A 55,249-nucleotide genomic window follows, 5' to 3' on the forward strand; every position below is an offset into this window, starting at 1 on the left:
AAATCGTGGAGTTCTGCATCTAAACAATCCCACACCGGAGCAAGTGAAGAAGTTGGTGGCGCAACTGAAATCTCATCAAGCACGTCCCAAATCGTTAATTGGCGATATGCTGTCATCATTATGATTCCGGATGTAACGGACAGGGACGAACTGGACAGTGGCTGGGGCTAATCTCAAACATATCCTTATATTGATACAGCGAAACACCATATTCCTTGGCGAATGCTTGTAATACCTTATCTGTATAGGTGCGAATCTTGCCAGCAGTCAGCCCAAAACAGTGAATAGGTTCGAGCCGACAAATCGGTTTTTGCCCCAACCACAATTCAGCACCCAAGGCATGTAATGGTTTATCTCCCGGCTCTTTGTATAAATACAGCACTGCAAAATACGTTGCAGGTGGTTCAACTGTTATTGAATCAATGCTCCTATTATCTTCAGTTCGGCTACGGTAAAATGAGCGCCGATTATGGCAAATGCGCGGATTCCAGCATCCATCTCCTTGGGTTCCATGCAATACCTTAGCCTTAGCAGTTGATAATTTGGCACATAACTGACACTTAGGGTTTAGTGGCTTTGGCATTTCCTACTCCACTTCTTCCTCACCTATGGCACGATAGTAAGCAGAGATTGCCGCTTCTTGCTCACTGCGAAGTGTATACCGTCGAAAAGCCTTCTCGCTAGTATGTCCCGTCAGTTTCCGGGCATGAGTTGGGTCTACACCCAGTAACAACAAATCAGTAGCATAAGTATGACGGAATTGATGAGGATGCAAGTCTTCAATGCTTGCTAATTCCCCAATTTTCTCGACAGCAAAGTAAATACCGTGATAAGAAAGGCGTTCTCCAAGATATGATGGATGATGCGAAATCATCAGTGGACTGAGGCTAGTTAAAACTTCCCCCTGTGCCTCTCGCCATCGCAAATACTCTGCAACCACCTCTCTACTTTCTTTTCTTAAAGGTACCAAGCGAGGTTGGGCGGTCTTTGTGTCAGGTAAGAACAGCAACTTACCATCAAATGATCCGACATTTAAATTCACCACTTCCCCAGCACGGAGTCCATGACTGAGAATATGAACCAGTGCGGTATCCCGAACCTTTGTTTCGCCTAAATATTCCAAAGTTGACCACACTGATTCCATCTGTTCTGCTGTTAAACTTTGAGCAGGTGGCAGAGGTACTTTTTCCAACTTTACCCCCTGTGTGGGATTTGTAGTCATCATCTCTGGGTAGGTGAGACTCAACCATTTGAAGAAACTCTTGATAGCAGCAAGTCCTGCATTAATACTGCTTTTGGAAAGTGGTTTACCTGCATCAGTGCTGACTTCTTCCATCAGGTATTGTTTGTACAAACCTATATGACGCGATCGCAGTTCATGATAGTGCAACTGCGTCCATCCCAAAAACCTTTTGAGTTCACGTTCATAAAGCTTGCGGCTGTTAGGTGCAAGATTGTTGCTGCGTAAAAATTCCAATACTTTCACCCACCTGATATCAGTTGGTGGTCTTCTGGTTTCTTTGGGCTTGTGGATTGTCAGATCATCATGCTCAAGAGGAATGAGCTTAATCGGGGGTAAGTTTTCAAATTCAGGGATGTTCACAAAATTATTATGGCGAGCGCGGTGCGGAATGACACCCTCAGATTATACAAAACCTCCCCCTGAACACAAAATAAGAATTCATTATCTTTTGTACGATATTAACTACGATTAATACCTTTTCCCCAAATGTAGAGGGATAAAAAAGTTGAACAATAAATAAAAAAGTCCAACAATAAATAAAAAAGTTCTACAATTTCTGGATGTGCATGGTCTGGGCAGATCCAGAAAGGCAAGCTTTATGGCAAGATGTACGCGGGAGTGGAGCCAGGCCAAGTTTGAACGCTACATAAAAGAAGGTCGCGGGCAAGGAAGTGGCGAGAACTACAAGCCTTGGATCAGCGTCAGTGACTTCCCCTCAATGGGCAGATCCGCAAGAAGTCCTGGTTGGAAGACCAATCGAGTGCATCATTTGTTATCAGACCACGAGCGGCGGCTATTTTACTTGTTCGAGTGGTCTGATATGGTCGTAGATATCAGGGAGCAATTCCCCCTGCTCGACTTAGACTTATGTACGAGTATCGCTAGAGACATGGGGATGAAATACCCCACTGACCCAGTTAGCGGTACACCCTACGTTTTAACTACTGACTTCATGCTCACAGTCAATCAATCGGGTAAGTCAGTTCAAATTGCTCGAACAGTCAAGCCTTCTTCAGATTTAGAAAAAAAATCAGTAGCTGAGAAATTTGAGTTAGAAAGACGCTACTATGCTGACCAAAATATTGACTGGGGAATTGTAACAGAAAAAGAAATTCCCAGGCTTTTAGTATTGAATATCGAGTGGATTCATTCTTCCTACTCATTAGAAGCAACTAGCGAAATGGAAGTTGAGCAACTACGAGGACTCTCAACTATTTTAAAGTCTCGACTTCAAAAAAGTAGTGCCACTATCAACAAAGTGACAACAGCTTTAGACAGAGAAATGAATATAGAAGCGGGGACATCACTAATGCTTTTTAAGCATCTGCTAGTTGAGACTTTTGTTCAAACACAGCCTACGGAAAATGAACATCCGCTACTTCGTTCAACTCTTGAGACAGCAAGGCAAATCGAAACACAGGATGTGGAAGTTGATACAAATGGTGAGGTGAAACTGCGCTCTGGTGTTGCCAAAGAACGGCGTATTTCAGTTGAAGACGAAGAGATGAGACATGGACGTAAAAGCCGTAGCCAGAAAATTGATGGCTATAAACGTCATGTTTTACGAGATTTAGACAACGGAATGATTCGCGCTGTTGGTATTACCAAAGCCAATGTCCCAGAAGCATCAGTAACCGATGCGATTACTCAGGACTTAACATCTCAAGATGTCGAACTCACGGAATTGCATATTGACCGAGCTTACTTAAGTAGCACGTTCGTTAAAAATCGTAGTGAGCAACTCAAGATTTACTGCAAGGCTTGGGTCGTCCACAACGGATGAACCAGAATGTTTATTTTTAAAAGGAGAAACTGGAACTGGTAAGACTACTATTTTTAGAAGTTATGCCCAAGAATATCCGAGAAAGGAAACACCCATTGGAACTGTTGTTCCAGTACTTTATGTCACAATTCCTTCCCCAGCGACAGTTAAAACTGTTGTGACGAAGCTACTTTGGGAATTAGGAGATCCCGCTTATGATAAAGGCACAATAGGAAGCCAGACTATCAGACTGATTTGGGGTTAGAGCAATCCCTTAACTGGAGGAGAAAATAGGGGTATGTATAATCCCTTATTTATTTTGGTAGCCTTTAGAACTGGGTGGATGTTGCTTTGAAAAACTTCTCGGCAATAAATTGCGATCGCTTGCAGCTATATTAAACCTACATGACTATCAAATTTTTACTCAACAATTGAGTGCAAAACAAATCAGCTACAATCCTTATACAACAATCAATTCAGCCCTTGCTTGTTATTTTGGCGGCAAATTTCAATAAGTCTGCGAATTTGGTAGGTAAATTTCACTTAGTCTGCGAATTTGGTAGGTAAATTTCACTTAGTCTGCGAATCCAGTTTCAATAAGTCCGAAACAAATCTGCCGAAACCCCAATTATTGCGTTCATTCGATTTCACTTAGTCTGCGAACCCACAACAAGGCATCTTACACATAAATGTTAATCCCTGCTAATCTGCACAGTAGCAAGGCTTTTCTCCAATGAGGACAAGTATGCAGACAGATTAACTTGGTGAAAGGTGGCTGTTTGTGCAAGCCCTGTGCGAAAATCGAAACCACATCGACAACGAGTGACTGCGGGTCTAGACCACTGAATATTTTTGTGACAACTAGAGCATTGTTTCATCAGTACACATCGATGTATATAACAAGCTGTGACTAGATCCCAATCCCAAATTTTGCGGCAATAAGCAGATGCAGTTAAGTAGGTGGGCAGGAAAAAAGTCCGCTATGTTAAGATTTAGTTTAAATTTAGGTAATCAAGAGATTAAATTGGCTAGATACCAGTACTTTTAAGCCTATTTTTTAGCTATATCTCTAAAATTCTTAGAACATAAATATTTTATTATTGTTCAATAAAAAGCAACAACTAACGCTGCAATACTTGGCTTCTACTCTAAAATCAACAGATAAGCTATTCCACTAAAATTTGCATCATATTGTTGATTGTTGACTGTTATCGGTTAACAAATTTTACAATTGATAATGCAAGAAATATGTGTTTTAGCTGATTAGTTAATGATGCTTCCAAGGAAAAATAACATGGAAAAGCACAAAAGCAGCTACCAGGGTCATTTAGAAATCAACAGTCTAATTGATGATGCGGTAAATAATGCGATCGCCCGACGCAATCAAGGTTTAGATTCTGAAGATGCTTTGTTAGATGTATCTGCTGAAGAAACGAAAAATGTTGCAGGTGGTCTAGTAACTAAAACAATTGGTTTGGTGATTAAACCGCCTATTATTGTCGGCATCATCATCGCTCCAATTGAAACTATTTAGCCGTAAGATTCTCTTTGCTGAGGCGCAATTAATGGAAAATATTGCTGCTGAAAAAACTATACTTTGCCCCAGTGCAAGACCTGAATCGGAGAATAGTGTGATTTTCGGTATTATCAGTGGCACAGTAGTAGAACCTCGTGTAGCTTATCTAAAACAGCCCCAAACACTCACAGATGAACTGATAGCCAAAGCTAGCCCAGTTACACCTGCTGAAATTTTTCGCACAGCCGCACCTTGTGTTAACAAAGGTTGTCACCATTTTGATGGACAAGATTGTCGTTTAGCTACACGCATTGTCGAAAAATTACCCGCGATCGCCCAAGAATTACCCCCTTGTTCTATCCGCCGAGATTGTCGCTGGTGGAACCAGGAAGGTAAAGCAGCTTGTATGCGTTGTGCCCAAGTAATTACAGATAACTATAATCCTTCGGAACTAGCAATTGAAGTAGCAATGCCAACTGTTAGTGAAGCAAAGCTATAGGAATTTGGTTTGATTTTAGCAACAATCACCCCATCCTATCAGGAGCAGATTATGTCCTTAGAAAATGTTAGAGCTTTTTACGAAAGACTAGCATCTGATGAAGCTTTCCGTACCCAAATTCAAGGCATTGAAAGCAAAGATGTAGGAAGAAAAATTTTGCAAAATGCTGGGTTTAACTTCACCAAAGAAGAATTTGAAGAGTACACTGCTCAATTATTAGACTCTGAGAATGAACTTCAAGATATAGATGCAGCAGAACTAGCATCTGTAGTTGGTGGATTAGTTGGATTTTATCCCAGACTTTACTTGATTTATGGAGCGCCAAGTCCTCTTTGGGATCACACAAACCTCTTCTAATCAAGAGTTAAGACATTACCACTTTGATTCACACAATCACTGATAAAGCTTGGTGACAGTCAACCGTCAACCGTCAACTATCAACAATCTAGGAGTTATTTTATGTCTTTAGAACATGTAAAAGAATTTTACCAAAAGCTAGCAAATGATGAGGCTTTCCGTAATCAAATGCAAGCTGTTGAAACCAAGGATGAATGTAGCCAAGTTGTCAAAAGTGCTGGCTTAAATTTCACTCAAGAAGAATTTGAAGAATATACAACTCAATTACTAGAATCCAATGCTGACAGTGAACTCCAAGATTTAGGAGAAAAAGAACTAGAAGCAGTTTTTGGTGGCTTTTTAGGTAAGCCTATAATCCGCCCTCTATATGGAGTTGTTGTCTGGCCTCCTATTAAATGGCCCCCTATTTATCCTCAGCCCTTGTATGGAGCTGTCATCAATGATGAAATTTAACAAGGCTAAATAAAAAGCTGATATTTACTGAAAAGAAAAAATATAGCAATCCTAAATAATTTTTGAAATTTTGCCAGCTTTGACAGTCAACAGTTAACAGTCAACAATCACAACAAAAATAGGATTGCTATATTTATTTCCCCTTTAGAGAAATTGATTGAGGGAGTTAACGCTAATGAGCTATCGCAGAATTAGTTATGCGGTTTGGGAAATCACTTTAAAATGCAATCTTGCTTGTCAGCACTGTGGTTCTCGCGCCGGTCATACAAGAACCAAAGAATTATCCACCGCCGAAGCCCTTGATTTAGTTAAACAAATGGCGGAAGTTGGAATTACAGAAGTAACAATAATTGGTGGTGAGGCTTTTCTGCGTCCCGATTGGCTAGAGATAGCCCAAGCAATTACCAAAGCGGGAATGCTTTGTGGTATGACTACTGGGGGCTATGGTATCACTCTAGACACAGCCCACAAAATGAAGGAAGCGGGAATTAATGTAGTTTCTGTGTCTGTTGATGGCTTAGAAGCAACTCACGATCGCATTCGTGGTAAACAAGGTTCATGGCAATGGGCATTTAAAACCATGAGCCATCTTCAACAAGCAGGAATTTCCTTCGGTTGCAATACCCAAATCAATCGCCTATCTGCACCGGAATTTCCCCGAATTTATGAATATCTAAGGGATGCGGGAATCTTTGCTTGGCAAATTCAATTAACTGTACCAATGGGAAATGCAGCCGACAATAGCGAGATTTTGCTGCAACCTTATGAACTACTGGATGTATACCCGATGATAGCCCGTGTTGCCCAACGAGCTAAACAAGAAGGCGTACAGGTACAGCCAGGAAATAACATCGGCTACTACGGCCCTTATGAACGCTTTTTACGGGGTGGTGATGCTTGGTCATTTTGGCAAGGTTGCAGTGCGGGATTGGCGGCTTTAGGAATTGAAGCTGATGGCGCGATTAAAGGTTGTCCTTCATTGCCAACTACAGCATACACCGGTGGAAATATCCGCGATCGCTCTTTGCGCAGTATCATCGAAGAAACCGAAGAACTGCGGTTTAACTTAGGTGCTGGTACACCCAAAGGTACAGAACATCTTTGGGGTTTCTGCAAAACTTGCGAATTTGCAGAACTATGTCGAGGTGGTTGCAGTTGGACTGCACATGTCTTTTTTGACAAGCGAGGTAACAATCCCTACTGTCATCATCGCGCCCTGACTCAAGAAAAACAAGGCATCCGCGAACGAGTATTTTTGCAACGTCAAGCAGACGGAAATCCTTTTGATAATGGGGAGTTTGCTTTGATTGAAGAACCAATTAATGCAACTTGGCCAGAAAACGATCCCCTCCACTTTACTGCTGACTGCATTCAATGGCCAGAAGGTTGGCAAGCAGAATTAGAACTCGTTCCATCTTTAGTAAAAATTTAATTTATCAGCATAATATGCCCAGCGATTATATACCTCCAGTAGAATCATCTATTAATCAATCTCCAGTTGAGTTAGACTCTCAAGAACCGTTGTTACCTCGTTTAGCTTGGAATAGTCAAATAGCGTATTTGCGAGTGATTTTTAAAGCCAAAAAAGCTTTAGATCGCATTGAAAAAGAAGCAGGTTTTACACCAATATCTAACTAATTTTTCAATGAATGCTATAAATTCAATAAACATCAAAAATTAGTTAATTCCAGATAAAGAACGGGTTAATTTTTGATTTAAAAACTTGAGAGTATGTAGAGCGATCGCATACCCTACAAGCCTTGCAATACAGTATCTTGGCTAAATTTATGTACTTTTAAATCTAAAAATAAAAACGAATTTTTTTGAATTTAAAAGTTTTATTGTTTGCTGCTTTATATAAGGTAAAATATATAAAGTTTTCTTGAAGTTTTCCCAAAACAGTAAAAATACAGATGTTAATAATGGTAAGAATAATCATCAGGAATGATTACCTTATTTAAGCCATGAAAGCTACAACTATAGGCTCGTTAATTTCAAGTGCATTAGGTGGATTTTTGCTCTCATTATCCCCCGTTAGTGCTGTTACATTAGTCGAACCAATCGTGACAACACCTATCACCAATTTTCCTGATGGCATAAAAGTCACAGATGCGCTGAAACCAAGTGAATTAAGATTTTGGAACGCCCCTGATACTACTGGAGAACAAAATTTCGTTAATGATACAGGCTTTACTATCAATCAATTTTCTTTCTTAGTATTTCCTGATTTTGATACTCTGGCTGATGATGTAATCTGGGGAGATGTAGATGGAGATGGTAAAGTTGGTTTCTCTAACATCTTTTCCAACATTACTATTTCTCCTGATTTTCTAGTTGAAAATTTCCGTGCGCCACGCTTGAATATGACCGGAGGATCAATTTTCAATGGTAATTCCTTTGCAGTTCAATTTCTTACAAAACCAGATTTAAGACCAGCGCAACCAGGAGACAATGGGCCTTTGGTAATAGGTGGTGCTTACGACATTGCTAAACAAGTACCTGAACCATCAACTATTCTGAGTACAGCTTTAGTTTTTGGGCTAGGAAGCTGCTTAAAAAAGTATAAATCGGCTAGAAATTAAAGAAGAATTTAGCCTACATTAAGTGGGTAATTAAAATCCGCCACTCTCTGACAAAGTTCCGAATGAAGTTTTTCTTCCTTCGGGACTTTTTACTAATTTAATGACAATAACTTATAAATTATTTATCAAAAATATCTATTCAGCAAATAACCTAATGTGTGTCTAAATTCTAGAACTACTAATAATAGCTGTCAACAGTCAACCGTCAACATCCCTCATAATAGATTCTGCAAATAAAAAATAGAATAATTAATGAATTAATTAATAACTGTACCTATTTTGTTCAATCACATATCACTAAGATATTGACCAGATAAAACAACTAAGAGAATAATACATACGGATGAACAAAATATCATCTTGACAAAGAATTTACACCCAAGAAGGAGAAATTACAAATGGCTAACATCACAATTCAAAACCTAGATGCTCAGAATCTGGCAATTGTTGAATTGGATAACAATCAACTTAATGAAGTTAAGGGCGGTTGTCCTATCTGTATTCCTCTATTATTTGCAGCTGGTATAGCTGCTGGCTATCTTCTTAACAGATAATTCTGAACTGATCTACTACCATTTTTGAATTGTAGGACTTACCATGACAGTAATTACCATTAACGATATCAACCGTAACGATTATCTGGTTGATTTAACAGACAACGAAACAGATGCAACTCGTGGTGGCTTTATACAATTTGTTGCTGCTTTTTGGCTGGGTTATAAAATAGGCAAAGAAATTGCCCGATTGACTTAGTAATATTAAATTAAATACAGACATAATAAAGTTGCCCATATTATTAAGCTTTTTTGCTTTTAGGTCAACTTTCATTGTCTCAATTAATAAAACCCTCTGAAAATTTTCGAGGGTTTTTTCATGAATAATTAAGCTAGGTTTTAATCTAAAAAACTACGAAAAAATGATTATGCACTATTGTAGATAAGTTAGAAGCGGAATATACAAAATTAGGGCTTATACCACTGGTGCGTATAATCTAGCCGGCAAAGGCAGGCTACCCTACGGGAAGCCGCTCCGCGTCTATGTTTGTTTAGTGCCACCCTTGAGGGTGAGGGCGTTAATGTGCAGCCTCACAGAGAATTAGTATCAGCCCTAAAAACACTAAATTAATAACTGTACCTATTTTGTTCCATAATGTATTACCTCAAATATTGACCAGATAAAACAACTAAGAGAATAATACATACGGATGAACAAAATATCATCTTCGACAAAGAATTTAACCCAAGAAGGAGAAATTACAAATGGCTAACATCACAATTCAAAACCTAGATGCTCAGAACCTATCAATTGTTGAATTGGATAACAATCAACTGAACGAAGTTAAGGGCGGTTGTCCTATCTGTATTCCTCTATTATTTGGTATTGGTCTAGCTGCTGGTTATCTTCTTAACTGATAATTCTGAACTGATCTACTACCATTTTTGAATTGTAGGACTTACCATGACAGTAATTACCATTAACGATATCAACCGTAGCAATTATCTGGTTGATTTAACAGACAAGCAAACTGATGCAACTCGTGGTGGCTTTATACAATTTGTTGCTGCTGTTTGGCTGGGTTATGAAATAGGCAGAGAAATTGCAATACTGACTAAAAGAAGATAGTCCTGTCTAGGAATAATTTTTGAAATAAATAACAATCAACTAGAGGAATTTAAGGGTATTAATCTAATCTGCATTCCTCTATTATTTTCCATTTGTCTAGTTGCTCGCTATCTTCTTAACCGATAATTGTGAACTGATCTACTACCATTTTTGAATTGTAGGATTTACCATGACAGTAATTACCATTAGCGATATCAACCGTAGCAATTATCTGGTTGATTTAACAGATAACGAAACTGATGCAACTCGTGGTGGTTTTATCCAAGCAGTTGCAGCGCTTTGGCTTGGTTATGAAATAGGTAAGGAAATTGCAACACTGCTCAAAAGATAGTAGTCTGAAATTTCAATTAAGCAGTTTTGCTTTTAACCCAAAAGTCATCATCTGATAAAAAACCTCTGAGGATTTCAGAGGTTTTCTATAATTAGTCTAATATTAGTTCAATTTCAAATTGGTCAATTTGTTTCTTGAGCCATTCTGCAAACAACTCTGTAATAATCTTGTAACGCAACTTATCATCTAAAATTGGTTGAATAATTTCTTCTACAAAAATTAAGTGGTATCCCTGAGAATTGACAATCGGCTTGAGGATTTGTGGTGGATTAGCAGCAAAAACAGCAGCAGAAATTTCCGGTTTCATGTCTTTCCGTCTGACTATTCCTTGGTATCCACCGGAGCGTTTTAATTCAACATCTTGGATATATTTGTGAGCTACATCATGGAAGCTAATTTCAACTTCTTTAATGGCGTAAAAAAGTTCCAGTGCTAAATCTTCACTATCCAAGATGACTTGGTACATAACTGCGGCAGAATAATCTAATTGATGTTCAAAAAAGTAAGGCTCAACTTGCTCTCTAAATAAATGAGCAGCTAACTTTCCAGAAATGAGACTGCTGTATACTATGTTTTCAAAATCTTCTAAAGATAAACTATGTTTTTCTAACCAATTCCATGTATCATCAGCACTATCAAGGTTATTAACTAAACGTATTTGGTCTGCTGCGTGCTGAAGTTCTTTTGGTTCTATTGTAATCCCAGCTTCTACTGCGCTAGATATAATTACTTTCCGACTAATAATTTGCTCAACTACTTCAGGAATCTTGCATGACAACTTAATTTCACGCAGAATATCTTCCTTGATAATCGTAATATTTTGTGACATTTAAGCGCTCCTCACTGATAAATTTATAACTGCATAATTACAAGAAACTTACAACCTAAAACTACTATAGTTTTAAGCCACCTTGTTGCAATTTCTTAAACGGATCGAGTAGAAAATCACTAATCCGGCGTTGGCGGACAATGACTTCGGCTGTTGCTGTATCCCCTGGATTTAAGGGAATACATTTATTACCAGAAGAAATACAGTTTTGTTTTAAACTAATTTCTAAGTTATAAGCTGCAACTTTACCATTAGGTGTATCCACCTCTGTAGTAGTAGGCGAAATTTTAATTAATTCCCCCGATACAACACCATAATCCTGAAATGGGTAAGCATCAAATTTTAATTTAACTGGCAATCCTTTTTGTAAAAAACCACTTTCGGTAGTTGCCATTTGTGCCCGAATAATTAAAGGTGAATCTAAAGGTGCAATCTCTGCCATCATTGTTCCTGATTGCACTACAGAGCCAGCTTTTTGAATTGGCAACTGAAACAGTTTACCATTCACAGTTGCTTTAATTTCTCGTTGTCCTAATTGAAATTTTAACGATGCAATCTGACTCTTGGTTTGAGAAATTTCTGCTTGGAGAGAGGCAATTTCTGTATCTAAGTTCTTTTGCTGTTCTGTGATTTTTAGCACAGCTAACTGACCGGAACGCATTAAGGTTTGATAACCTCTTTCTTGTTCTTTGAGTCGCAATTCTGCCTGTTCAATATCTGCACTAATTTGGCGGATATTGCGCTCATAGCTACTCTGTTGTTCTGTTAAACGTAACTTAGCTTGTGCAATATCTGATTTACTTTGTTCATATAACTTTTGCTTGTCTTTAGCTAAATCTTGCTTTTCTACGAGGTTAATTTCGGGAATAATTCCTTGTTGCTTTAGCTTGTTATAACGTTCCACCTCTCGCTGAGTACTAGATAAAGTACTCTCCATCAAATTACTCACAATTCGGCTGTGTTCAAGAGTTTGCCTTGCTTGATTAACTTGAGCTAATTTCTCATCTTTTTGTAATGCATAGGCATTTTTTAATGTAAGAATATTTTGTCTTGCTTGGTCAACTTGAGCTTGTTTTTCTAACTGTTGCGATTGATTTTGTTGTTGTTGAGTTGTTAAAGATACAATTAACTGATGTTTAGCAGAATTCAACTGCGAAAGTCGATTTAATTGTCCTTCTAATTTATCTTGAATCTGGCGTAATTCTGCTTTAACTAATTCTGACTCTAATAATAATAAAGTTTGTCCAGTTTTAACTAATTCACCCTCTTTAACTCGAATTTCGGCAACAGTTCCAGCCACAGGAGCATCGAGCTTAATTGTTTGATCTTGAGGCTCAATACGCCCTCTAGCTGTGCCAGTTTCATCAACTTTAGATAATACTGCCCAAGGTAAAATTATTGAGACAAAAATGACCAAAAAATATAACAATCCTCTTGTCCAAACTTGGGGAAGGCTTTCGAGAGATTCTTTTGTTATCTCAGCCCAGTCATCTCTTTTGATTACTGAAGATGGTGTTACTAAAGTTTCTGTATGGGGTTTATCTGTTATTATTGAATTTTTGACCTTGCCATTTAATACATCTGTCATGAATCTTCCTTGATTTTAATTTTAAATTAAGCTCTTAATCACAAAATGAAATTAAATCCAATTTAAATGTAGGCAAAACAGCTAGGGTGAGTATCTCCCACCCTAATTTAATTTAGGTTAATCCTTGAAATTGCTGTTGATTGAGGTAAAAATAATGCCCGCGTCGTGCCATTAATTCTGCATGGGTTCCACTCTCGATCAATACACCCTTGTCTAGTACCAAAATCATATCTGCATTTTGTACAGTAGAGAGTCGATGAGCAATCACTAAGGTAGTTCTTCCCTTAAGAATAGTATTTAAGTTTTGCTGAATAATTTTTTCTGATTCTGTATCTAAGTGGGAAGTAGCCTCATCTAAAATTAGCAAGCGAGGATTACCTAATAAGGCTCTAGCTATAGCTATGCGCTGTCGTTGTCCGCCAGATAATAACCCGCCACCTTCACCAATTTGGGTTTCATATCCCATTGGTAATTTTTTAATAAACTCATCAGCACCCGCTAATTTTGCCGCTTCCATAACTTCGCTTAAAGGTGCGCCGGGATGTCCTAAGCTAATATTTTCGCGAATGGTTCCGCCAAATAAAAAGGTATCTTGGTCAACTACGCCTACTTCTTGGCGTAAGGAACGCAGGGAAATACTAGTAATATCTTGTCCATCAATTAAGACTTTACCATCTGTAGGGGGATATAAGCCTAAAACTAGCTTAGAAATAGTAGTTTTTCCAGAGCCGCTACGCCCTACCAGTGCAACCATCTGTCCAGTTTTGATTTCAAATGTGAGATTTTCTAAAATATTAGAATCACTTTCTGGATGATAACGAAATGTGACATTTTCAAAGCGAATATTGCCTTGAATGTATGGTAAATTCTGTCGTGCTTGGTGTTGTAAATCTTCCTCTGGTTCTGTATCCAGAACATCATTAATCCGTTCTACCGCAATTACTACTTCTTGTAATTGATTCCACAGAACAATTAAGCGTTGAAAGGGCGTGATAATATTGCCTAACAGCATATTGAAAGCAACTAATTGCCCAATAGTTAGCTGGTTTTCAATTACTAAATGTGCCCCAAACCATAACAAAGCGGTTGTAACTATTGCTTCAATGGCATTGCTAAATATTTGCAAGCGATTACTGATAACTTGTCCAGAAAAGTTAGTTTTTATTTCTTTATTTAACAACTCTTCCCAATGCCAACGAACTGTATGCTCTACTGCTGTAGCTTTCACAGTTCTAATACCAGTGAGAGCTTCGATTAAGTAACTGCTTTCATTAGCTACAGCATTAAAGATTTCGCGGGAAATCCTTTGTAAAAACGGCGTGGCAATTAATGCTAATAAAGCAAACGGTGGTACAATTACCAGCACTAGCAACGCCATTTTCCAACTGTACCAAAACATTAATCCTACATAGATAAATACTGTGAGTAAATCTAGGAGGATAGATAATGCTTCACCGGAAAGGAAGCGTTGAATTTTACGGTTTTCTTGAACGCGAGAAATTATATCCCCTACATAACGGGATTCAAAAAAACTCAAGGGTAAACGTAAGGTATGGCGAATAAAGCCAACGATTAGCGCCAAGTCTATACGATTGGCTGTGTGGTCTAGCAAATATTGCCGCAAACCTGTCATTGCTACTCGAAACAGGCTAAAAATCAGCAATCCGATGCCAACAGTAGTTAAGGTAAGTTGCGATCGCTGTACAACTACTCGATCTAAAATTAACTGGGTAAATAGTGGTGTAATCAGCCCAAATATCTGGATAAATACCGAAGCAATAAATACTTCCAGCATTACCAAACCGTGAGGCTTGAGTAACTCAAAGAATTGCCAAAAGGGGGTAGAGGTTTCTTTGGCATCTTTAAGCATAGCTGTGGGTTGCAGCAGCAATGTATAACCAGTCCAGCCAGCCTGGAACTCTGCATGAGTGAGGGTGCGTTGTCCAATACCAGGGTCGGCAACAATAACATATTTCTGGGTAATTTCGTAGACTACAATGTAATGTTTGCCTTCCCAATGGACAATTGCAGGTAATTTTTGCTTGGCTAACTGATTCAGACTCGCCTTGACAGGTCTGGTTGCAAAACCTAAACTTTCTGCTGTCGTCAATAAACCCCGCAACGATGCACCATTACGGTCTACATTGGCGATATCTCTTAACCGATTGACGCTAAAACGTTTACCCCAATAGCGAGACACCATCACCAAACAAGCTGCACCGCAGTCTGATGCACTTTGCTGGGCAAAAAATGGATAGCGACGAGTCACTCTTTGCCATAAATGCCCAGCTTGCTGAGTAGGTTTGGGAAAATAGGCTTTACTAATCTTTTTTGGTGGTGCTTCTGGGGTAGAGATTGCAGAAATAGCTGTTTGATGATTTGGAGTTGATGCGTCAGCGTAGCCCGTCGTAGATATCGCAGTTACAGGTGAGTTATCTATGTCTTCTTGTAGAGAATTCCGAGCTAACGCTGCTTGCCACAAATGCTGCCTAATTTCAGGATAATTAGCCATCAATGGTTGCAACAATTCACCAGGAACAAAGCACAACTGCAAATTTATCGAAGCCCTAGCAGCATAAGGTTTTAACTCAGCCTCCGGGAACAACGTAAATTCCCCAAATGAATTTCCGGACTCCAAAGTGGTGATTAACTCACCTACATTGTCAAGCAACCTCACCTTACCGGCAATCACAATATAGATACCTGGTTCAACGTCAGTTCCTTGCCAAAACTTACCAACTTTGGGGCTGAGAAATTTAACTTGTTGCAAACAGTGTTGAAATTCTACCTCGGAAAGTGAGTACCCCAAAATATTGCTGAATTGTTCCAGAGACACTAACAGATCTGATAGATTTTGCACCATGAATCCCTGAGTCTGTTCCTAATTTTGCTAAATGAATCGGCAAAAATTCATTATTATCTAACGTATTGGTTGATTTAAGGTCGCTAATTAAAATTTGCGCGCCATTAGCTTTTTCTAAGGTTTTTTCTTCAACAGTTATAGCTTTTGCTCTAATCGATAGCCCCATTTGCTTCAGCAGTCGATTGATGTGATGACCGCTGACTTTAATTCCCAATTCTTTCGCTAACTGTTGACTCAACCAGTTACCTGTCCAACGCCGAAAAGAATAGCCGTAATCACGAGGACTGTTACTGACAAGTTCTTTTAAACGTTCTAAAAATTCTTCATTTACTGCTTTAGGACGACCAATTGCACAATCTTGCCATTGATGAGCCATCCCAGTACGTGCTATGTGCATCCAATGCCTAGCGGTTGCTGGACAGCACCCCAATGTCTGACAAATTGTAGTTTGAGATTTTCCTTCATCTGTCAGCAACATAATTTCAATCCGCTGACGGTAAGATTCAGCTAGATTTTCTTGTAAACTCTTTTGCAGAATTTTGCGCTGAAAAGCTGTTAAACATTTACCATCAAAGTTACTCGAATATTTAGTGCCAGTTTCTGTTTGAGAGTACGTCATATCTAACTAGCTATCTTCTAAGTTTCTCGGTGAGTTAATCGAGTTCGATTATCGTCCATTCATAAATCAATTAAGATTTAAAAGAGCCTTATTCTGGCAAAATTGTTTGATAATTACTAGCTAAATCCAGATTATTGCATATTGATGACAATCTTAATTTACATCTTTCAAGCATTACTTTTAAGGAACGTATAAATCCAGCATTGACAGTTCATCATAAAATCCATTTAACTATGCACTCCTGTCATATATAAGATTCTTAATATATGAATAATTAGAACTACGATAAAGTAAAGATATGGTTAAAAACTAGTTGTTGCGTGTTTAAAAATTTGTTTTTATATTTAAACCAATGAATATAAAAAAATAGTTAATAATCATAAATATTCAGTATTTATTAAGATATCTTTAAAAGAAATTATAAAATAATTGTGAAATTTGAAGAGGCTGTTCCCGGATTTCTCACATGTGAGAAATTCGGGAAAAGTGCTTTGCACTTTTAACAGATAATTTTAGGGGCACAAAATCTTGTGCCCCTGGCTTGGTAGTCTATTTAAATTTTGTCAGCCTTGTTGCTACCTCCAAAAAATAATACATTTTTGCTGCAATTGCTGCGGTGATGCGAGGAATGGTCTTAGGTTAAGGGAAGACCTGTAGCGCGATCGTCTTCTGGTGCACCTTGGGTGTCCTGTTGTGCATTGAACTTAATATTTTGAGGATCGCGTGGGGAACCATTTTCGCCTGAGGTAGTTAAACCAAGTTCACCATTTGGTTCAGTTAAAGTTTGGTCAGCACCGCTTGATTTACCCAAAGCAATCAGGAATTGCTGGATAGCGGGAGACGGCGATCGCACAACGGTAGGATTACCAAAGTTTTTAAATGGTACCCAGTAGCTATTGTATTCACCATTCCAATCAAACAAGCGATCGCCGCCTGTGTTAGCAATCAGTACATCTAATCCGCCACCACCAAAAGCAAAGTCGCGGTCAGCAAATGCTGGCGCATCAGGTTGATTGTTTAAACCACCAGCAGTATCAAGATTGTCATCGGCGTTGATGACATCATCACCCAAACCACCGAAGAGACGGTCATTTTGAGTGCCACTAACTAACCAATCATTGCCCCAATCGCCAAAGATGTTGTCTTTACCGTCGTTAATTTTGTTACCTGCCGCATCAACAGCATCAAAGTTGAGGAAGAAATTAGCAATTTTCGCCACTGGATTGTTGGCATCATAAGCAGCCAGTTTCCGGGTTACTGGATCGTAGCCTAGTGTATTGGTATTGGTGACAGGATTGCTGTTGTAGAAAGCAGCTTGTGCTTCTGCACCAGAAATACCATCTTCCCCTGCACCACCGTGGAGGAAATCATCACCCAGTCCACCGTAGATTGTGTCATTGCCACCTAAAGTCTCAGCCGCTAAATCAACTGTTTTATTTAAGCGACCAGTAATGTAAACCCAAGCACCTGTGAATTGTCCAGAAATGCTGATGTTGGTTTGGGCGTTGATGGTATTAACACCATAGAGAGTTTCGGTTAGTCCATTGCGGCTGGTAAAGATTTTGCCATCATCACCGAGGATACCGTCTTCTCCAGCACCGCCGTAAATGCGATCGCTTCCTGTACCACCGTAGATATCATCATCTTGACCTTCACCAAAGATGACATCATTGCCCGTCATACCGTGAATTACATCATCACCCGATTCACCGTGCAGTACATCAGCCGTACCGCGATCGCTAGTTGCACCTCCTTGAGTGTAATCCAGTAATTGTATCGCCCGGGGAATCAGCTTCAGGGAACCATAGAAGTCATAGCTGAAGGTGAGGAATTGACCGTTATTGCCAACTAAACGCACGATATTACCGTTATCACCAAGGATGTAATCTGCATCGCGGGCATGACCGTTGGCTGATTGATCGCCCAAATCATTGCGGGCAATATCAGTACCAGCACCACCAAAGATGGTATCAGCGTCATCAGGTCGCTGGGTTGGCGCAATCAAGCTAAACAGGTTAGAACTACCGCCGACAATATCATCTTGACCCAGGTTACCGAAGATTAAATCTTTACCTCCATTACCTTCGATGTAGTCGTCGCCATCAGTACCAACACCAGCGAAATCTTCTACAGAGGCGGTAGTTGTGTTCAGCGAAACAGCACCGTCACCTTGAATGGTATCGTCGCCCAGTTGACCAAAAATTACATCATGTTGTGCGCCACCTGCAATATTGTCATTACCAAAGGTGTTGGCGGCTGGGGTGTCGGAGTGATCAAACAGTGTAATTGTCCGTTCTTCAACACCTGTGGGGTTGATTTGTGAACTGCCGTTGACTTGGGCTGTACCATTAGCATCATAGATGACTTGACCGTTGAGTTGACGGATACGCGGACTGAGGGCATCACCACGGCGGAGAATTGAGGCGTTGTCACCTGCGATCGCATCGTTACCTGTGCCGCCATCTAGGGTGTCATTACCATCATTTCCGCCAGCTACATTGTGTCCGCCAATGATGTCATCATCACCTGCTTCACCGTAAATAGCGTCATTACCCTGTCCGCCGATGGCGATATCATTACCAGCCCCAGCAGAAATAGTATCGTTACCACTAAGCTGGTTATTATTAGCATCTGTGTTCGCCGTGTCGATGGAAGTAAAGGTGAATGGTTTAGTCAGTGTGGAGAGTGGTAGGAGATTGGCGTTAACATCACCTTCAACCACACCGTTATCACCAAATATCAGGTCATTGTCATCGCCTGCATTAATTTGGTCATTTCCAACACCACCGAAGACAAAGTCATTGCCAGCACCAGCGTTAATGGTATCGTTGCCACCATCTTTGATATTGGTTGTCTTAATGCGGTCTATATCGGCTGGGTTGTTATCGGTTTCAACGTAGCTGATGTAGCCGTTGTCACCGAGGACAATATCATTAGCTGTGCCTGTGGTAATGTTGTCGCTAGCAAAACCGCCGAGAACAATATCTTCACCACTGCCTGTGGTAATTGTGTCATTGCCACCGAGATTGCTATCAGTAGTTTCGATGCGATTGACATTCCCAGCAGGAATTGTTATTTTCCCACTGTCACCGATGACGATGTTATTACCATCACCAGCATCTACGGTGTCATTACCATTACCAACCAGGATGATATCTTGACCACTGCCTGTAGTTATTGTGTCATTACCACCACTGGCGGGATTAGCAGTTTCTACCTGAATGACATTGCCAGTATTCAGGATTCTCGATGTTCCTGTTGTTTGAGTAATAATACCGTAATCACTCAAAATAATGTTGTCGCCGCTACCGCCATCGATAGTGTCATTGCCGACTGTGAGGGCATCGCGGGAGGTGTTAACGCTGGTATTGACGTTTGGCACTGTTAATTCCCTGGTAGCGGTGTCAAGGTTGAAGCCAGCATCACCGTAGATTTGGTCAGCGCCGCCTTGTCCATTAATGTTGTCATTGCCGGAACCACCAGCAATTTGGTCACCTGCTTGACTACCTGTAATGCTGTCATTACCTGCACCACCGTAGATGCTGACATTCTTTTGGGAAGCTGAGGCGTTGATAATATCGTTACCTGGATTGCTGAAACTGCGTGCAAATCCTGGGTTGACTTGGTTTGCTGTGTCGGTGTAACGACTACCATCTTGAGTGGTATCGCCAAAGATTGCCAGTGGTGCATCCTTGCCTCTGGAATCGAGTCCACCGCGATCGCTCACAGTAATTGTGTCATCACCACCGCCACCGTGAATGGCTGTCATTGCACCGTCTGCTGTTTTCTCAACTGTGAATTGGTCATTACCTGTACCCAGCAGTACTTCTACAACCTCAAAGTTGTTGTAAGTAACTCCAGTTGCACCCATTCCCAACCCGGTGAGGGTATTTGCTGTCAAGTTGGCGGAAGTATTGGCAGTGCTGCCATCATTGAATGCAGTCACTACATCCAGGGTTTCATCTTCATTGACGAAGAAATTAGGTGACAGATTGTTGATAGCATATTCACTGTTAGCATCGGGTGTTCCCCAACTTGGGTCAGGTAGTGAGGGGTTTTGCAGCGTTAGTACAGTTTGCTCGTTGTTTTGAGTTACACCAATAATCCGCCAGAATCGGCGCAATCCATTACCTCGGCTGATTTCTAAAGTTTTGCCAATTAAGTCATTAAGGAGGCTGAGTACATCTGCTGTCGCCACAGTCATGGTGTTATTAGCGGCTGAGTAAGCAATTACCTTTCCTGTAGAAGCGAGTAAATTCGTTTCATTGGGAAGCAGTACAGGTTCAGCCAAAGAAGTTGACCCTTCGCCACCGTAGCCATCAATAATTAGTTGACCTTGGATACCATCAACTTTGTGAGAACCTTCTTGCGCTGGTAGTGAGTTAGTTCCCGCCGCGACTGTCGGCGCATCGCCACCCAAGCTGAAGCGATCGCTACCCAGTCCGCCAAATAGCTTGGTGACAACTCCTGTATTGGTAGATTGAACATAGAATTCGTCGTCACCTTCGGCACCGTCGATAATTACCGTCTCAATATTGCTGTAGTTAACCGTCCTTCCAGCCCCTGAGATAGCGTTAGCTGTCACCACAAATTTGTCAGCAAATTCTGTACCGATAACCTTCAGAGTATCATTGCCATCACCACCGTTGATGTTAACTGGGGCATTGACAATGTATTGAATGTTATCTACTCCCTGGCCAGCCGTTACATTATTATCGCTAGAACCTTCTTCCGCAAAGGCGCGAATCACAAACAGGTCATCATTATCGCCGCCATTGAGATTTAGTACTGCTTTGTTGCGGTAGACAGTAAATGTATCATTGCCTGCGTCACCATCCAGGGTAGTAGTAAAGCTGACACCGTTACTTAAGTAGCCGCGAGTTGTTTGAACTGTCTCAAATAAATCTTTGGCAGCGACTCCGGCAGCAGCATCTCGTTGCGACTTGAAGATTTGCCCGACTTGGAAGTTGTCGTTACCGCTACCACCACTGATCGTTGTTTCTGCCCAGTTATCATCCAAGGTGACGGTATCATCGCCATCCTGGGTGTTAACGTTGAGTTTTTCTAGTTTCAGGGTGTAATTGATTCGTTCCACATCAACAACTGGATCTCCGTGGAGTGCGGCGACAAAGGCAACACCATTTACTCTATCTTCCGCCGCCCGCAGGAGGAAATTATCTGCAACGCTTGTTCCGAAGACAGTCAATTTATCCTCAAGCGTATCAGCGCCAGTGTCGAAGACATTAATAATGTAGTCGGTATTACTACCTGTAATGTTGACTGTGTAATTATCGCTGCCTGCTTGACCATCCAGGGTAAGGTTGTTTCGGCTGCTCTGACCACGGCGGGTTTTATCTAGGGATGGCAGGCGATCTACAATGATTGTGTCGTTGCTGTTACCGCCAAGTACCGAGGTATTACCGACTAATTCTTGGAGACGCAGAGTAATTGAATCTGCATTAGCTTCACCTTGAATTAAGACGTTGGCAGCGATAATTTGACCATTCAAGCTAACAGTAGTTCCCACGGTGTCAGCATTGCCGTAATCACCAAGGATAGTAATATTTTGCTGGGCAGAAATCAGGCTATCGGCATTAGCCGTGATGTTATCGCCAACCTGTAGAGTGACAGAACCATTGGCGGCGGTAACTTGGGCAGTACCATCGAGGAGTAAGTCTTCACCTGTGGCGGCGGTGTCCTTAACAGTTAAACGAACATCACCTTGGGCAGCATCTACACTGTTAATATTCAGTCCGCCAACAATTTCCGTAATGTAGATGTTGTTGGTGGCTGTAGCTTTGAGTTTACCAGCCGTTGGTTTTGCGGAATCGATTTCTAAATCGTTGGTAACTTCGCCAATGCTGCCAGCTGTAGCAGCGAGAATGCTGTCAGCTGTAGCAGTGAGGTTGATGTTGACACCCTCAATGTTAACTGCGTCGCCGTTAGCATCCAGAATTGAGCCATTCTTAGCTAAGAGTGTGACATCTGCGGTTTGGGACTTGATCGAGTTAACTCGCAGATCGCCGTTGGTTTCAATTAAGTAAACTCCACCGTTGGCTGTAGCTGTAACAGTTCCCGGTGTAGCATTCGATGAATCAATATCAAAGGCGTTGGCAGCACTACCAATTGCACCACCAGCATTTAAGTTAATATTGACAGCAATAATTTCGCTATTGTCATCATTCAAGACATCAATAATTGATCCGTCGGCATTAATTGTGACTGTGCCCCTTGTGGCTGTAATTGGGTCAATCTTGGTATCCCCATCAACATCTAAGTTGACATCACCAGCAGTAGAGACAATATCGGCAACATTTAGAGAAGCAACACTATGTAAGAAGACATCGTTACCAACGGATGCGCTAAAGTTACCAGCTTTAATTTCTACATCAAGGAAGTTGCTGTTAGTACCAATATCTCCGCCTGCTTGCAGGTAAACATTACCCGTTGCTGGTGCAGTTACATTACCAGTGAAGATATTAACTACCGTGGCATTGGTATCATTAAAGGCATCGAAAATATCACTCTGCGCTCTCAGGTCTACAGAATTACCCGCAGACACCTTACCAACAGTCATATCCCCTTCTGCTACCTGAATAGAAACACTACCACCAGCAGTCACTCTCGATACATACAGGTCAGAAATTGTTTGAGATTGATTATTAATGGCGGCATCTGTAGCTACCTGTTGGATGTTAATATCACCCACAGCTTCGGCACTCAATCTACCAGATGAGGCAACTTGGATGCGTAAGGGGTTGGTTGTTGTGCTATTAATTGCTCCTTCAGATTTGAGAACCAAGTCACCAAAGCTAGTAATTGCCGCAGTGGAATCTGTATTCAGGTCAGTAATTGCTCCAGCTACTTGTAAACTGACATCGCCACCAGATTTAACATGATTGATTTGCAATGTCCCAGTAGCTTCCACAGCAACACCCTTACCAGCATCAATGGTAACTGCATCAGTAGCTTGTAAGTTGACATCATCTCGGAGTTGGACTGTTAAATGAGTGACGTTAAATCTATCTTCTACCAATTGACTAGTAAGCAAGGTCTTATTCTGGTTGCGGAAGTTACTTTCAAAGCGATTTTGGCTGGTATTTTGAACAAAGTTTTCGATTAATTCAAAAGTATTGTCAACTTGCCAATCAGGATTATTAGCATAGTTCACCGCTGATGGTTTCAGATTGACTGTACTAGAGCCGACATAGCGGTAAATAGTATTAGCATCTCGAACCAAGGTGACGTTAGAAATTACCTCAACAACCGTTTCATAGCTGCTATCAAAACGATTTTCATTGGCGTTTTGGCTGAAGGTAATATCTTGCCAATTACTATCGTTGGCGTAATCTATTCCCAAGAGATTAACACCTGTAGTAGTTGCACCTACATAGCGGTAAATAAAATTCCTATCTCTAACAACTGTGGTGTTAGGAATTACTTGTAAAGCTGTGCCGTTATCGTTAGTAGCGTGGCTTGTAGTTACCTTTTGCCACAAACTAGGTGTTTCATAGCTTTGATTAGCTAAATCAAGAGTTGCTGTAGAACCAATATATTTATAGAGTCCGTAGTCTTGATCGGCATACTGTACTAAAACAGTTTTGCCGTTACTAATTTGAACAGATTGGGGAGAAGTGCGTGTACTTTGGGTAATAAAGTCAGGTGTCAGTTTCTTCCATAAATTATTGTTGCTGAAGTTGCCTTGAGATACATCTACACCTGTGACGTTGCTACCAATGTATTCATAAATTTGGTAGGTAACGCCAGCTACATCTTCAGCAGTAGCGATGGAAAGTAATTGTTTCTGGCTATCTGTCAACTGTGCATAACCTTGAGTTAAATCGATGGTTACAGCACTAGAAATTTGTCCCAATTGACCATTATTACCACCAGCTACCAGTGTTACTTTATCAGCAATGATATTTGCTGTTTCTGGTGTGGAGGTGTTTTGTGTAAATCCTAAGAAGTTCGTATCAGGATACAAGAACTGGCGTAAACCTGGGGACATTAAATATTGGTAATTAGGACTGCTGGCTACTGTAGTGGTGGAGAATAGTTCATAAATTCCATCCAGAATTGAACCATTCACTGTTTCTAGCCGCACATCACCATTTTCTGATTCAATGGCTGCGTCTCCATCCCAAGATGTAGCTTCTACCAACTTTAAGTCGCCAGTTGTTTCGGTGATGTAAATGTTATCATCGGCTTTCGCAGCTAAACCGCCGGAATTAGCATTACTATCAACTCGAATTGTTTGCGATGTACTACCAATAGCACCATCTTCAGCAATTAGCTCAACTTTATTCCCCTTAATTAGAGAAGTGTTATCTTTAGCTGTAATTCCGTCAGCGGCGTTAATAGTGACATTACCGTTAGTGGAAGTAATGTTACCAACAACCAAACTATTACTATTGTTATCTTCAGAAACCACTGTTAATTCAATATTTCCATCGGCGGTAATATTAATTGGTGTTTGAGTTCCGCCTTGAATCTGTGCTTTGAAATCACCGCCAACTGTGATATTAGTTACAGCACCGAAAATTGCATTATTGTTGGCACTAGTAATTGAACCGTTGTCGGATTCTAGCTCAACTGTGCCATTATCAGGTGATTCAATATTACCCTGTAAATAAATATCACCTTCAGACTCAATGGATATATTCGGTGTATTTGTTCCTTGAATGAAGTCAATATCAATTGGGTTATCAGCTTTGAGCTTATGGGTATAAAAGTCTTTGAGTCCGGTAGTAGTTGTGGTTTTGGTGTGATAGGTTTTCTTCCTTAACCAACCACCGCCGGTTGTCCAATTTTCAACTACTCTAGTGTAGTTGATAAAATTGCTATCAAATTTATCTTCTGCTCGGTCGGTAATGCTGGTGGTGCTAGTAGTGCCAGTATCTTGCCATTTAGTTGTGTCTGCAAAGTTTTGATACAAGATGACGCTGGCATTATCACCTTTGTAGCGATATATCTTGTTACTAGCAATATCTCTAATCTGTGTGGTGTCTTTAACTAAGTTGACAGTATCGACAAAATTGCTGTCAAATTTATTGTTGGCTTGATTTGTAATACTGGTGGTGCTAGTAGTCTTAGTATCTTCCCATTTAGTGATATCTGCAAAATCTGTGTACAAAGGTATATCTGCATTATCACCTTTGTAGCGATATATCTTGTTAGTGGCAATATCTCTGACTAGTGAGATGTCTTTAATTAAGTCTACGGTGTTATCAGTTTTTTGTTCGTAACTGATAGTGTAAAGGATGTCTGAGTCAAACTTGTTGTTTGCTGGATCTGTAATGCTGGCGGTGCTAGTAGTGTTAGTATCTTGCCATTTAGTAGTATCAGCAAAGTTTTGGGTAGACAGTAATACGTTGCTGGCATTATCGCCTATGTAGCGGTATATCTTGTTATTAGCAATATTCCTCACTTGGGAGGTATCTTTAATTAAGTTGACCAGGTTGTTGCTGGTTAGAGATTCTGACTCAAGTAAGGGTTGATCGTCACGGAAAGTGGTTTCTGTTGTATCTGGTGGGATGCCATCAGCCGATAGGTCATCCCAATCAAAACCAAGGAGGTTAAAGCTATTTTGCTCGTATTTGTTGATGACAACTCTGGTTTTCTCTTGTCCTTCTGTCCAGGTGTATTGTAACCCTGGTGTGGGTTTATACTTAATATCATCGCTAAAGGTATGGGAAATTGTCGAACCTACAGGGGTATAGTTAATGGTGGAAATATTACCGTTAGCGGCAGGAACTAATGTTCCTGTGTAGGTTGTTTCTTGAATGTTATTACCATTGACTTTGTACTCTACTTTTTTCGGGTTAGTTTTATTGTAGGTGTCAACGATCGTAATTGTTCCTTCTCTATTGGTAGAGTTATCTATGCGATTGACAATGAGTTTGTAATTACTTTGGTTATTAATGTCTACATTGGCATAACCATTAGCAACTTTCAGTTTACCGTTACCTGTGCTGAAAATTTGTCCTGCTAAAGTAATTTTGCCACCTTGGGGAACAATATCTTCAACCACGATCGCGTTTTCTGCGGCATCAAAGTAACCATTGACAGGTACATTCTCTGTTCCGAAGCTAATACCTGCTAGCACATTGCCATCATCATCAACAAAGCTTTGGGTGTTTGTACCAGGGTTAAAGTTAGCAGCGATATTCAGTGACACGGTGCTGACACCACTTTGAATTAAGCCGTTAACGTTGAGATAGCGTGCGGTAACGGAAATTGCGCCTTGAGCTAAAATTGATGATTCGTTGCGGTTGATGGCTGCATTCAGGTTTTGTCCGCCAACATTGGTTGTATTGCTGTAATTTTCGGAGTCTAGATTGCCAGCAGTGTTAAATACTGCGCTTCTCGCACCATCATAATCAATGTACTGGCGGGGATCTTGATTGGTGTGGAACCAGTCTTCGCTGTTGAGGTTAAAGTCTCTAGCTGCCTGAATGGTGACGTTTTCGGCTCTAATTTCCCCAGAAACGTTAATACTGCCTTCTTTGTTATTAATGTACAAATCACCAGCTTCATTGACTACATCGCCGATGATGTACATATCTTGATCGATGGATGGTAAAACGATTGTGCCTGTATCGTAAGCACTATCAGCAAAGGAATCTTGAATAATGCTGATAATTTTGCGTTCTACGATATATTTATTTGTCCCCACGACAAAGGTACTGGCATTTATGGTGGTAGCTTCCCAATTATTATCTGTGTCGTAACTAATTTCTGAGAGAGCTAATTGTGTGGTTTCAGTTCCCTTATAGCGGTAGACTGTATCACCATATTTCACCTCTGTAACATTGGGTGTAACACTAACGCTTGCACCACCCGCAAGTACGTTGTTAACGTAAACATTTCCTGGTTGCAGAACGGTGTACTTACCATCGACTACGGTGACTCGTTTGTTATCGCGGATAATTGTGTCATTAACGTTGATGGCAAAGGGAGACTGGTTGAGGATGTCAATTTCTGCGCCTGCTTTGGCTTTGAGTGCGCTACCGACTAAGCTAGTGAAATTGCTAGCTGTCATGCTGTCGGCTTCGATAAAGATACCACCGGGAGCAGCGTAAATATTTGGCAGGTTAACAGAGATAATATCTAATTCTTTCTTGACAGCCTTGACATTTTGCCCATTCACCTGAATTGTCTCGAACAGACCTAATTCTTGGAGTGTGGCTTCTACTTCTGCCAACTGTACTTGATAACGAGCGATCGCTTCCCCATTACCTGCATGATTGTCTATCCAAGCCAGGATTTTCTCTCTTTGCTCTAATAACAGGTTGCCAGCATTGGCATAGGACAAGCTAATTTTATCTAGGTCTTTGGGTTTAATCGCGTAGAATTTATCTTTGAGTTGATCTTTTAAGGTAATCGTGACATCACTGCGATAAATGGCTAGTTCTGCTTGCTGCTCTGCGGTGAGAGTTGCCCCCAAACTCGTCCATCTGGCAGTATTAGAAAAGTCTTCATCTTGGAGAACAATGTCATCGGCTGCCCCAGTCGTTGGGAGTTTATATTGATAGTAATGACCGACGGTGCCACCTTTATTGGCATTGGCGATCGCTTGTACAACCGTACCTGTGGAAATGCTAAAGACAATTTTATCCAAATCTAAACGGCTGTACTCATAAGCTGCATCTGCTGGTAATCCTAGAGCGATTTTCTCAGCTTCAGTTAGTAGTGTTCCTAGTTTAGAATCAGGTAATTGTTCTACTAAAGTACCACTGCTATTTCTCAAGTCTAGGGGTTTAATGTGAACTAATGCCTTGTTATTAATCCCGGCTTCAATGCTAGTAGTCGTATCAATGTTAACTTGACTGATGCTATTATCAGTTGCCTTAATAGTCGGTCTGGAAGCATCAGGAGTAAGTGGGAAACCGTAGGGAGGAATCGCTAAATTCACCACTAATCCATCGGTTCTGGCTCTTTGACCAGAACCTGCACCAACACCTTTTTTCGCAACTAGGTTAACATCTTCCAAGGCGAGAAGCTGAGTTGTGCCTGTAATATCTACCTTGTTAGTTTCGTTAATGGTTGCATTTAAGACCGGAATACTAATACCAAAGCCAAGACTTGCGGTGGTAATTTCGGCATTAGCGAAACTGTCTATGAGGTTGGAAATTGCAAAGCTATCGCGTCCCGCATAAAGACGAATATCACTAGCTTTAATTATTGAATCATCAACTTTGATTTGATTGCTTGCATTAGTAGTGGTTTTGGCATCTCCAGCATTAACGGCTGCGGAAACAGGTGTTCCTCCTGCTAAGATCAACAGATTTGCACTAGGATTCAGGCTGGAATCAGTACGAGAAGTAAGGTAAACATCCCCGGTTTTATTTTCTAAAGTCGCTCCATCTAAATTCACCCCAGCTTTAGTATTGGCATCTATTCTCGATAAACCCACACCCATTACATATAAACCAGCACTTTCCACTATGACTAAATCATAGGCGGTAACTTCATTCAGGGTTTCAATTCGCAGAGTACCTGGATTAGCATTTGTACCATTAACGGTAATATTAGTGCTGTTGCCAATATTGACTAAAGCCTCAAAGGGATTAGTGGATGTACCGATATCTGTGCCACTTTCCAGAACTGTCAGCACTCCTCCACCAGCCGAGCCTGATTTCAGGTTGGCTGAATTGACTAGTCCGATGGGGCCGAGTTGTTGATTTTGAGCATTAACAAATTTATCTTTGTTCAGTCGGTTGATGGCGTTGATGATGACGGTATCAGCAGTGACGCTACTGTTAGTACCAATATCGACATTGGCTTTAGAAGTAATTTCATTATCTACACCTGCACCGTTACCAACTCCTGCACCGAAGCTAAAACTGTCGGCGGCGGAATCAACATCTTGGGTATGTTTGGAGAGAATGGAGAGATTTTGAACTGTAATTTTGGTATTGTCGCCAATTTGACCAATGGTGGCATAATCACTGTTGAGGGTAGATTTTGCTCCTCCGGCTGCTACTAAACCTGCACCGGCGGCGACGCTTTCGGCTAACAAGTCATCGGTGCTGGTGGCGGTAATTTTCAAGTTTTTGGCTGTTACTTGTGTACCGTCTCCCAGGATTGCTTCTAATTCGTTGACATCATTTCCTTTACCCAAGTTGACGTGGGAAACCATCGCTGTCACAGCTAATCCACCTCCTGCACCGCCATTTGCAGAACTTCTGGCGCGGTTGTTAGCTGTTGACTTGATTTCTACATCACCAGTTGATGCCAGTTTTGTACCTTCAACAAAAGCTTTGACTGCTGTTTGAATATTGGCTTCGGATTCGTTTCCGGCTATACCGACAGTTGCAGCAGAAACACCTGCAGTTAAGGTTTTATCAATGTTGGCAATGGAATCTGCGTGGACTGTGGTGTTAACTGAGTTGATGATCGTTGTCAGTGGTGTAGCTGGGTTTGTTGGTTGCCAAGCTGTAGCATTATCATTATCAACCCAAGCTTGAATTGTGCTGTTAATTTTGTTTTCAACTATCGCCACGCCTAAAGCAGCACTGATCAGGGATACAGCAACGGTAATGACAGTAGCATCACTCGAAAGGAAAGCGTCTTCGCTAGCTAGAACATTAACATTTCCCTTGGTGGCATTGACAGTCACAGGGCCAGTAATGTGAGCATCAACATTATTATTAATTGTGTTGTATAAACCAACGCCACCACCACTGAAGGCAAAGCCACTTAAACTAGTGTCTACAGCAATTGAAGCGGTGACTGCGGTAACATTACTAATACGGGCGCGAGCAACATCAGCGGAGATTAATACGTTGCCTGTGGTAGCTTGGATAGTTTTCGTGGTGTCACTCTTAACGTAAGCTTGGACGTTATTTTCAATCTTGTTGACTACGTTAGATGCAGCAACAGATACCGCTCCTCCGGTACCAATGACAGCAGAGATAGCTGCACCAACTGTATGAGCTTTAGTAACTTGGCTATCGGATGTAGCTTTAACTTCTAAATCAACTCCAGCAGTGGCTTGCGTATTTTCGAGGTAAGCATGGACTTTGCTAGCCATTTTACTGGTTGATTCTGCTCCCGCACCAGATCCGGCTAAACCAATGCCTACGGCGATCGCTACTGAAGCAGCAAAGGATACTGTTTCAATGGTGTCTGTGTTAGTGGCATAAACTTTGATATCCCCGGTAGAAGTAGCAGTGGAATCTTTGATGTATGCTAAAACTTCGTTGCCGTAACCTGAGTCATCGGTAATTGAGTCATAGCCAATCAGGTTTCTAGCTAGGGAAACGCCAATAGTACCGGCTGCGGCGAATAATCCACCTGAACCAGCAACGCCAACTGCTCCTGCTAATGCAGAGATTTGAGAGGTACTTTGAGCATCAAGCTTGATATCTTTATCGTTTCCGCCTTTGGTTTCGATAGTACTGCCATCAACGTAAGCCTTGACGCTGTTGTTGACAATATTCGTTGATTCTGCTCCGACTCCACTTAGTGCCAATGATGCTGAGAATATGTCGAGGGATATGGCTAAACTGACAGATACAGCTACAGCATTAGAAGTAATCGTGGATCTTTCAATGGCTTCTACTGTCAGCGAGCCATTTCTGGCTTCGACTTTATTGTTGGCATTTTGGATGTAAGCCTGGACTTCATTGTTAATGTTGTTACGAGCTATACTTAGACCAATGGATGCTGCCACTGAGGAAGTACCGGACAAGGATAAGCCGACGGATGCTGCTCCGACTCTGGCTGTATTAATAGTGGTATCGTCAGCTTTGACGGCGATGCTATTCGCAAAAATACCTGTTGCGCCATCTCCGTCAATAAATGCTTTCACCTTAGCAGCAACTTTGTTTTCAGCGACCGCACCCGCACCTACAAGGCTCACAGCCAGTTCTGAACTCGCAGCGATCGCTAATGCACCCGCTCCCACATCGGCGGTAATGGTATCTGTGGCGGTAGCTGTTAGGCTTAATGCGCCTCTAGCGTTGATACTGGAATCTTGAATATATGCTCTAACTTGAGCAGCATCAGCTTTCTTATTGCCATTGGCTTCATAACCAATGTAGTTTCTCGCTAAAGAACCACCAATCGCGGCGGCTACTCCTGCGCCACTTGCACCTCCAGCTCCACTACCAGCGATCGCTACAACATCAGCATCAATTGCGTTGTCGGAGGTGGTAGTTAATTTCAAGTCACCGACGTTATTAATGGTACTGTCTTTGATGTAGGCGTTGGTATTGCTGAGAATAACGTTGGTTGCTCCTGCTCCCCCACCACTGAAACCAGCACCGACACTCTGCCCAACCGCGATCGCAATCGATACAGCTACGCTCTTGGCGGTAATCGTAGCATCGGAGTCAGCCGTAATTTCTAAGTTATTGCTAGTGGATGAAGCTTTGGCGTTGTCAATGTAAGCAGAAACTTGATTATTAATCGTGTTATTGGCTATTGCTACACCAATGGCGATCGCAACTGAATTACTACCACCAGCCGTAAAAGCTAAAGAGCCACCACCAGCATCTGAAATGATTTTCGAGGTATCTTTAGCTAAGATTGATACTTTTTCTTTAGCTGTAACTACGGCATTATCTCTAATTGCGGCTTCAATGGTGTTGTTAATTTCGTTATCCCCAGAAGCACCAGATCCAGCTAGGGCAACACCTGTACCCCCAGTACTTACAGATGCAGCTATCGAGCCTCCCAAGACAAAGTTATCAATAGTGGAGGTAGTGGTAGCAGATACGGTAACGCCTCCATTAGCAGAATCAACCTTAGTATTTGCGTCTTCGATGAAAGCTTGAATCGTGTTATCAATGTCATTTACTGCCACAGATGCGCCAATTGTGCCAGCGACACCTGTGGTAGAACTGCGGGTAAGGGCGATCGCTACGCCACCGCCATCGGCTTTAATCTTGGATGTATCGGTAGCTGTGACAAAAATATCACCGTTAGCATCCACATCAGCAGCGTTACGAATGCTCGCTAGGATGGTATTTTTGATTTTGTTGTAGGAACTAGCCCCTGCACCTGATAAACTCACTGAGGTTGTGCCATCACTGGCTGCGATCGCTCCCGCAATTGATAAGGCTTCAATATTATTACCGCCAGCAGCTTCTTCTGATTTAGCAGTAATACTTACGTTGCCTGTAGAAGAATTAACAGCCGATTTATCAACATAAGCCTGAATTCCGTTCTCAATATCATTGGTGGAAATGGAAGCACCAACGGTAATTGAACCACTAGTACTAGTTGAGCCTAAACTTACCCCAATCGAAACACCACCAGCATCGGCTTTGATTTTCGATTGATCCTTGGCTTCGAGAGTAATATCGCCTACGCCACTGACATTAGACAAATTCGCAATCGTGGCTTCAACTGTATTTTTAATCTTGTTACCAGATCCAGCCCCAGCCCCGGCAAAAGTTCCGCTTAAGTTGGTGGTACTACTAGCAACGGAAACTGCACCACCCATGCTCAAAGCTTTGATATCTGCGGTAGAGTTAGCTGAGATGGTGATAGCTCCTGCCGCAACAATTCTTGAGTTATCTACATAGCTCTTAATGTTGTTTTCGATATCATTGACAGATGCGGAAGCCCCCACAGAGACAGAAGTAGCACTGTTTGCTAAAGCTTTAGACCAAGCTAAACCAAATCCACCTGCATCAGCTTCAACAGTGGAAGTATCTGTAGCAGTGATTTTAACTAATTTAGGATTGGTCTTAGTATTGACAACGCTGTTATTAGCAACAAAGGCATGAACTTTATTTTTGACTGTGTTTCCTGAACCTGCCCCCGCACCTGCAATACTTAAACCACCACCTGTTGGTACTGTTGATGTAGTACTAGAAACACTGCCACCAATAGTTAAGGCAAATATCTTGGCATTAGATATGGCTTCAACAATTACATCACCCGATGTAGTTGTATTGTTGTTCACAGTAGCGTCATCTACGTAAGCCCGAATAGTATTATCTATTTCATTCGTCGCCACTGCCACACCCACACTCACCGAAGTACTGCCAGTAGGTGGTTGAGTTAATACTGTGGTTCCTATACTATCGGAAATAGCTATGCCAAAAGCCCCACCAATAGCATAGATATTAGAGTTATCATCGGCGGTAACTTTGAGATTGCCTGTAGCGTCAACAGTGGTATTTTGTAAAAATGCCTCTGTAGTATTATCTACAACGTTCTGAGAAACTGCCCCCGCCACATCAATGGCTGTACCACCAGTAGTACTTGAACTCTTAGAACCAGCTAAACCCACTGAACCAGAAATAATTAAGACATCATTTTCCGAAGAAACAGTGATGTTAGCACCCGTTACACTATTGGGATTGAGAATAAAGGCTTTAGTGGTATTTCTGACTTCGTTGCGGCTATAAGAGCCAAATATCCCAATGTTAGGCGATTTTTGACTGTTACCGCCAACGGCGAACCCTCCAGAAAATGCTCCGGAGAAGGTATCGTTGATGGCTTTAATGTTGATGTCTCCACTACTGGTAAAGTTGCCACTATCGTTAATGTAGGCTTGGGCATTATCACGGATGTAGTTGAGAGCAATGTTACCGGAAACTGTGACACCGAATTGACTTGTGGTTGCTCCTGGTGCTGAGTTTTTAGCTACACCTGGTGCGGGTTCGGTAGCAACTGCTCCTGCTAGGGAGAATAACCACAAATCTCCTGTATTTTTAGCTTGTAAATCTATGCTAGTAACATTAATTGCAGATGCACCCAAGTTTTGACTGCTATTATCTTGGTCTTTACCAACGATCGCTTTGGTGTTGCGTTCAATGTCATGGTAAGCAACAGCTATACCTGCGCCGAAGCTATTGGTGCGTTGGATTGAACCAACGATACTGTAGCGATTATTTATACTTTCGGCATTTACGGTAATGGCTCCACCAGTAATAGTTACTCCTGTACCTATTTGAGCAATGGTGTTACTAACTTGGGTTAATCCTGTACCGCTACCAGTAAAGCCATAGGATTCAGCATCACCGCCACCCTGGGCAAATTCCAGCCAGAAAATATCTTCTTTGGCTTTAACTTCTAAGCCATCACCTAACGATCCTGTGTGAATTCTGGCAGCATCACGAATTGTCGCTGTGGTGGTGTTGGTAATATCTTGATAGAGAATAGAAGCACCAACTCCACTCTTGGCAACGTTACCAAAGAAGTTGACTGCTTCTGTAATATCGTTTTTATACTTGACTCGGAAAAGGGGATCTAGTGCTAAGTCGAGGTGAATAATCCCCACTGCATCCAGCACAGTCATTTTGGTGATAGCATCTACTAGCACTGATTGGGTATCTGTCCAGTAAGATTGTGTCTGGTTTATCTTCGCGCCGCTACCAACGATCGCTTCTGAGGTATTTTTATAAATGCCAACATCAGCTGCGATCGCAACACCCCAAGATCCACCTTTGATAAACTGGGTTTTACCGTTACTTCTACCTGCATCATCTTTTCCTAACTCAACGCCACCTTTGTTTTTCGTCGTGACGAAGCTATTGAGGATGCGTTTGGGGAAACCTAAACTGCCATCTAGTAAAACATCTTTGACTAATAGTGCTAGGTTACCTGTAGCGTCTACGGGTTTGTCTTTGAAGTTAAAGTCTTTTTTGTAATCCCAAAGGAAGGGATACTCTAGTTTAGAAGTAATGATAATTTTACCTTTAGCATCAATTCCGGCATCTATGCCATTGGCATAAACATTAGTTCTGACTGTATTAGTGTAGACTCCTACACCGATTCCTATTGCTAAGGCATTGGCTTCGGTAGTTTTGTCTACTCCATCTTTTGTGACTGTATTCTTGTATTCTTCCTTACTAGTTGCGGCTTCTACTAAGACTTGTAACTTTTGCTTGATTGTTGAAGTGATGGCAATATCTTTATCAGATTTCAGGTTGGCGTTAGTCCCGATATTAGTAGTAACGTTGTGATCGAAGATGTTGACAGAAACGCTGAAACCAACTGACCAGCCTTTGTTGCTATCCATTGCTTGATAAGGACTATTTTCTTTAATAGCCTTACCGTTGGCATCATTTTTGTTAGTGGTGACTTCTTTACCTTTAATGATGTCTTTACCTGTTCCTGGATTGGCAAAAGCTGTAGAAGCTGCTGTAGAGAGTAAAGCAGGATTAGCTAATAAATCTCTCCATTTGGGACTTGAACCGGTAGATCCTTTGGAAACTGCGTTATCTTTAGCAGATAGATTAGAAGCGATCGCAATTCCACTAGTCGCACCTGGAGTCCTAAAGCTTTGATTACCCGTCGCACCTGTCGTATCGAGATTAATTGGTGAAGAATCTAGTGCGGCTACATAATCTTCTGCCAATTGAATCGTATTCGCATCTATGACAATGGCGTTATAAGTTTCTCCATTGCTTAATCCCCTAATTTCCGTATCGCTACCAATTACACTTCTTGAAGTTCTCAAGTTATGCAGTCTACCAGTTCCTTTTGATGTTAAATCAACGATGGTGCTGGGACTATTAGGATCGATTAATTGGATGGTATTTTCATCTACTACCTTGACTTGATATTGTTTGCTATCGGTAAGTCCACCAATTACCGTACTAGCTTCACCTAAATAACCAATTTGATAGGTAACAACATCGCCATCTTCCAAGCTGTGCGATTCAATGGTAATGGTATTAGCATTCAAATCTACAGCGACTTTACGCAGTGTACCGCCTCCCGTTGATGTCAAATCAACAACCTCAAATTGATCGCGATCGATTAATTCAAATGTATTAGCATCTATTACCCTGACTTGATATTTTTGATTAGCAGTTAAACCACCAATTACAGGATCAGTTCCGGGTAAGTAAGTGACAATATCATTGGTTGTGAAACCATGATTAGCAATGGTAATTGTGTCTGGTACAGTAACAGCATCATTTAAGGCAACTGTTAATTCTTTTTTGCTGAGTGTGCCGTTTCCTGCTGAGGTGATATTGACAAATTTTCGGGTGGATTGATCTATTAACTGAATGGTATTATCATCTAAAACTTTAACTAGATATTGGCTATCATTTGTCAATCCTCCAATATTGGTATTACCACTGGTGTAGGTAACAATATCTCCAGTTTTAAAACCATGAGCGCTAATGCTAATTTTCGCTAAAGCAACATTGTCAATTGTTATATTTAGCTTTGTTGTTCCTTTAGTTAATGAACCATTACCAACGGCAGTTAAATCTTTGACTGCAGAGGTAGTAGCATCTAGTAATTTAATGGTATTAGCATCAACTACCTGAACCTTATATTGGGTTTTATCTGTTAAACTCCCAATAATCGTACTACCTTTGGTGTAAGTAACAATATCTCCGTTACTCAAACCATGATTAGCAATAGTAATGGTATCTAAGACATTTACTCCACTACTAGCTATATTCTTAGTAGAAACAACTAATCCTTTGTTTAATGTGCCATTTCCAGTAGAGGTTAAATCTATAACGGCAGATGTTGAATTGTTCAGTAATTTAATAGTGTCAGCATCAATTACTTGAACTTTATATTGGGTGTTATTTGTTAATCCCCCAATTGTTTGAGTGCCACTGAGATAAGTAACAACATCATTATTAGCTAAACCATGATTTGTGATAGTCAGCGTGTCTGGTACGCTGATGGCATTAGCTAAACTTAAGTTTGTTTCTGTGCTGGGATCGAAAGAAATGTTAACAGGTAAGAACTGAGTAGTGGTAACATGAGGGTCAACTTCATATAGTAATGATTGACCTACTGTTAAACCATGATTGGCAATGGTGAAAGTATTTTTATCTTTGTTAATTGTGCTAGTTTTTGGATCGAATTGGATCGGACTTTCCATGTAGGTAAAGGACTGAAGCGATCCTGTGGCGCTTTTATCCAAATTTATCGCAATTCCATCTTCTGTATCTTGATAGGTATTCGCTAATTTAATGGTGTTTGCATCGACAACAATGACAAAGTAACCTCTATCTTTCAGTCCACCGATTTCTTTACCACCTGCAACTTCTGAATAATTGACTATTTGACCTGTATAGAATTTATGGTTGGTAACTGTGATTTTATCGTCATCTTGGGCGTAAGTGAAGGAATGAGCAGTTCCAGTCGCACCTGTTGTCAAATCAATTGCAGTGGGAGTGCTAGATGTGGCTTGTTGATAATTTTCTGCTAATTTTATGGTGTCTTTATCTACAACTATGGCGAAATAACCTCTATTATTTGTTAATCCACCAATTGCTGTTTCTGTTCCGCTAGAGTATTTAACTATTTGACCATTAACTAAGCCATGATTTGCAATGGTAATAGTATTATTGGGGTTGGCAACATCAATGTCTGTAGTCGGATTAAAGGATTTTGTGGTTGAGGTTTGCTGATAATAATTAAAGGTATGAGCAGTTCCGGAACCAGTTCCGGTAAAATCTATTTTTTGTCCTAAAGCTGCGGCTTCTGGAGTTGTTGCTAGTTGGAAATTGTAATCATCAACAACAATTACATAATACTGATTTCCCGAAGTTAATTGATTAAGTGCTGTACCACTACCACTACTATAAACAACAGCCTGTCCTGTGCTAAAACCATGTTTTTTCTCTGTTATACCGTCACTTTCAAAAAGTTTAATATAGTCGGTATTAGTATTAATGGAGTTAGCAGCATTGAAAGTTACTGTGTCTCTGCTATCATTTTGTTGATTTTTCTGTGTTTGTACATAGTAGTTAAAGAGATGATTTGCTCCTGAACCACTACCAGCAAAATCAATGGCGTTCCCAAAGGCTGCTGCATCTAAGGTATATGCTAATTGAATGGTATTAGCATCAATAACGATCGCATAATATTCATTACCTGCTACGAGTTCGTCTGGTTCTTCTCCACCACCATCACCACCATAAACCAATTTTTGCCCAGTGGTTAAACCGTGATTGGGAATCGTAATGCGATCGCTATTAAAATTAATTGCTGTAACTGGATCAAATGTGAATCCATTCAGGGGACTGAAGCTGTGTTTAACACCTGTTTTAACGTTGGAGTTATCAATATCGATAGCATCACTACTCTTAGTCAGCTTGATGTGGTTTTGATCTACAACTAATACGTTGTAAGTTTCTCCATTAACTAAACCACCTTTGACATTACCAACATCTACCCCACCAATACTAAAACCGCCACCGTTGTCATAAACAACTTTATCTCCAGTGTTATAACCATGATTGGGAATTTCAATGGTGTCATTAGCACTGTTGACTTTTGACAAATCAATTGTTTTACCAACAGATGTTCCACTAGCTATAATTCTACCGTTAGCCGTCGCTTCAATATCTGTATCATCGAAGTTAACACCAATACCTACACCAGCACTACCATCTATGAAGATTGAGGTTTGTGCTTTACCTTCGCTGTTAACTGTACCATCGGCTTTAATGCTAACGTTCCCACCGGGAGTATTAATTATCGTTCCTTCGTCAACAACTGCTTTGGAAATTGTGCGTGTATTTGCTACGGCGACGGAAAAACCTTTTTCTTTACCACTAGCTTTGGTTTGAGCATCAGTTAAATCTGCTCCTTGAGCAATGTTAGCAGTTTGATTTAAATTACCATATACCTGCGCCAAAACCTTAGCTGTTGTAGATGTATTAGAAGAAATAGTTACATTTCCCCCAGCATCAATGGTAGTATTGCCTTGAATTAAGGTTTGAGCATCACCTTTTGCTTGTCCATAAGCTGCGGCAAATCTTGATAGTAATGTATCTTTACCTGTGCCGGCTAAACTAATAGCTTTAGCACTACTATCAACTGTTGCTGTGCTGGTAATTTCTACTTTTCCAGTAGCATCAATATCCGCATTATTAACTGTAATTCCAGCTTTAGAACCTCTGACTTCTACTGTTGCAGGAATGAGAAGATTACCAATGGCATAAGCCGCAGCATTGGTAGCAGGTTCAATGAACATTTTCTGTACAAATTCTGAACCTGGATACTCTTCACTGAAGGGGTTATAATCTTGGGCATTGCCTGTAACTGTGACGTTAGCACCTTTGATGGTTGCCCCATCTAAATTAATATCTACTTTTTTGTCAGAAAAGCCAAATATTAAAGTTACTCCAGCTAATCTTTGTTCTATATCTTCCCCGGTTATGGTGACATCACCTGCGGTATATGAACCTGTGCTATTGGATAATAATGTACCGTTGACTTTAATTTCAGGACTGGCATTTACTAAACCCGCTATACCACTTAATAAGAAAATACCAGGAAAATCTTTAGCGTTGGCAGAAGATTTTAAGCTAATAGTACCAGAATTACCAGTAGACGCATCTGTTAACCAATTAGGTGTTGTTACAGTTTCATTAATTAAACGAGTAGTAACTACCCCAGTTCCTAAAATCTCGATTTTTGGTGCATTAATGGTTAAATTTTGAAAACCACCACCACCAATAAAACCGCCAATGGTAACTTTATCTGTGGAATTAATAGTTAAGTTATCGCGGATAGTATCTCCGTCTCCAGAAATTTTAAAACCATCATCTATTGTGAAATTACCAACTACATCAATAGTGACATCGCCTGTAAGGGTGACATTACCTGTAACGCTAACATCATCACTATTTTTGACTGGCCCTGCTGCAACTATACTACCAAATTCTTTTGTGCCACTAATATTACCTGATAGTGAAGCAAATACTGCGCCATAACTAGTAAGTATATTGTGAGAAAAAGCTACATTAGCTTCAATTGCACCAGTTTTAGTTTCAAAATTCCAGTCTCCACTTTCTTGTTGACTACCTGTCAAATCATTAGATGCAGCAATATCAGCTTTTGTAATCTCAGCCAAATGCTTGACTAAATTTACACCTTCTTCTGAAGCTGTCAGGTTACACCCATAAAAGAGGATATCCCCATCTTCACTTAAGGAATTACCCCATGCTGCTATATTACTTTCGTAATTAGTTAATGTCTGAGAGTTCAAATCAGTAGAACCTAACTGCAAGTTACTATCACTAGCGTGAGTAACAATATGAATTGCCGATAGATTTTGATGTTGTGCTAAAACTTGACTTATTTGGAATACCCCATTCTGCGACAAGTCTAATTTAACTACTTCTATATTAGAATATGTCGCATCTACCAACGTCTGATAATCAGGAATATCAGGAGAAATGAACAGAATTTCTCGCGGATTTGAACCTGCTAAATAACTCTCATTTTGTAGAGAGTCTAACAAGGTAGAATTTTTCTCTAAATAATTATTTGAGGATGGATTAAAGTTGCTCTCTTGCATAAACTCTACCTTGTGGTTTTGGTTGTGTTTACTTAATTCTTCAAAAGCTAACTGGAAAAGTGCTAAAAGATACCCTGGTTATAATTTAATAATTACTCCTTAGAGTATTTACTTAAATAATTGGGAAAACCCCTAAATTCTCTGACTGAGAAAAGGGGTATTTTTATGATTTATAGCCTGTTAGTGCTATATGATTGCTGTTTATAAATAACTAGCGATCGCTCAAGCTCCTAAACCTGGGGAATGAGAAGTTCCGGCGCGATGAATTCCGATTCTGGTGCATCTCTTAAAATGATTTGAGATGACAGGAATTTGGTATTAATAATATCTAGATAGGTTTTGAGATCTTCCTGCCAATTATCTATTAACTGATGAATAGACTGTAGTCTTGTCTCTTTTGTATTACCTTCAGCACCGTAGCTAAAGTTACCATAAAACATTACTATGGGAACAGTTTCTTCTTCAGTTATATAGAGTTTTCCTTCATTGATATTTAAACTTAATTGACGCCGATCTAAGCTAAAAGCTAGTTGAATAGATGCTTTCACAGGCGCATTCCCAACTTCTTGCCAAGGAGCAGGCGCTAGCAAAGTTTTGATATAATTTTCTACATCGGCTTCTTCACCTAACTGATTGGCTGTAATGTAGCCTCTAATATCGATACCTACAGCTTGGTACTCTACATTCGGTAATGCTTTGACATAATTGTGCGCGATCGCTGGTATTTGTACCTCACTAATATCTTTAGTTCCAACTATCTCTACAAAGCTGAGAAGATCCTGTTGCGCAGCCAAACTGATACCATTGCGGAAGACAAGCTGAGAAACTTGATTATTCACAACTGGCTGACGCGCAAGTTCCCAATCACTAGGGATAATATCACTATATTTAAGGAAATCAAATGTCAGAATACTAGGATTGTGATTCTTAGTTGCAATAGCAATAGCTAAGTTCTGGATCGTTAAATTTCTGTTCATTTCCATTTAGCTGAAATTGACATATATCCCGAATTAAGACATATTTTCTGCTAAGAAAATATGTCTTATATAGAATTACCTTGATGACAGAATATTCATCACGCAATTATGGTGATGCAGTAAAGTCTCGCTATAAGTTTATACAAGATTTTCTAAGGCTTACAGGCGTTAAGCGTTCAAAGTACCATACTAAACAGCTATTTGCTTGTTACTCCTTATACGTGTTACACGTGAGAATTACTGTCGGATATAAAAATAGCATAAATACATCTCAGAAAAAAATACTATTCATAAAAAATTTATAAACCACATCTAGATTTTTTATGGCGGCTTCAAAATAACAAGGATTTATTTCAATAAATTCTTTAAGAAAAAAACATATATTTTTTTTCTTTTTTTGGAGCGAAAATTTTTGATTATTTTATTTTAAAATTTAATTTTCTATTATCTAAAAATAGATTCAGACATGATAACATCTCTAGTCCAGTTATTTTTTATATAAATAAAAATCTATATAACTTAACATAGAAATTTGATATGAAGATTAATCAATATAGATAAGCTATAAAAAAATTTATAAATTAGCATTTATACTTATTAATACTGCTCAAAGTATGGTTTTTTCATGTCAAGTTAACACCTGCACTTAAGCCTCGCTTAAGCAAAAAACAGTCAACAGTCAACTAACCTCATAAATGATGATGTGATTTAAAGGTGTAACAACCTACCAGATTTTCTCCAAAAGATGAAATGCTTCTTGAGGACTTAAAGAGCCTTCTAGGTTTTTATGTAATGTTTGTCGATATTGCAGCCATTCTGAGCTTTCTTTGTCAGCTAGAGGCCTTAAGTGTTTTACTGGCAGTTGTTGTCCGCATAACATAGTTAAATAACCATCTATTTCAAAAATGCTGGATTTAGGGATAAGATGAGCGATCGCGCGACAAACCCCACTATCTTGATAAAGTTCTACAAGATTTTGCACAGATCCCAAATCAGTTTTTTCTTGACAATACTTCCAAAAAGGGGTGTCTAATTTTCGGTTAAACTTAAAATGCAGGGTTAAAAAGTCACAAATCTCATCCCATAAATCAGCAACATATTGATTGGTAGCATCAATTAACTTGGGAGTTGGACGAAGATTGCTATCTTGTAAAGCTAGCACTACTCGCCAAATAGTTTCAACAATCATGTGCTGACCTGTAGATTCTAAAGGTTCTACAAATCCTGAAGCATTACCAATTGCAACGACATTATTAACCCAAAACCTTCTATATCTCCCTGACTTAAAGGATATTTTTCTTAAGTCATCAGTTGCGTCAGGGGTAAGGCTCAAATATTCTTGAATAGCTTCGTCTTGAGTACAGAAACTAGAAGAGTAGACATATCCAAAGCTGACTCGTTCTCTTAAATCGATTCGCCAACGCCAGCCAGAATTCATAGTTGTTGCTGTTGTAAACGGAAAAATTGGAGATTGGCGCTGACAATTTCCGACTATTGCAGAATCGCAAAAAAGGCGATGGCTAAAAGATATAAATTCTTCTTTTAATACTCCCCTAAGAAGTTGTGATTTAAATCCCGAACAATCTATAAATAAATCTGCCTCAATTTTTAAATCATCTTCACAACAAAGATGTTGAATATTTCCCTGCTCATCTAATTTGGCATCAAGAACTTCCATTTCTTGAATATCAACGCCTAAAGATGATGCTTTCATCGCTAGATATTTTATAAATTCATAAACATCTATATGATATCCAAAGCCATCAGCAAGTATTTGAATATTGCCCTGACCATCATGTAATAATGGTGAATGTTGCCTATCCATGAGGATTGAATATCTGCTAGCTTGCCTCATGTCATGCATACAATAAAACCCAGGAGTTTTACTGAGAGATTGTGAATCATATCTAAATTGCCGATCAAATGTGTAGTTAAAATGAGAAATATGGGGAACTCCCCATTCAAATTTAATTCCCAATTTCCATACTGGCCATATTGATTTATAAAATTCTTCTTGGGGAATATTAAGATGTTCGTGTAAAAATTGAGGAAACCAGGCTGTTGTAGACTCGCCTACACCTATTGCTGCGTGCTTTCGACTATATATTAGTAAGACCTGAAGCTGAGGGAAAAAGTGTTTTAATGTTACTGCTGACAATAAGCCTGCACTACTTCCGCCAACAATAGCAACTCGTTTGATATCAATATTCATAGTTAATTTTTGAGAAATCTAGTTTTATATCAACTCTGCCAAAAGCTTAAAATCCGAACTACAGGAATATCAAAGGCATGATGCGTTACTGAAAACCCTGTTATTTATTAAATGATAAGGTAGTAGTTGATATTAAGTCAAATAACAAGACCTAGTTTACCTTTGGTTCTTTGAATCAAAAACATACTCACTGCAAACATTGGCAGCACTAAATTTATTTCTGTGATTTGTTGAGCGATAAAAGTTTCAGATAAAACTTTGCCTCCGACTCTGACTGAATCATTTGATAAACCGTGCATCGCAATAGCTATGATGGTACTTTGCCCTAGTAGATTAAAGAAATAAGTTATTAAGATTGAAATCAAGATAAATTTACAGGTAAGAATGAAAAACATAGATAAAAAATTTATTACCCCATAATCGAATAATAAATTTATTTTCACGGGAATATGCCACATAGACCAGAAAAATCCCAGTATTATCGAAGCTTGTACAGGTCGGAAGCGTTTTTGTAATATAGGTAGAGCAAAGCCTCGCCAGCCATTTTCTTCAAATAAACCTCCAGCATCTAAAAACATGGCAATAATCAAGCCGAGCCAAAAATGAATCGAGAAAAAGTTGATATCCCAAACAAAATCCTTTTCAGGAAGTAGCCACTTATTTAAGCCAGCAGAAGCTAGATTCATTAAACTAAAGACTAATATGCAAATTACCCAAATTTTCAATGCATACTGCCAGTTCATACCTAGCTGCCAAAAACGAAATCGGTTTTTGAGTTCTAATAAGCCTTTTCGTCCGTAGGTAATACTAGCAACTATAAATACTGCAATATCTGGTGCTGCTACTTGTAAGATTGCTAATAGAACTCCAAAAAATGCTCCCGGTTCTGCTGATACTACCCGAAAAGCAGTTACTAAATCAGTATTAAATTGAATACCTGTTCTTTGGAGTGCTTGGTCTACTGCAACATCGGCACCAGTTAATAAAAATACTGGAATAATCAGAATTACAATTAAAACTGAAATGATGTAGTACCATACTAGTAGGTGCTTTTTTACATGGGCTGTAAGTTGTTTCACTAGATTCATGAATATGTGTGTTGGGAAGAAAAATTCTGGAACTAAAAATTAGAGTATCCCAGAAACTAATGTGGTAACAATTGACTAACGTAATGAATTAATATGACATATATCATATGACAGGAGAAAATTTTGCCGGACTAAAGCTGTGTGTATGCTTGATTTTTCCCTCTGGGGTGGGTCAATCATTAAGAAATTCTCAACTATGGACTCTTGACTATTGACTATGAAGCAGGTGAGTGTTGTTGTATCCAAAGCACAGCATGAATGCGATCGCGTAAACCCAACTGACTGAAAGATACGCGAGACATAATTGGATAAAATGATATGTCCTTTACTGCCAAGTTATCCTTTCTGTGACACAATGTTCAAGGGGCGATCGCTAGGGTAAAAGATGCGATCGCAAAAAGTTGGTGCAATAATTTCCAAAAGTTAACACTATCTTAATCACTACTTGATTGTAGGCCAGTAGGTTCTTTGTGTTGCCTTACACAGGCTGTCAAAGCAGAGAAACTTTCTGACTAGGAGTGAATATCAGGGCAAACGCATCTAAATTATTCTTGATCACAACCAAGGTTAAGAACCAACGAAAGAATCAGCATTTCTAGTTTGATTTATTTTCCAAGCCTCAAAGCGATCACTAAATCTATGTCAATAAGCACCGATTAATGCGATTGATTTTGAGCTTATTGACAATACCATCCTTTTATTGACATTTGTTGACTATTTCAGTAGACCGAAAAGTTTTGCGATCGCGCACAGAAAGATAGCTATAAAATTGATCATTGCCAAAAAAACCGTATTCTTAGATACATTCTTTGGAAAAACCCTTGAGCGACATTAAATAAGTAAAACTAATGAATTGCCTCAAAAGTTAAGGGTAACGCGCCCATCAAAACATAGTTCTGGTGTCGTGTTACGCAATTTTTGTAAAGTATGGAGGTAAAGAAGCAAAATTGAGGATTATTTAGTGTGGCTATAACTACAACTACCCCAGTTCTAACTGATAGTAAAACGTTGAACGAAGTAGTTAACTGTTTAACAGAAAATATTCCAATTCAGACTCAAGGTAAGTGTGAACAGAATAAAATTTTTGAAATTTTAATTCGAGCAGCCACCCAGAGAGATAGCATTGAAAATACTACCAAAGTCTTAAAGAATGTTCCGACAAGCAATGACATTCGTTACCATTTAGAAAAATATTCAGACCTCAAATCTCTAGAATCAGACTTAAATGCAGCACTTCAAAGCCGCTTACCAGATGGAATCCGACAAGGTAAACAAAAAATTGCTATTGATTTTAACTTAATTCCATATTATGGCGAACCATCGCCATCAGAAGCACCATATGTTTATAGAAGTCAAGCTAAAAGTGGCACTTGTTCTTTTTATGCCTACGCTACTGTCTATGTAATTAAGAAGAATAAACGAGTAACCTTAGCCATCAAAGCTATTCAACAACAAAATACTTTAGTTGCAATTATCACTTATCTTTTAGCTCTGATTGAGCCTTTGAAGCTGAAAATAGAACGATTGTATTTAGACCGGGAATTCTTCTGTGTGCCAGTCATCAGATGGTTGCAAGCTCTTGATATCCCCTTTGAAATGCCAGTAATTATTAGAGGCAAACATGGAGGTACTAGACAATTAATTAGAGGTAGGCGTAGTTATAAAACTACTTACACTTTAAACAGCGATAAATATGGCTCAGTCACTTTTCATGTGTGGATAGTTTGTACATATAAAAATGGTAAAAGACGAGCGCATGGGCGAGAGTTTTTTATTTACGCAGTCTATAAAGTCCAGTTATCTTTACACCTGATACATGATGACTATCGTCTTCGTTTTGGAATTGAGAGTAGCTATCGGATGAAAAATCAGTGCCGGATTAAAACTACTATTAAAAATCCCATTATTCGGCTTTTATTTGTAGCTTTGGCGTTTTTAATTATTAATATTTGGATTTATCTAGTATGGCATTATCTTAGCCGTTTAAAAAGAAGCTATCGACAAGTTCTTTCTCACCTATTTACCCTCAAACAGATGCTTGAATTTCTACGTCAAGCCGTAGACCGAAACTATGGGTTAGCCTGCGAAGTTTGTTTACCATCTGGCTGATTTTGGTTGAATTTCGAGGCTTATTTATAAGCGAATCTTATTATTCAAATCTCACAATCACCTTTTGTACATTTCCCAAAAAACGGTATCATACACTACTATTTTTTAGCGTTCGCAAAACTTTTCGGTCTACTGACTCTTCCTGACTCGCTTCCATATGACCCCCTTTTTTTTAGCACCCGTCTTAACCTGTCGGCACTTAGTTTCACGTTGCGATCGCTCTCTAATTTTTGAGTTAATTGAAAACTGTTGTATGTACGTGGTTCATTTTTCAGGCATTCCTCCAAAAAAACGATGTCTTCTTCGGTATACTTCGTTTTTCCCCCTCGACCTGCCAACTCCCAAAGACTCTCTAACCCAAGTTTTCGCCATTTATGTAAGACTTCTCTTACAGTTTGGGCAGTCCAGTTAAAGTGAGCAGCTATTTTTTCTACGTACCACCCATGTGCGTTTAACCTAATTATCTCTGCTCGGTCTTTAACCTTCTGTGGTACATCGGCAGTTCTTAAGTTTAACAGGGTTTTGTCTTGTTCACGAGTTAGGAATACCCTTATGCGAGCGCCCATATCTCAGTCACCTCGGTAGATACATTCTACGTATTTATTTATCTTTACATAGTTTGGTTTTTTCACGTCGTTCTACTTATCTAGGAAATCAGCAATATAATCCCTGGCTTGAAATCGGACAGGATTTCATCCAAAGAAAAAACTCTTTAGGAAAAGTTTATTACGAAAATAGCACTACAGGTGAAACTTACTATCCTGACTTATTAAATACAGAACATAGAGGAAAAGGACACTGGGATTATAAAGTAAATGGTAAAAAATGGCGTGTTTATGATGATGATTGTATAGAAGAGGACAAGCGATAAGTTAGTTGCAGTTTAAAGTGTGATGTCTGTATTAGTTATAAAATTTTATAAGGCGATCACATCTGATTATAGGTTATGTAGTATTTACAATTTATTGCTACCAGATCAGCTTTGAATGCGAGGCCCAACATTTGGTAGAATAAGCGTGCTAAGAAAGTTCGACCGAGCAAAAGTGTTAGGCGGTCGCACCCAAACCAAATGCTTGTAAGGCAACGCTTTGCACTTTAATGTACAAATAATTTCTTAGCTTTTTCTTACTCAAGAATTGCTTGAGGCAGATTTATAATGTAAATAAAAAAAGAATGGTAGAAACTCAGCTGGTTAAGTGCAAAGAGTTTCAAAAGTTAAGTTGTTGAATCAATTGTTCATTCCAATCTTTAGTTGTTGGTCGCAGTCGTTTAGCGTGAGGTAAAACCTCTTTTATTTGTTTAGCAATTTCATCAGCAGTCGCATCATTATCATAGGCAACAACTATAGTAGGAATTTTTGTAAAAAATTCGGAAGTTGGTACGCTAATAACACTATCTGCTGCCAAATATAAAGTTTTCTCTTTTGGGGGTAAAAGTGTTGCAATCGAAAGTACTTCGATGGGAGATTTGACAATAACTGCGCGAGAAATTTCATCGCTGGTTTGTCCACAAATTGTCAGATGGAACCATCCAGCAGTACGTTTAGTACCAATAGCAAACCCAACGAATGTGTTATCTCTACCCAGAGTACCGCGAAGAAAAGCACCTGTGGTTTCTCCAACCAAGTTTCGCATGATAAATACAGCATTTGCATTTTCGTCAGCGTAGATTAAACCGTTTGTGTGGAGAATATCAATTAAATATTCAGGGATTTTTCGTTGGACTGTCAAATAATTGTGTACATCTGGCCAATGAGTTCCATCGCTCAATGGTGGCTTGAAAGGAGAATTTAAATCGTATTTACTAATCTTTTCTACTTGAGAACGGATGTGATGAGTAAGAGCTTTAGTTAATTGGGTGGAAGAAAAATGCTCTGCTAACCATTTCAGTGCATTCTTAAAATTACATCGATTGACGTGCATCACTAAATCAATTGCGCCACCACCACCTTTTTGGTAAGTGCCAAAGTCATAAAATTTTGAATCAATAATGCTAATAATGTGTCCTTCTCCCTTCCATCGGTTCTGACCTTTTTTATCGGGAAAAAGTCCTAACTCGTAAGCCACATCATCTAAAGGTAAGTCTCGTAAAAGTTCCGCTTGTGCTTTCAACTGGGCTAGTTCTAACTCCAGTTCCAAAATGCGTTGTTCTAAACTCTGCCGTTCTCTTTCGGAAGCTAAAGCAGTAAGAGCTAACTGTTCTTTTTCCCTGAGTATTCGTTCTCGGTCAGCTAGTTGATAATTAACATTGTTGAGAGTAGGTTGAAGAGCTTCTTGAACTTGTTCAAGATATGTAACTGCGTTTTGATGTTGCTGAGGCTGAGGGAAAATTTCTCTGATATCTAAGTTAAATGTCTGCTGATTAACTTCAGCATAATATTTTTTGATATCTGTGTGTTTGGCTCTGGAACCTTTTATTCCTCGTTCGATGCCAAGATGTGCAACTGCATTAGCAAAGCTGTCCTGCATTTGTGACAATTTTTGTCTGCCATTGAATAGCGCTCGGCAGTTGAGTTTACCATGATTATCGAGCGGTACTATATAAGCATGAATATGAGGAGTTACTTCATCTAGATGTAACTCGGCTCTGACGACTCTATCAGTGTAACGTTCTAGCAACCATTTACTAGATGTTTCGACAAAATTATCTAAAAGTTCTTGGTTGTAAGTGCCTGGTTGTGATGGGTTTTCGGGACGGAAATATTGAGGGCTGGCACTCAATAACATTTCTATTGCCAAGACAGCATTAGAGCGGATTTTTTGGTTGCCAATCTTCTCTTTGAATAGAGTCTCCAGATCTATATCGTCAGCATTCCCAATTACCCGAATATTTTTTATAGATGGGTCTGCATTAGGAGTATCACGCTCTCTAGTGGTGTGCAAAGAGCTGCTTCCAAGTTCTCCCCAAGACTTGATTTTCTGAATTCTGCAAATTGCGTAAGTAGGCATATTTGCATCTTCCCACAGTCAGGATACAGAAATTATCTATGCTTGCTGGGTCAACATTTATTTTTATTTCTTAAAAATTATTTTACGAGACTTGACATTTAAAAGTGAACTACTTAGACTTGCCTAAAAATGTTTAGCTTTACCGTTTTTGTACCCTTACGCTTTAAGCAAGCTAGACGTAGCGTTTGCGTCAGGAGACACGTCTATACAAAAAAATTAAAGGTTTTGGTTAAGATTTTTGTTCACAAGGAGAGACTGGAGACTTTGATACCCGCTCAAGTCAGGATTGTGTAGTAAGTACTCTAAACGACTACACGAAAAAAATAATAGAAAAACCATAATGCCGAGAATCACAATCCCCGGTATCTTTATGATAGTTGTCTCCCAGACACCAATACAGCTAAGGTGTGGATTATGGGAACCTGGCCGCTATGCCTGGAAGCTGGAAAATGTTCAAATTCTCAAAGAACCCATACTAACTAGAGGTAAGCAGAGACTTTGGAATATTGAATTACCTAGGAGGGGCTGCACCAACGTCCCAGGCATCGCACCCCAATCGTTAGTAACCAAATTCTTAGAGAAAAATCCCGAACCATTAATACTCTGCCCTAGCTGCAATTCACAACACATATATTTAAGTGGCAGCTGCGGTATCTGTGGGTTAGAATCTATGAAGCGTACATAGCGAAAAGTCAGAGCGGCGGCTTCCGCCATAGACCCGAAGGAGCTTGCCAATAGGCATCTGAACTTTTCAAGACAGCAATTACAGGTAAATGATGACTCTTCAGTTGGCGATCGCCTATCTCTTCACGGTTTAATTGGGAAGAGAAAATTGACGGCGAGTGGAAGGACAGAAGTATTGGCTCTGTACCAGTGGGTGCGATCGCAATGATTAAATCTATGCAAAATCAAGGAGTTGCACTTGAGGAAATAATCGCTTTTATTAAAAAGTCAAAAATGAAAAATAAAACTTAATAATTTAGAATATGCAATTTTGGTAGATTGCCTTCAGACTAAAAGTAAATGGCTTAATAATAAAGCCTATATTACATATCAAGATAAATATAAAAGTAAAGTAAAAATGCCTAAATATCTAAATGGTCATCAGCCAACGATAGAGAAACTCAATGAATGGATTAAGTATTTTCATAATAATGGCTTTCTGGTAATTAACAATGTGTTAACACCTGAACAATGTGAACTTCTAAGAAATGATTTATGGTGATAGTCCACCGAGATGGTAAATCATTGTAAGGTTGTTGCTTAGGAAAAAAATTAATTTTATAAATTGTCTGCCTTAGCTGGTAAATAGTAAACTCTAAAAATGTGCGGTAAGCAATAAACTCAAATATTTTGGGAAAGCTTTCATTTGAATGAATACCATAATCACTGGGCTTGGCTTCTGAAATTGAAGATGCAGGAAACTCCATTCCATAATCAGTGAAGATGATTGCCTCTTGTGTAGGAAAATTGTGAAGATTAACTTTTAATCTCATTGCTAAATATGTAATAAATAATCCTCTTGAATTATTTAGCGAGTATAAGGGTCACATAATGCTCTGGTATAAGGGCTTCCTAAAGGATGTTCATTTTGACAGTCTTCAGCTAGAGATGGAGTTTGAGGGTAAAAGAAGATAAGTCCAGCCACTAATGTAAAAATAAATTTCTTCATAGTTTTATATTTTTGGGAAATAGTCGTTAAATAGCAAGACAAAATATTGAGTTAAATGTTTCCGATGCCGCCAGTATTAATTTTTTAGTGATATGGGCTGCTGGGAGTGCGATCGCCCTCCCGAATCAAGCGATCGCACCTTCCGGTAATGCTTTATCATGGCTCTGTCCAGATTTATTACATGGGTATGGAGTTGGGGGCAGGGCGGCCGCATCATGTCAATAAGGCTAGACTATTCTCAATAAGCTCAAAAATAATCGCATTAAGCCATGCTTATTGACAAAAATTTAGGCGATCGCTTTGAGGTTTGGACAATGGATCAAATGTTAAATGCTGATTTTTTCGTTGATTCTCAATTTCAGTAGTCACCAAGTATACTTTAGATGCGTTCGCCCTGGGGTTGGGGGCAATCGCATATCAAAAAGCGTCTATTGTCTTCTTAGTAAGTAGCGCGTGAGGTGGAAATCCTTCTCGTTTAAGCTGGTGTCCATTCATCAAGAATTCCATAACTTTTAGTAATCTCCGCCATCTCCATTACAAATTCTCTATTGAATATGACACCAAAATAAGTGCTGCCCTTATACTTTTTACCAATCCATGTTGGGTCAATTACTTCAAGAGAATTGTTAATTAACCAAGCATGAGATACGGAGAGATTACAGAAAGTCGCATCGAATCCTTTGATAATGTCCGATTTTTCTTGTCTGTCCTCAACACAATTGGAGTTTGGGGGATAGCTGCACTAATGATTACTAAGTTTTTTAGAGGAAATAAGGAAATTACAGATAGTGGCAAAATTTAACTACAAATCATCTCTTTCTCTGTTCCAAACAATTTTTTTAATTTCCCTGACTACTATGGGTACAGTGGTCATTATGCCACGTATTGTTGAATCTCAGACACCCAAAGAAACCTCCATCTCTCCTTTTTGTCAAACATTATCGGAGAAATTTAGTCCTTTTGGGAATATGGGGAATAGTCCCGATTTATATGCAGCATTAGAACAGGCGATCGCCAAAGGTGGTGATTTGAATCAACCCTGCGATATGTTTGATGAAAAGTGGCTACCCCTCAACTTTTTGCTATCTACCAACGAAGTATTGGCTCAACGTTTAATCCAAACTGGGGTGAACGTGAATGCAAAGGATGGTAAGGGAGATACTCCCCTGCATTATTTAGGAGCATCAACAAAAAATGCCCAATTGCTGCTAAGTAAAGGAGCAAAGGTGAATGTCCGCAATCAGAACGGAAATACCCCACTGCATAATGTTTTTGGTCAAAAAACGGCTGCTGTCATCAAACTTTTAATCAATCAGGGTGCTGAGGTTAATGCTAGAGACAAAGAACAAATGACACCCCTACATTTTGCTGCCAATTCTGGAAAAGCAGATATTACCCAGCTATTGATTCGCAGTGGTGCGGATATAAATGCCCGTAGCAATCAAAACTGGACTCCACTGCACTACGCAGCCTCTCATCCAGAAGTGACCAAAAAACTCATCCAAGCAGGGGCGAATCTCACGATCCAAAATCGTGAATTTGTTAGAGCGACATATCGCCACTCAAAAATCCCCTGGTAGTGGAACAACTACAACCAAAGCAACCGCAAAACTTCAGCAATTGCTCAATGCCAAAAACTGGAAGGCTGCTGATCAAGAAACCCGTCGTCTCCTATCCCCTCAAAAAGACCCCTACGGGCCTAACGCTGCGACCATACCCCTAAATTTAATTCAAGAGATTGATCGAGCTTGGTTAGGAGCTAGCGGTGGAAGGTTTGGATTCAGCGTCCAAGCCAAGATTTGGCAACAAGTAATAGCAGCTCATCCCAAAAATTCCGAAAGAGCAGTCAATGCTTTTCGCGATCGCGTCGGTTGGAAACTTAAAGCTCCTCGAACTGAAAACGATTTTATTAGCAGCGACTGGCTGAATGAATCGGAACTCAATTATTCATTGCAAGCTCCCATTGGTCATTTACCCTGGGCTGGTGTTTCAGACGCACTTGTGCAGTCAGTTGCAGTTCCTCCCCCTGGACAACACTGTGGTAGCTGTACTGTGGATGCAATGCACCTACGGCATGGGCGATTTTATACATATCTACCCCAACTTTTTGCGCGGGTTAAAATGGCATTGAATATTTTTGTGCCGAAAAAATAATCTGACCTGTGCAAGTAGCAATTCAACTAAGAACTCTAGTGCGATCGCTTTCCCATTTTCCTCTAAGAATATATTGTCAACACAATTAAATTACTTTCGCGCTCAGTTTACCTAATGCCATCTCCAAACGGCGGGTGAATTGTGATGGGCGATCGCTCATTAGTTTTCCTTGCTTGAATGGAAGAGGTGATGCTTGCGGCGGTAAACTACGCCCCCTTGAAAACCATACTTTTATTACTACAACTAAACTTGAAAACTAGCGAAGCCCACCGGTGATGTACAGCGTTTCGCCAGTAATCCAGGCGGAATCAGAGGAAGCAAGAAAGACAACGGCAGGGGCGATGTCCTGTGGCTGTCCAATGCGACCTAGTGGTGTTTGCGCTTCAGTTTGTTGGCGACCTTCGCTTTCGGTAATTCCTGCTGTGTGCGCACCTTCTGTTTCCACCATGCCAGGATTGATGGAGTTTACACGGATGCGGCGGGGGCCTAACTCTTTAGCTAGCGACTTCGTGATGGCATCAACAGCTGCTTTGGTAGCGTTATAGATTGCGGCATTCGGGGGTGTAAGGGTGCTGACAATCGAACTAATATTAATAATGCTGCCGCCTGCCGAGTCGAAGTGCTTTACAGCTTGCTGTGAGGTGAGGATCAATCCCAGGACATTTATATCGAATTGCTTATGGAAGTGCGCTTCTGTGATGTCTTCAAGTGGTGCAAATTCATAAATTCCCGCATTGTTGACCAAAATATCAACCCTGCCCAATGCTTGCTGTGTTTCTGTAAACAGATGTTCAATCTCTGCTTTTTTGGCAACATTTGCCTGAACTGCCATCGCCTTTCCACCGGCGCTAATAATCTCATCCACTACGCGATCAGCCCCTTGTTTGCTAGAGGCGTAATTGACAACCACTGCTGCACCTTCGGCTGCCAGATGTTTGGCAATCGACGCACCGATGCCTTTAGACGCACCTGTAACAACTGCGACTTTCCCCTGTAGTTTTGTCATGCCTGCGATCCCTGTGGTTATTGGGTTGAAAATATCTGTCCGAAACGGCTTTGTTGCAAGAATGCAAGTTCTTTATTTAAGATACCAGTTAATTGAGAGTTAACACACTTCGTTATATCAACGGTAACGATAAAAGTCACACAACAAATTACCGTTTTAGCGATCGCTCCTTTGCCACTTTCTAAGAGAACTAAGTAAGTCGGTGCAATAAAACCAAACTATGTGAAGAAAAGTAAATAAGGCTCAAACTCTTTCTCCCCCTGCCCCCTGCCTTATTCCAACAATAATTATTTACGCCGACCTACTTAATCCCCCCACACTGCCATAAATTCTTCCCACTCCTGGTCAGTTTGGGGTGCTTTGTCTTTGGTCAGCCCCACTACTCGCGCCAGCTTCCTGGCTTGGTCTATGCTCTCGCCAATTTCTATCAACTGGTGTTCTAGGTTGGGGTCGTAGCCTTGGGGACTTCCAAGAAATAAATTACTCAGAAAAAATCATAAGTGGACAATCAAGAGATAATGATAATCATTCCGAGGGGGTGAGTGGTGGTTGCCGACGGCAACCACCA

33 protein-coding genes are annotated in these 55,249 nt (G+C 40.0%); 19 read left to right on the forward strand and 14 right to left on the reverse strand.

Annotated features, from left to right (window positions below; translation table 11 throughout):
- Positions 1-118 precede the first annotated feature (118 nt).
- Together H6G41_RS25725 and H6G41_RS25730 are read right to left on the reverse strand one after the other, a co-directional pair.
- A complete protein-coding gene (locus H6G41_RS25725; RefSeq protein WP_190749950.1) occupies positions 119-583 on the reverse strand; it encodes a hypothetical protein in 465 nt (154 codons plus the stop codon).
- Positions 584-586: 3 nt separating this feature from the next.
- A complete protein-coding gene (locus H6G41_RS25730; RefSeq protein ID WP_190749951.1) occupies positions 587-1,603 on the reverse strand; it encodes a tyrosine-type recombinase/integrase in 1,017 nt (338 codons plus the stop codon).
- Between the two features lie 238 nt (positions 1,604-1,841).
- On the opposite strand from H6G41_RS25730, the gene H6G41_RS35385 reads away from it, so the two are divergent.
- The 14 genes from H6G41_RS35385 (at position 1,842) to H6G41_RS25800 (ending at position 10,366) form a co-directional block, all read left to right on the forward strand.
- Complete coding sequence (locus H6G41_RS35385; RefSeq protein WP_242038044.1) at positions 1,842-3,026, forward strand: TnsA endonuclease C-terminal domain-containing protein; 1,185 nt, start codon at positions 1,842-1,844, stop codon at positions 3,024-3,026.
- Positions 2,977-3,270 (forward strand): TniB family NTP-binding protein, encoded by a 294-nt coding sequence (locus H6G41_RS25740; RefSeq protein WP_308796458.1) that lies wholly within the window; start codon positions 2,977-2,979, stop codon positions 3,268-3,270. The genes H6G41_RS35385 and H6G41_RS25740 overlap by 50 nt, the downstream gene beginning before the upstream one ends.
- A 1,029-nt stretch (positions 3,271-4,299) precedes the next feature.
- Positions 4,300-4,539, forward strand: coding sequence for a hypothetical protein (locus tag H6G41_RS25745; RefSeq protein WP_190749953.1), 240 nt, complete (start codon positions 4,300-4,302; stop codon positions 4,537-4,539).
- Between the two features lie 31 nt (positions 4,540-4,570).
- The gene (locus H6G41_RS25750; RefSeq protein ID WP_190749955.1) at positions 4,571-5,020 is read left to right on the forward strand and encodes a nitrogen fixation protein; all 450 of its coding nucleotides are present in this window, start codon (positions 4,571-4,573) and stop codon (positions 5,018-5,020) included.
- A 51-nt stretch (positions 5,021-5,071) separates the two neighbouring features.
- Complete coding sequence (locus H6G41_RS25755; protein ID WP_190749957.1) at positions 5,072-5,377, forward strand: Nif11-like leader peptide family RiPP precursor; 306 nt, start codon at positions 5,072-5,074, stop codon at positions 5,375-5,377.
- Positions 5,378-5,479: 102 nt separating this feature from the next.
- The gene (locus H6G41_RS25760; RefSeq protein WP_190749959.1) at positions 5,480-5,830 is read left to right on the forward strand and encodes a Nif11-like leader peptide family natural product precursor; all 351 of its coding nucleotides are present in this window, start codon (positions 5,480-5,482) and stop codon (positions 5,828-5,830) included.
- 175 nt (positions 5,831-6,005) lie between these two features.
- The gene (locus H6G41_RS25765) at positions 6,006-7,262 is read left to right on the forward strand and encodes a nif11-class peptide radical SAM maturase 3 (protein ID WP_190749961.1); all 1,257 of its coding nucleotides are present in this window, start codon (positions 6,006-6,008) and stop codon (positions 7,260-7,262) included.
- 14 nt (positions 7,263-7,276) lie between these two features.
- Entirely contained in the window at positions 7,277-7,468 is a 192-nt protein-coding gene (locus H6G41_RS25770; RefSeq protein ID WP_190750006.1) for a hypothetical protein, read from the forward strand.
- Between the two features lie 326 nt (positions 7,469-7,794).
- On the forward strand, positions 7,795-8,412 hold the full coding sequence (locus H6G41_RS25775; RefSeq protein WP_190749964.1) for a PEP-CTERM sorting domain-containing protein: 618 nt from the start codon (positions 7,795-7,797) through the stop codon (positions 8,410-8,412).
- A gap of 398 nt (positions 8,413-8,810) precedes the next feature.
- Complete coding sequence (locus H6G41_RS25780; RefSeq protein WP_190749966.1) at positions 8,811-8,966, forward strand: hypothetical protein; 156 nt, start codon at positions 8,811-8,813, stop codon at positions 8,964-8,966.
- Between the two features lie 43 nt (positions 8,967-9,009).
- Positions 9,010-9,165, forward strand: a complete 156-nt coding sequence (locus H6G41_RS25785) for a hypothetical protein (RefSeq protein ID WP_190749968.1) — start codon at positions 9,010-9,012, stop codon at positions 9,163-9,165.
- 506 nt (positions 9,166-9,671) lie between these two features.
- Positions 9,672-9,824 (forward strand): hypothetical protein, encoded by a 153-nt coding sequence (locus H6G41_RS25790; RefSeq protein ID WP_190546580.1) that lies wholly within the window; start codon positions 9,672-9,674, stop codon positions 9,822-9,824.
- 46 nt (positions 9,825-9,870) lie between these two features.
- Positions 9,871-10,035: a hypothetical protein gene (locus H6G41_RS25795; protein ID WP_190749970.1), complete on the forward strand. Its 165-nt coding sequence runs from the start codon at positions 9,871-9,873 to the stop codon at positions 10,033-10,035.
- Positions 10,036-10,204: 169 nt separating this feature from the next.
- Entirely contained in the window at positions 10,205-10,366 is a 162-nt protein-coding gene (locus H6G41_RS25800; RefSeq protein ID WP_190749973.1) for a hypothetical protein, read from the forward strand.
- Between the two features lie 91 nt (positions 10,367-10,457).
- Here the strand turns inward: H6G41_RS25800 and H6G41_RS25805 are convergent, their stop codons facing one another.
- The 8 genes from H6G41_RS25805 to H6G41_RS25840 all read right to left on the reverse strand — a co-directional run bounded on the left by H6G41_RS25805 (position 10,458) and on the right by H6G41_RS25840 (position 44,792).
- Complete coding sequence (locus H6G41_RS25805; protein WP_190749976.1) at positions 10,458-11,195, reverse strand: peptidylprolyl isomerase; 738 nt, start codon at positions 11,193-11,195, stop codon at positions 10,458-10,460.
- Positions 11,196-11,259: 64 nt separating this feature from the next.
- A complete protein-coding gene (locus H6G41_RS25810; protein ID WP_190749978.1) occupies positions 11,260-12,783 on the reverse strand; it encodes an HlyD family efflux transporter periplasmic adaptor subunit in 1,524 nt (507 codons plus the stop codon).
- 112 nt (positions 12,784-12,895) lie between these two features.
- Positions 12,896-15,646 carry a peptidase domain-containing ABC transporter gene (locus tag H6G41_RS25815; protein ID WP_190749980.1) on the reverse strand — a complete coding sequence of 917 codons (2,751 nt, stop codon included), beginning with the start codon at positions 15,644-15,646 and terminating at the stop codon, positions 12,896-12,898.
- Entirely contained in the window at positions 15,540-16,265 is a 726-nt protein-coding gene (locus H6G41_RS25820; RefSeq protein WP_190749982.1) for a helix-turn-helix domain-containing protein, read from the reverse strand. The genes H6G41_RS25815 and H6G41_RS25820 overlap by 107 nt, the downstream gene beginning before the upstream one ends.
- Before the next feature lie 634 nt (positions 16,266-16,899).
- Positions 16,900-40,515 carry a DUF4347 domain-containing protein gene (locus tag H6G41_RS25825; RefSeq protein WP_190749985.1) on the reverse strand — a complete coding sequence of 7,872 codons (23,616 nt, stop codon included), beginning with the start codon at positions 40,513-40,515 and terminating at the stop codon, positions 16,900-16,902.
- A 230-nt stretch (positions 40,516-40,745) separates the two neighbouring features.
- A complete protein-coding gene (locus tag H6G41_RS25830) occupies positions 40,746-41,492 on the reverse strand; it encodes a hypothetical protein (RefSeq protein WP_190749987.1) in 747 nt (248 codons plus the stop codon).
- 724 nt (positions 41,493-42,216) lie between these two features.
- Entirely contained in the window at positions 42,217-43,704 is a 1,488-nt protein-coding gene (locus tag H6G41_RS25835) for a tryptophan halogenase family protein (RefSeq protein ID WP_190749989.1), read from the reverse strand.
- 137 nt (positions 43,705-43,841) lie between these two features.
- Positions 43,842-44,792 carry a CPBP family intramembrane glutamic endopeptidase gene (locus H6G41_RS25840; protein ID WP_190749992.1) on the reverse strand — a complete coding sequence of 317 codons (951 nt, stop codon included), beginning with the start codon at positions 44,790-44,792 and terminating at the stop codon, positions 43,842-43,844.
- Positions 44,793-45,755: 963 nt separating this feature from the next.
- On the opposite strand from H6G41_RS25840, the gene H6G41_RS25845 reads away from it, so the two are divergent.
- Positions 45,756-46,901, forward strand: coding sequence for an ISH3 family transposase (locus tag H6G41_RS25845; RefSeq protein WP_308796465.1), 1,146 nt, complete (start codon positions 45,756-45,758; stop codon positions 46,899-46,901).
- 98 nt (positions 46,902-46,999) lie between these two features.
- Here H6G41_RS25845 and H6G41_RS25850 read toward each other — a convergent pair whose 3' ends face one another.
- Positions 47,000-47,467, reverse strand: coding sequence for a helix-turn-helix domain-containing protein (locus H6G41_RS25850; protein WP_190749993.1), 468 nt, complete (start codon positions 47,465-47,467; stop codon positions 47,000-47,002).
- Positions 47,468-47,520: 53 nt separating this feature from the next.
- Here H6G41_RS25850 and H6G41_RS25855 point away from each other — a divergent pair, with 53 nt between their 5' ends.
- Entirely contained in the window at positions 47,521-47,772 is a 252-nt protein-coding gene (locus H6G41_RS25855) for a hypothetical protein (RefSeq protein ID WP_190749995.1), read from the forward strand.
- 337 nt (positions 47,773-48,109) lie between these two features.
- On the opposite strand, the gene mobV is transcribed toward H6G41_RS25855, so the two are convergent.
- Positions 48,110-49,849, reverse strand: coding sequence for a MobV family relaxase (gene mobV, locus H6G41_RS25860; RefSeq protein WP_190749997.1), 1,740 nt, complete (start codon positions 49,847-49,849; stop codon positions 48,110-48,112).
- Between the two features lie 1,169 nt (positions 49,850-51,018).
- Positions 51,019-51,345, reverse strand: a complete 327-nt coding sequence (locus H6G41_RS25865) for a hypothetical protein (RefSeq protein WP_190749999.1) — start codon at positions 51,343-51,345, stop codon at positions 51,019-51,021.
- Between the two features lie 263 nt (positions 51,346-51,608).
- On the opposite strand from H6G41_RS25865, the gene H6G41_RS25870 reads away from it, so the two are divergent.
- From H6G41_RS25870 to H6G41_RS35395, 3 genes are all read left to right on the forward strand, one after another.
- Complete coding sequence (locus tag H6G41_RS25870; RefSeq protein WP_190750001.1) at positions 51,609-51,746, forward strand: hypothetical protein; 138 nt, start codon at positions 51,609-51,611, stop codon at positions 51,744-51,746.
- A 650-nt stretch (positions 51,747-52,396) separates the two neighbouring features.
- Complete coding sequence (locus H6G41_RS35390; RefSeq protein WP_242038045.1) at positions 52,397-53,101, forward strand: ankyrin repeat domain-containing protein; 705 nt, start codon at positions 52,397-52,399, stop codon at positions 53,099-53,101.
- Entirely contained in the window at positions 53,055-53,675 is a 621-nt protein-coding gene (locus tag H6G41_RS35395) for a GUN4 domain-containing protein (RefSeq protein ID WP_308796468.1), read from the forward strand. The genes H6G41_RS35390 and H6G41_RS35395 overlap by 47 nt, the downstream gene beginning before the upstream one ends.
- Positions 53,676-53,931: 256 nt before the next feature.
- Here H6G41_RS35395 and H6G41_RS25880 read toward each other — a convergent pair whose 3' ends face one another.
- Positions 53,932-54,681 (reverse strand): SDR family NAD(P)-dependent oxidoreductase, encoded by a 750-nt coding sequence (locus H6G41_RS25880; protein WP_190750003.1) that lies wholly within the window; start codon positions 54,679-54,681, stop codon positions 53,932-53,934.
- Between the last annotated feature and the right edge of the window lie 568 nt (positions 54,682-55,249).

Source organism: Tolypothrix sp. FACHB-123, from assembly GCF_014697075.1.
Classification (GTDB): Bacteria; Cyanobacteriota; Cyanobacteriia; order Cyanobacteriales; family Nostocaceae; genus Aulosira.

Coding starts and splice junctions, on each gene's coding strand:
- H6G41_RS25725 (WP_190749950.1), bottom strand. CDS start 583: ATGCCAAAGCCACTAAACCCTAAGTGTCAGTTATGTGCCAAATTATCA.
- H6G41_RS35385 (WP_242038044.1), top strand. CDS start 1,842: ATGGCAAGATGTACGCGGGAGTGGAGCCAGGCCAAGTTTGAACGCTAC.
- H6G41_RS25745 (WP_190749953.1), top strand. CDS start 4,300: ATGGAAAAGCACAAAAGCAGCTACCAGGGTCATTTAGAAATCAACAGT.
- H6G41_RS25750 (WP_190749955.1), top strand. CDS start 4,571: ATGGAAAATATTGCTGCTGAAAAAACTATACTTTGCCCCAGTGCAAGA.
- H6G41_RS25755 (WP_190749957.1), top strand. CDS start 5,072: ATGTCCTTAGAAAATGTTAGAGCTTTTTACGAAAGACTAGCATCTGAT.
- H6G41_RS25760 (WP_190749959.1), top strand. CDS start 5,480: ATGTCTTTAGAACATGTAAAAGAATTTTACCAAAAGCTAGCAAATGAT.
- H6G41_RS25765 (WP_190749961.1), top strand. CDS start 6,006: ATGAGCTATCGCAGAATTAGTTATGCGGTTTGGGAAATCACTTTAAAA.
- H6G41_RS25770 (WP_190750006.1), top strand. CDS start 7,277: ATGCCCAGCGATTATATACCTCCAGTAGAATCATCTATTAATCAATCT.
- H6G41_RS25775 (WP_190749964.1), top strand. CDS start 7,795: ATGAAAGCTACAACTATAGGCTCGTTAATTTCAAGTGCATTAGGTGGA.
- H6G41_RS25780 (WP_190749966.1), top strand. CDS start 8,811: ATGGCTAACATCACAATTCAAAACCTAGATGCTCAGAATCTGGCAATT.
- H6G41_RS25785 (WP_190749968.1), top strand. CDS start 9,010: ATGACAGTAATTACCATTAACGATATCAACCGTAACGATTATCTGGTT.
- H6G41_RS25790 (WP_190546580.1), top strand. CDS start 9,672: ATGGCTAACATCACAATTCAAAACCTAGATGCTCAGAACCTATCAATT.
- H6G41_RS25795 (WP_190749970.1), top strand. CDS start 9,871: ATGACAGTAATTACCATTAACGATATCAACCGTAGCAATTATCTGGTT.
- H6G41_RS25800 (WP_190749973.1), top strand. CDS start 10,205: ATGACAGTAATTACCATTAGCGATATCAACCGTAGCAATTATCTGGTT.
- H6G41_RS25805 (WP_190749976.1), bottom strand. CDS start 11,195: ATGTCACAAAATATTACGATTATCAAGGAAGATATTCTGCGTGAAATT.
- H6G41_RS25810 (WP_190749978.1), bottom strand. CDS start 12,783: ATGACAGATGTATTAAATGGCAAGGTCAAAAATTCAATAATAACAGAT.
- H6G41_RS25815 (WP_190749980.1), bottom strand. CDS start 15,646: ATGGTGCAAAATCTATCAGATCTGTTAGTGTCTCTGGAACAATTCAGC.
- H6G41_RS25820 (WP_190749982.1), bottom strand. CDS start 16,265: ATGACGTACTCTCAAACAGAAACTGGCACTAAATATTCGAGTAACTTT.
- H6G41_RS25825 (WP_190749985.1), bottom strand. CDS start 40,515: ATGCAAGAGAGCAACTTTAATCCATCCTCAAATAATTATTTAGAGAAA.
- H6G41_RS25830 (WP_190749987.1), bottom strand. CDS start 41,492: ATGAACAGAAATTTAACGATCCAGAACTTAGCTATTGCTATTGCAACT.
- H6G41_RS25835 (WP_190749989.1), bottom strand. CDS start 43,704: ATGAATATTGATATCAAACGAGTTGCTATTGTTGGCGGAAGTAGTGCA.
- H6G41_RS25840 (WP_190749992.1), bottom strand. CDS start 44,792: ATGAATCTAGTGAAACAACTTACAGCCCATGTAAAAAAGCACCTACTA.
- H6G41_RS25850 (WP_190749993.1), bottom strand. CDS start 47,467: ATGGGCGCTCGCATAAGGGTATTCCTAACTCGTGAACAAGACAAAACC.
- mobV (WP_190749997.1), bottom strand. CDS start 49,849: ATGCCTACTTACGCAATTTGCAGAATTCAGAAAATCAAGTCTTGGGGA.
- H6G41_RS25865 (WP_190749999.1), bottom strand. CDS start 51,345: ATGAGATTAAAAGTTAATCTTCACAATTTTCCTACACAAGAGGCAATC.
- H6G41_RS35390 (WP_242038045.1), top strand. CDS start 52,397: ATGCCACGTATTGTTGAATCTCAGACACCCAAAGAAACCTCCATCTCT.
- H6G41_RS25880 (WP_190750003.1), bottom strand. CDS start 54,681: ATGACAAAACTACAGGGGAAAGTCGCAGTTGTTACAGGTGCGTCTAAA.